The organism is Streptomyces sp. NPDC004031, from assembly GCF_053604375.1.
Map to the genome: position 1 here is coordinate 1 of NZ_JBSGHL010000070.1, position 46,066 is coordinate 46,066.

General features: G+C 72.8%; 41 protein-coding genes. 10 read left to right on the forward strand and 31 right to left on the reverse strand.

The annotated features are described in order from the left end of the window. Positions 1-101: 101 nt before the first annotated feature. The 3 genes from ACWERV_RS31670 to ACWERV_RS31680 are packed head-to-tail and all read right to left on the reverse strand — an operon-like array spanning position 102 to position 2,664. The gene (locus tag ACWERV_RS31670) at positions 102-881 is read right to left on the reverse strand and encodes an ABC transporter permease (protein ID WP_452939643.1); all 780 of its coding nucleotides are present in this window, start codon (positions 879-881) and stop codon (positions 102-104) included. After that, positions 878-1,918, reverse strand: coding sequence for an ATP-binding cassette domain-containing protein (locus ACWERV_RS31675; protein WP_452939646.1), 1,041 nt, complete (start codon positions 1,916-1,918; stop codon positions 878-880). Before ACWERV_RS31675 ends, ACWERV_RS31670 begins: the two co-directional genes overlap by 4 nt. Then, positions 1,915-2,664: a PadR family transcriptional regulator gene (locus ACWERV_RS31680; RefSeq protein WP_452939649.1), complete on the reverse strand. Its 750-nt coding sequence runs from the start codon at positions 2,662-2,664 to the stop codon at positions 1,915-1,917. Before ACWERV_RS31680 ends, ACWERV_RS31675 begins: the two co-directional genes overlap by 4 nt. A 290-nt stretch (positions 2,665-2,954) precedes the next feature. Here ACWERV_RS31680 and ACWERV_RS31685 point away from each other — a divergent pair, with 290 nt between their 5' ends. After that, positions 2,955-4,490: an amino acid permease gene (locus ACWERV_RS31685; protein ID WP_452939652.1), complete on the forward strand. Its 1,536-nt coding sequence runs from the start codon at positions 2,955-2,957 to the stop codon at positions 4,488-4,490. A 402-nt stretch (positions 4,491-4,892) separates the two neighbouring features. Here the strand turns inward: ACWERV_RS31685 and ACWERV_RS31690 are convergent, their stop codons facing one another. Beyond that, positions 4,893-5,555 carry a TetR/AcrR family transcriptional regulator gene (locus tag ACWERV_RS31690; protein WP_452939655.1) on the reverse strand — a complete coding sequence of 221 codons (663 nt, stop codon included), beginning with the start codon at positions 5,553-5,555 and terminating at the stop codon, positions 4,893-4,895. Between the two features lie 145 nt (positions 5,556-5,700). Between ACWERV_RS31690 and ACWERV_RS31695 the strand changes: the two genes are divergently transcribed. From ACWERV_RS31695 to ACWERV_RS31715, 5 genes are all read left to right on the forward strand, one after another. After that, a complete protein-coding gene (locus ACWERV_RS31695) occupies positions 5,701-6,504 on the forward strand; it encodes an urea amidolyase associated protein UAAP1 (protein WP_452939658.1) in 804 nt (267 codons plus the stop codon). Continuing rightward, complete coding sequence (locus ACWERV_RS31700) at positions 6,504-7,130, forward strand: urea amidolyase associated protein UAAP2 (RefSeq protein WP_452939661.1); 627 nt, start codon at positions 6,504-6,506, stop codon at positions 7,128-7,130. The genes ACWERV_RS31695 and ACWERV_RS31700 overlap by 1 nt, the downstream gene beginning before the upstream one ends. Continuing rightward, positions 7,127-10,690: an urea carboxylase gene (uca, locus tag ACWERV_RS31705; RefSeq protein ID WP_452939664.1), complete on the forward strand. Its 3,564-nt coding sequence runs from the start codon at positions 7,127-7,129 to the stop codon at positions 10,688-10,690. Before ACWERV_RS31700 ends, uca begins: the two co-directional genes overlap by 4 nt. Before the next feature lie 728 nt (positions 10,691-11,418). Next, positions 11,419-13,050, forward strand: coding sequence for an allophanate hydrolase (locus tag ACWERV_RS31710; protein ID WP_452939667.1), 1,632 nt, complete (start codon positions 11,419-11,421; stop codon positions 13,048-13,050). Positions 13,051-13,173: 123 nt separating this feature from the next. Next, positions 13,174-13,749, forward strand: a complete 576-nt coding sequence (locus ACWERV_RS31715) for a hypothetical protein (protein WP_452939669.1) — start codon at positions 13,174-13,176, stop codon at positions 13,747-13,749. A gap of 58 nt (positions 13,750-13,807) precedes the next feature. On the opposite strand, the gene ACWERV_RS31720 is transcribed toward ACWERV_RS31715, so the two are convergent. The 12 genes from ACWERV_RS31720 to ACWERV_RS31775 form a co-directional block, all read right to left on the reverse strand. Next, the gene (locus ACWERV_RS31720) at positions 13,808-16,672 is read right to left on the reverse strand and encodes a DEAD/DEAH box helicase (RefSeq protein WP_398180656.1); all 2,865 of its coding nucleotides are present in this window, start codon (positions 16,670-16,672) and stop codon (positions 13,808-13,810) included. A gap of 105 nt (positions 16,673-16,777) precedes the next feature. After that, complete coding sequence (locus ACWERV_RS31725) at positions 16,778-17,665, reverse strand: diacylglycerol kinase (RefSeq protein WP_398180659.1); 888 nt, start codon at positions 17,663-17,665, stop codon at positions 16,778-16,780. A 63-nt stretch (positions 17,666-17,728) separates the two neighbouring features. Next, on the reverse strand, positions 17,729-18,664 hold the full coding sequence (gene tatC, locus ACWERV_RS31730; protein ID WP_452939673.1) for a twin-arginine translocase subunit TatC: 936 nt from the start codon (positions 18,662-18,664) through the stop codon (positions 17,729-17,731). Positions 18,665-18,770: 106 nt separating this feature from the next. After that, complete coding sequence (gene tatA, locus ACWERV_RS31735; protein ID WP_031515138.1) at positions 18,771-19,049, reverse strand: Sec-independent protein translocase subunit TatA; 279 nt, start codon at positions 19,047-19,049, stop codon at positions 18,771-18,773. Between the two features lie 257 nt (positions 19,050-19,306). After that, the gene (locus tag ACWERV_RS31740) at positions 19,307-19,510 is read right to left on the reverse strand and encodes a hypothetical protein (protein ID WP_452939676.1); all 204 of its coding nucleotides are present in this window, start codon (positions 19,508-19,510) and stop codon (positions 19,307-19,309) included. 11 nt (positions 19,511-19,521) lie between these two features. Then, entirely contained in the window at positions 19,522-19,773 is a 252-nt protein-coding gene (locus ACWERV_RS31745) for a CpXC domain-containing protein (protein ID WP_398180671.1), read from the reverse strand. 9 nt (positions 19,774-19,782) lie between these two features. Further along, positions 19,783-20,739 (reverse strand): helix-turn-helix transcriptional regulator, encoded by a 957-nt coding sequence (locus ACWERV_RS31750; protein ID WP_398180674.1) that lies wholly within the window; start codon positions 20,737-20,739, stop codon positions 19,783-19,785. Between the two features lie 25 nt (positions 20,740-20,764). Beyond that, the gene (locus tag ACWERV_RS31755; protein ID WP_398180677.1) at positions 20,765-21,703 is read right to left on the reverse strand and encodes a helix-turn-helix transcriptional regulator; all 939 of its coding nucleotides are present in this window, start codon (positions 21,701-21,703) and stop codon (positions 20,765-20,767) included. A gap of 161 nt (positions 21,704-21,864) precedes the next feature. Further along, positions 21,865-22,236, reverse strand: coding sequence for an FKBP-type peptidyl-prolyl cis-trans isomerase (locus ACWERV_RS31760; protein ID WP_398180680.1), 372 nt, complete (start codon positions 22,234-22,236; stop codon positions 21,865-21,867). 161 nt (positions 22,237-22,397) lie between these two features. Beyond that, positions 22,398-23,396: an FKBP-type peptidyl-prolyl cis-trans isomerase gene (locus tag ACWERV_RS31765; protein WP_398180683.1), complete on the reverse strand. Its 999-nt coding sequence runs from the start codon at positions 23,394-23,396 to the stop codon at positions 22,398-22,400. A gap of 161 nt (positions 23,397-23,557) precedes the next feature. Continuing rightward, a complete protein-coding gene (gene pafA / locus ACWERV_RS31770) occupies positions 23,558-24,919 on the reverse strand; it encodes a Pup--protein ligase (RefSeq protein ID WP_398180686.1) in 1,362 nt (453 codons plus the stop codon). A gap of 9 nt (positions 24,920-24,928) precedes the next feature. Then, positions 24,929-26,182 (reverse strand): MFS transporter, encoded by a 1,254-nt coding sequence (locus ACWERV_RS31775; protein WP_452939680.1) that lies wholly within the window; start codon positions 26,180-26,182, stop codon positions 24,929-24,931. 223 nt (positions 26,183-26,405) lie between these two features. On the opposite strand from ACWERV_RS31775, the gene ACWERV_RS31780 reads away from it, so the two are divergent. Continuing rightward, positions 26,406-27,383, forward strand: a complete 978-nt coding sequence (locus ACWERV_RS31780) for a LacI family DNA-binding transcriptional regulator (protein ID WP_452939711.1) — start codon at positions 26,406-26,408, stop codon at positions 27,381-27,383. A gap of 17 nt (positions 27,384-27,400) precedes the next feature. Here the strand turns inward: ACWERV_RS31780 and prcA are convergent, their stop codons facing one another. From prcA to arc, 6 genes are all read right to left on the reverse strand, one after another. Continuing rightward, positions 27,401-28,162: a proteasome subunit alpha gene (gene prcA, locus ACWERV_RS31785; protein ID WP_452939683.1), complete on the reverse strand. Its 762-nt coding sequence runs from the start codon at positions 28,160-28,162 to the stop codon at positions 27,401-27,403. Between the two features lie 65 nt (positions 28,163-28,227). After that, complete coding sequence (gene prcB, locus ACWERV_RS31790) at positions 28,228-29,073, reverse strand: proteasome subunit beta (protein WP_452939685.1); 846 nt, start codon at positions 29,071-29,073, stop codon at positions 28,228-28,230. Continuing rightward, a complete protein-coding gene (locus ACWERV_RS31795) occupies positions 29,025-29,630 on the reverse strand; it encodes an endonuclease VII domain-containing protein (RefSeq protein WP_452939688.1) in 606 nt (201 codons plus the stop codon). The genes prcB and ACWERV_RS31795 overlap by 49 nt, the downstream gene beginning before the upstream one ends. 8 nt (positions 29,631-29,638) lie before the next feature. Next, entirely contained in the window at positions 29,639-29,857 is a 219-nt protein-coding gene (locus ACWERV_RS31800) for a ubiquitin-like protein Pup (RefSeq protein WP_452939714.1), read from the reverse strand. 186 nt (positions 29,858-30,043) lie between these two features. Next, positions 30,044-31,555: a depupylase/deamidase Dop gene (dop, locus tag ACWERV_RS31805; protein ID WP_398180701.1), complete on the reverse strand. Its 1,512-nt coding sequence runs from the start codon at positions 31,553-31,555 to the stop codon at positions 30,044-30,046. A 95-nt stretch (positions 31,556-31,650) separates the two neighbouring features. Beyond that, positions 31,651-33,417, reverse strand: a complete 1,767-nt coding sequence (arc, locus tag ACWERV_RS31810; RefSeq protein WP_398180705.1) for a proteasome ATPase — start codon at positions 33,415-33,417, stop codon at positions 31,651-31,653. Between the two features lie 241 nt (positions 33,418-33,658). Here arc and ACWERV_RS31815 point away from each other — a divergent pair, with 241 nt between their 5' ends. Continuing rightward, complete coding sequence (locus tag ACWERV_RS31815) at positions 33,659-33,958, forward strand: ferredoxin (protein WP_398180708.1); 300 nt, start codon at positions 33,659-33,661, stop codon at positions 33,956-33,958. 40 nt (positions 33,959-33,998) lie between these two features. On the opposite strand, the gene ACWERV_RS31820 is transcribed toward ACWERV_RS31815, so the two are convergent. The 3 genes from ACWERV_RS31820 to ACWERV_RS31830 all read right to left on the reverse strand — a co-directional run bounded on the left by ACWERV_RS31820 (position 33,999) and on the right by ACWERV_RS31830 (position 37,155). Then, entirely contained in the window at positions 33,999-34,598 is a 600-nt protein-coding gene (locus ACWERV_RS31820; RefSeq protein WP_452939692.1) for a hypothetical protein, read from the reverse strand. 275 nt (positions 34,599-34,873) lie between these two features. Next, positions 34,874-35,776: a tRNA (adenine-N1)-methyltransferase gene (locus ACWERV_RS31825; RefSeq protein ID WP_398180714.1), complete on the reverse strand. Its 903-nt coding sequence runs from the start codon at positions 35,774-35,776 to the stop codon at positions 34,874-34,876. 173 nt (positions 35,777-35,949) lie between these two features. Next, on the reverse strand, positions 35,950-37,155 hold the full coding sequence (locus ACWERV_RS31830; protein ID WP_398180717.1) for a site-2 protease family protein: 1,206 nt from the start codon (positions 37,153-37,155) through the stop codon (positions 35,950-35,952). A gap of 159 nt (positions 37,156-37,314) precedes the next feature. Between ACWERV_RS31830 and ACWERV_RS31835 the strand changes: the two genes are divergently transcribed. Both ACWERV_RS31835 and ACWERV_RS31840 read left to right on the forward strand, forming a co-directional pair. Next, a complete protein-coding gene (locus ACWERV_RS31835) occupies positions 37,315-38,217 on the forward strand; it encodes a RecB family exonuclease (protein WP_398180720.1) in 903 nt (300 codons plus the stop codon). Between the two features lie 19 nt (positions 38,218-38,236). Then, positions 38,237-38,908 (forward strand): response regulator, encoded by a 672-nt coding sequence (locus ACWERV_RS31840; RefSeq protein ID WP_452939697.1) that lies wholly within the window; start codon positions 38,237-38,239, stop codon positions 38,906-38,908. Positions 38,909-39,007: 99 nt separating this feature from the next. Here the strand turns inward: ACWERV_RS31840 and ACWERV_RS31845 are convergent, their stop codons facing one another. From ACWERV_RS31845 to ACWERV_RS31870, 6 genes are all read right to left on the reverse strand, one after another. Continuing rightward, positions 39,008-40,603: an ABC transporter substrate-binding protein gene (locus ACWERV_RS31845; protein ID WP_452939700.1), complete on the reverse strand. Its 1,596-nt coding sequence runs from the start codon at positions 40,601-40,603 to the stop codon at positions 39,008-39,010. A gap of 150 nt (positions 40,604-40,753) precedes the next feature. Beyond that, positions 40,754-42,100 (reverse strand): ABC transporter ATP-binding protein, encoded by a 1,347-nt coding sequence (locus tag ACWERV_RS31850; protein WP_398180729.1) that lies wholly within the window; start codon positions 42,098-42,100, stop codon positions 40,754-40,756. Beyond that, positions 42,084-43,145: an ABC transporter ATP-binding protein gene (locus ACWERV_RS31855; protein WP_452939703.1), complete on the reverse strand. Its 1,062-nt coding sequence runs from the start codon at positions 43,143-43,145 to the stop codon at positions 42,084-42,086. The genes ACWERV_RS31850 and ACWERV_RS31855 overlap by 17 nt, the downstream gene beginning before the upstream one ends. Continuing rightward, a complete protein-coding gene (locus ACWERV_RS31860; protein WP_452939706.1) occupies positions 43,142-44,206 on the reverse strand; it encodes an ABC transporter permease in 1,065 nt (354 codons plus the stop codon). Before ACWERV_RS31860 ends, ACWERV_RS31855 begins: the two co-directional genes overlap by 4 nt. Continuing rightward, the gene (locus ACWERV_RS31865) at positions 44,206-45,225 is read right to left on the reverse strand and encodes an ABC transporter permease (RefSeq protein WP_398180738.1); all 1,020 of its coding nucleotides are present in this window, start codon (positions 45,223-45,225) and stop codon (positions 44,206-44,208) included. Before ACWERV_RS31865 ends, ACWERV_RS31860 begins: the two co-directional genes overlap by 1 nt. A gap of 119 nt (positions 45,226-45,344) precedes the next feature. Then, positions 45,345-46,066: ABC transporter substrate-binding protein (locus tag ACWERV_RS31870; protein ID WP_452939709.1), on the reverse strand; the 722-nt coding region annotated here is incomplete at its 5' end.

The window sequence follows — 46,066 nt, forward strand, 5'->3', positions numbered from 1 at the left end:
GGCGGCTGCTGGCGCCGTCATCGCGTGAGGTGTCCGGTCCTGAGATCGGCCAGGAATATCGCGAAGTTGGCGGCCGTGAAGCAGAGCTTCGGGCCCCGGCCTCAGACCGAGCGCTGGTAGGAGCGGAAGGTGCGGGTGGACAGCCACACCGCCGCTACCGCGAGGGCGAGCAGCGCGCCGCCCCGGCCGAGCACCACGCCCCAGTCGGGGTGCTGCGCCATCGCCGAACGGCCCGCGACCAGGGCCCAGTTGACGGGGTTGGCGGCGGCGACGTGCCGCATCCAGGACGGCATCAGCGCGGGCGCCATGAACGCCGAGGACAGGAAGGTCAGCGGCAGCAGCAGGAAGGAGTTGATGCCGATGATGCTCTCGCGCTGCCGCACCAGCATGCCGACCGCGTTGGACGCGGCGCCGAACACCGTGCCGAGCAGCACCGAGGCGGCCAGCAGCACCAGCAGTCCGGCCGCGCCGCCCGGGTAGTCGGCCCCACCGAGCTTGCCGAGCAGGACGATCAGCACCGACTGCAGGGCCGTGGTCAGGGCCTGCTGCACGACGTTGGCGTTCATCAGCGCCGCCCGGCTGACCGGTGTGGTCAGGTAGCGGTTGAGGGTGCCGCGCTCGATCTCCTCCAACGTGCCCATCCCGGCCCACATGTTGGAGGACACCGCGCTCATCACGACGACGCCGGGCACCAGGTAGTCCAGGTACGACCCGCCGCCGAAGCCGGGCAGCTCGACGACCCTGCGGAAGAGGGAGCCGAACAGGAAGAGCCAGATGACCGGTTGGACGAGCGTGATGACCAGGACGACCGGCTGCCGCATGATCGCCGTGAGGTGGCGCCGCGTCATGTACCAGGTCTGGTAGGCGGTTTCGGTGCTCATGCGGCCTTCTCCCCGGTGTCCGTCGCGCCTGTTGCCCTGGTGACGTCGTCCTTCGGACGGCCGCCCGCGTCGGCGTCGGCGAACCGCCGTCCCGCGTACCGCAGATAGACGTCGTCGAGCGAGGGGCGGGCCACCGTGACGGAGGCGACCGTCGCGCCCTGCTGCTCCAGCGCGGCCAGCACCTGCGGTACGGCGGCGGGTCCGTCGTCGGCGCGGGCGCTCAGCCGCCGGCCCTCGACCGTCACGTCGCGTACCGCGGTGAACTCCCCGAGCGCGGTGGCCAGCAGCCGGGCGTCCACCTCGCCGGGCGCGCCGCGCAGTTCCACATGGACGGCGTCGCCGCGCAGTTCGCCCTTCAGCGCGTCGGGGGTGCCCTCGGCGACGACCCGGCCGCAGTCGACGATCGCGATGCGCTCGGCGAGCCGGTCGGCCTCCTCCAGGTAGTGCGTGGTGAGCAGGATCGTGAGGCCCTCGTCACCGGCCAGCCGGGCTATCTCCTCCCACATCGCGCCGCGCGCCTCCGGGTCCAGCCCGGTCGTCGGCTCGTCGAGGAAGAGCACCCGCGGGCGGTGGACGAGGCCGAGCGCCACGTCCAGCCGGCGCTGCATGCCGCCGGAGTACGTCCGCACCTGGCGCCCGCCGGCCTCCACGAGGTCGAAGCGGTCGAGGAGTTCGTCGGCGCGGCGGGCGAGGGCGGGGCCGCGCATGCCGTACAGCCGCCCCTGGAGCAGCAGGTTCTCCCGCCCGGTGGCGACCGGTTCGGCGCCGGACTTCTGGGCGACGACGCCGATGGCGCGCCGCACCCGGTCCGGGTGGCGCAGCGCGTCGTGCCCGGCGACCAGGGCGGTGCCGGAGTCCGGGCGGGCGAGCGTGGTGAGGATCTTGACGGTGGTGGACTTGCCGGCGCCGTTGGGGCCGAGCAGCCCGAAGACGGTGCCCGCGGCGACGGTGACGCCCATGCCGTCGAGGGCGGTCACCCCGCCGGGGTAGGTCTTGGTGAGCCCGGCCGCCTCGACGGCGGGCGCTGCGGTGGTCATGAGGGGGTGTCCTCCGGGTCGTCGGTCGTGGAGCGGGGCGCGGCGGCGGGGGCGGCGCCGGGTGCTTCGGCCGCGCCCGCGTCGGCCTCGGCCTCCGCGTCGCGGAACTGCTCTTCGAAGCGCTGCCAGTCCTCCGGCGGGGCGCCCGTGTCGTGCCAGGCGCGCCATTCGTCCAGGCCGGACAGCCGGCCCGCGGCCACCTCGGCGAGCAACTCGCGGATCCAGGCGGCCTCGGCCTCGCGCATACGGGCCTGGTACTCGGTCTCGATCAGGAACAGCCGCGGCAGCTCGGCGCCCAGCTTGACCAGCACCCCGCGCAGCGCGGCGGCCTGCACCTCCTGTGCCGCGGCGCGCTCGGCCAGCAGCTCGGCGGCCTCGTCCGGGTGCAGGGCGCCGATGAGGGAGAGCGCGGCCTCGAAGCCGGGGTACTCCTGCGCGGGCACCGCGACGAGGTCGGCGAGCCAGTCGTGGGCCTCGGTGCGGCCCTCCTCGGTGAGGCCGTAGAGCGTCCGCTCGGGCCGGTTGCCCTGCCGCTGGACGCCCGCGACCTCGACGAAGCCGTGCTTCTCCAGGTTCTGGACCACCGTGTAGAGGGAGCCGTAGTTGATCTTGATGCTGGATTCCTTGCCGCGCTGCCGCAGCAGCCTGGCGATCTCGTACGGGTGCATCGGCCGCTCGCCGAGAAACACCATGACCGCCAGGGCCAGCGGGTTGGACAGCTTGCGCCGTTTCGCCACCGCGTTCATCCCCGTCACTGCTCGTTGCCCGTTGCCGTATATCCGGCGCCGAACATATCGCGTCCGACAGTCGCGAGCAAGGCGATGTATCGCGAATTTCCGGAGCAGCGTACAGCGCGATTCGCCGCCCGCCGCCGGGCCGGAGAGGGCCTGCGATGGGCGGCCCGCGGCCGGACGGCGGCGCGTGAGGACTTCGGCCCGCGACGGACACGGACGCGTGATGCGGCGGAAACACCCCGTGCCTAATTTCTGTCGCTCGACAGGAACACCGGACGACACACCCGACAGGGGGCCCGGCCATGACCACCAGCAGACCGCCCGCCGTCCAGGCGCGGCCGCCGCAGGACCCGCGGCCGGCCACACCCGCCGCCACCGGTCCGGGCGGCGACACCGCCGGGCTCGCGGACTTCGGCTACCGCCAGGAACTGCACCGCAGCCTCGGCCGCTACGCGTCCTTCGCCGCCGGCTTCTCCTTCATCTCCGTCCTGACCACCGTCTTCCAGTTCTTCGCCTTCGGTTACTCCTTCGGCGGCCCGCGCTTCTTCTGGACCTGGCCCGCCGTCCTGATCGGCCAGCTGCTCGTCGCCGCGTGCTTCGCCGAACTCGCCGCCCGCTACCCGATCTCCGGCGCCGTCTACCAGTGGTCGAGCCGGCTCAGCAACGCCGTCTTCGGCTGGTACGCGGGCTGGATCATGGTGCTCGGGCAGATCGTGGTCGTCGCCGCGGCCGCGCTCGCCCTCCAGGTGGTGCTGCCGGCCGTCTGGTCCGGCTTCCAGATCATCGGCACGGACACCTCACCGGTGTCGTCGGACGGCGCGGCGAACGCGGCCCTGCTCGGCATCGTCCTGCTCGCCCTCACCACCGCGGTCAACCTGCTGGACAACAAGGTCATGTCGGTGGTCAACCGGGTCGGCGTCACCGCCGAGATCGTCGGCGCGGTGCTCATCGTCGTCCTGCTGCTCACGCACGCCGACCGCTCGCCGTCCGTCACCGTGCACAGCGGGGGCGGCGGATCCGCCCTGCTGGTCGGGTCGTTCGCGGCCGCGTACGTGATGATCGGCTTCGACAGCGCGGGCGAGATGAGCGAGGAGACCCGGCATCCCCGGCGGGTCGCGCCGCGCACCATCCTCACCGCGCTCGCCGCGGCCGGGGTGCTCGCCTCCCTGCTGGTCCTCGCCGCCCTGCTCGCCGCGCCCAGCCTCACCGACGGGCGGCTCGGCACGGACGGGCTGTCCTACGTCCTCACCAGCCGGCTCGGCGGCGGACTCGGGCGTGTCCTGCTGTGCGACGTGGCACTCGCGGTGGCCGTCGCCACGCTGGCCATCCAGACGTCCGCGACCCGCATGCTCTTCTCCATGGCGCGGGACCGGGCACTGCCCCTCTCCCCCGCGCTCGCCCGGGTCTCCCCGCGCACCGGACAGCCCGCCGTGCCCGCGCTCGTCGTCGGCGTCCTCTCCGCCGCGCTGCTGCTCATCGCGTTCGCGTCGCCGGACGCGTGGCTGGCGATCGGGACGACGTGCATCGTCATGCTCTACCTGGCGTACTCGATGGTGACCGGCCCGCAACTGCTGCGGCGGCTGCGGGCGCCGCTCCCGCCGGTGACGGACGAGTCCGGCGCCCCCGCGTTCTCGCTCGGCCGCTGGGGCGTCCCGGTCAACGCCGCGGCCCTCGTGTACGGCCTCGCGATGACCGTGAACCTCGCGTGGCCGCGCCCCGCCGTCTACGACCCGTCGGGCGGCCACTGGTACTTCCGCTGGTTCACCCTGCTCTTCCTCGCCGCCGCGCTCGCGCTGGGCGCGGCCTTCCGCCTCTTCCGCCGCGTCTCCGCTTCTTGAGCCGAGGCCGCTCCGGACTGCCTCTTACGGTGGCCTCGCGCCCTTCCCACCGTCGTGGCTGGTCGCGCAGTTCCCCGCGCCCCTGACAAACGAGTGCCCTCGCACATACCGCGCAGGGCACACCAGGGGCGCGTGGGGGCACCTCCCAGGCGGAGCCTGGGGGAGAACTGCGCGCGCAACCCCCACCGGCAGAAGGTCGCGCACTCAGCGCAAGTGGCACCCCGGAGCGAAAGGGGCGCGGGGAACTGCGCGACAAGCCCCCCACCGGCAGAAGGTCGCGCGGGCCACCGCAAGTGGCACCCCGGAGCGAAAGGGGCGCGGGGAACTGCGCGACCAGCCCACCACCGGCAGAAGGTCGCGCGGGCCACCGCGAGGGGCGGGAACGGGGCGTACCCGGCAAGCTCAGGGGCAGCCGGAGATGCAGCCGGCGAGGCGTAGCGCGGCGTCCGCCGTGGCGGCGGGGAAGTCGGCGGCCGCGCGGGCGCGGGGCGCGAGGATCACGCCCTCGATGAGGGCGAAGAGCAGGTCCGCGCGCAGGGCGAGGTCGTCCGGGGGGAGGGCGGCGCCCACCGCGGTCGCGGCCAGCAGGGCCGCGTAGGCCCCCCGCAGCCGGCCCCGCGCGGAGCGGAACGCGGCGAACCGTTCGTCGCGTACCTCGGGCAGCAGGTAGAGGGCGCCGAGGTTGTGGGGCCCGGCGCACAGCAGCTCGACGTCGGCGCGGCACAGTTCCCACAGCCGCCGCTCGGCGGGGCGTTCCCGGTCGGCCAGCAGGGATTCGGCGAGGGCGAGGGACGGCGTGACCGTGCCCTCCAGCAGTTCCGCGAGCAGCTCTTCCTTGCCGCTGACGTAGTGGTACATGGTCGCCTGCCGCATGCCGGCCCGTTCGGCGACGGCCCGTGTGGTGGTGGCGGTGTAGCCGCGGGTCGTGAAGAGTTCGCCCGCTGCGGCGAGCAGTTCCTGCCGCGGGGTGAGCCCGCTGTCGGGGCGGGCCTGTGCGCGGGGACGCCCGACGCGCCTCCCGCGTCCGCCCGTGCTGCCGCCGGCACCCGGCTCCGTACCGCTCACGCCGCGATCGTCGCACAGGCGCGGGCCTCCCCCCGTACCGGGCGGGTGCGGTGAGGAGCCGGTAACCCGGGTGCAACGCGCGGGCAATCGCGCGGAATCCGCCCCCGCCTAATTTCTGTCGCACGACAGAAACTGGAGGTGCGGCGTGGCGGCAGGGGCGACAGGGACGACGTACGGCGCGCGGGACCACGCGCGGGCGCAGCAGGGCCGGCGGACGGCGGCGATGCCGCTGGTGCCCGCGCCGGACGGGCTGGTGTGGGCGGAGACCGTCGCGGGCGGCAACTACACCCACAGGGCGCTGGCCCGCGGCACCGAGCTGCGGCTCGCCGACCCGACCGGCACCGCGTGCGCGCACGTGCTGCTCTTCGTCACCGGTAGCCCGTGGGAGCGGCTGAACGTCGCCGACACGGTGAAGGTGCAGTGGAACGCCTACCTCGGCGCGGGCCGGCTGCTGCTGTCCGACCAGGGCCGGGTGCTGGCCTCCCTCGTGGCCGACACCAGCGGGCGGCACGACACGCTGTGCGGTACGTCCACGGCGGTGCGCAACACCGCGCGCTACGGGGACGGTTCGCCACAGGGCGGCACCCCGGCGGGGCGGGAGCTGTTCACGCTGGCCGCCGCGAAGCAGGGGCTGGAGCCGCGCGATCTGCCGCCGTCGCTGTCGTTCTTCCAGGGCGTGCGCGTCGACGCCGACGGATCACTGGAGTTCACCGGTTCCGCGGGCCCCGGCACGGCGGTGACGCTGCGCGCGGAGATGCCGCTGACGGTGCTGCTGGCCAACGTGCCGCATCCGCTGGACCCCCATCCGTCGTACGTGTGCGGCCCGTTGGAGGTCACCGCCCGGCCGGGGCGGCCGACCGGGCCGGGCGATCCGCTGTGGGACGACACCCCGGAGGGCCGCCGCGCCTTCCAGAACACCGCCGACCACCTGACCGCGAAGGGGCTGTGATGACCTCGGCAACCTCCACGACGACCGCCACCGTCGCCGCCCGCGCGCCCTGGTCCGCGGTGGTGCCCGCGGGCGGGCTGCTGACGATCACCGACCTGCACGGCAACCAGGCGGTGGACTTCCTGGTCTACGACGCCGCCGACACCGCGGTCCGCTACAGCGCCCCGGACACCCTCCAGGCGCAGGGCGGCATCTTCCTGACCACCGGCAGCGTCCTGATGTCCAACGAGCACACCCCGCTGATGACGGTCACGGCCGACAGCTGCGGCGGGCACGACACGATCGCCGGGGCCTGCTCGAAGGAGTCCAACACCCTGCGCTACGGCCACCACACCTGGTCGCAGCACGCCTGCGCCGACAACTTCCTGGCCGAGGGCGCCCGTTGGGGCCTCGGCAAACGCGACCTGGTCAGCAACGTCAACTGGTACATGAACGTCCCCGTCGAGGACGACGGCACCCTCGGCATCGTCGACGGCCGCTCGGCCGCGGGGCTCGCCGTCACCCTGCGGGCCGAGCGCGACGTGCTGGTGCTGGTCTCCAACTGCCCGCAGATCAACAACCCCTGCAACGGCTTCGACCCGACACCGGTACGGATGACGGTCACCGCACCGGAGGCGGCCCGATGAGCTTCGACACCCTGCTGGTCGCCAACCGCGGCGAGATCGCCGCCCGGGTACTGCGCACCGCGCGCCGCACGGGCCTGCGGACCGTCGCGGTCTTCTCCGACCCGGACCGCGGCGCCCCGCACGTCCACCTCGCCGACACCGCCGTACGGTTGGGGCCCGCGCCCGCCAAGGAGAGCTACCTCGACGCGGACGCGGTGCTCGCCGCCGCACGCGAGAGCGGGGCGGGCGCGGTGCACCCCGGTTACGGATTCCTGTCCGAGGACGCGGACTTCGCGCGCCGCTGCGAGGCCGCCGGACTCGTCTTCGTCGGACCCGAACCGCGGCACCTGGAGGTCTTCGGCGCCAAGCACACCGCACGGGCCGCCGCCGAGGCCGCCGGTGTGCCCCTGCTCCCGGGTACGGGACTGCTGCCGGACCTGGACGCCGCGCTCGCCGCCGCCGGGGACCTCGGCTACCCGGTGATGCTCAAGGCCACCGGCGGCGGGGGCGGCATCGGCATGCGGGCCTGCCGCACCCCCGCCGAACTGGCCGCCGCCTGGGAGCCGGTGGAACGCGCCGCGGCGGCGGGCTTCTCCTCCGCCGGGCTCTTCCTGGAGCGCCTGGTCGAACGCGCCCGGCACGTCGAGGTGCAGGTCTTCGGCGACGGCCGCGGCGGGGTCACCGTGCTCGGCGACCGCGACTGCTCCCTCCAGCGGCGCCACCAGAAGGTGCTCGAAGAGGCCCCGGCGCCCGGCCTGCCCGCCGCGCTGCGCGAGCAACTGGGGATAAGCGCCCGCGCGTTGTGCGCCTCGGTCGGCTACCGCTCGGCCGGGACGGTGGAGTTCGTGTACGACGCGGCACGCGAGGAGGCGTACTTCCTGGAGGTCAACACCCGCCTCCAGGTGGAGCACCCGGTGACCGAGGAGACCTACGGCGTCGACCTCGTGGAGTGGATGCTGCGGCTGGCCCGTGACGGCGAGGCGCCCGGCGAGGCACCCCGGCCGTCCGGCCACGCGGTGGAGGCGCGCGTCTACGCCGAGGACCCGGCACGCGGCCACCGGCCCAGCGCCGGGGTGCTCACCCGGGTGGAATTCCCGCCGGACGTACGGGTCGACACCTGGGTCGCGACCGGCACCGAGGTCACCACCGCCTACGACCCGATGCTCGCCAAGGTGATCGCGTACGGGGCCGACCGGGAGGCGGCGCTCGCGAAGCTCGCGGACGCGCTCGCGGCCACCCGTGTCGACGGCGTCGAGACCAACCTCGGCCTGCTGCGGGCCGCGCTCGCCGAACCCGCGCTGCGGGCCGCCACGCACCACACCGCGACGCTGGAGGACGTCACCGACCCCACCCGGCGGATCGACGTCGTACGCGCCGGGACCCTCACCACCGTCCAGGACTGGCCGGGCCGCACCGGCCTGTGGCACGTCGGGGTGCCGCCCTGCGGGCCGATGGACGACCTGTCCTTCCGGCTCGGCAACACCGCGCTGGGCAACGGCGAAGGCGCCGCCGGGCTCGAATGCACCCTCCAGGGACCGGCGTTGCGCTTCAGCCACGCCACCACCGTGTGCGTCACGGGCGCGCCCGCACCCGTGACGGTGGACGGCGAGCCGGTGCCGCAGTGGGAGCCGGTCACCGTACCGGCCGGCGGCCTGCTGGACGTCGGCGCGCCCCACGAGGCGGGCCTGCGCACCTACGTGCTCCTCGCCGGGGGGCTCGACGTGCCGCCCTACCTCGGCAGCGCCGCGACGTTCACCCTCGGCCGCTTCGGCGGGCACGGCGGGCGGGCGCTGCGCACCGCCGACGTCCTGCACGGCGGCGCCGCCACCGCGGACGGCACGCCCGTGGCGCCCGCGCGGCGCCCCGCGATCGGCACCGCGTGGGAGATCGGCGCGGTCGAAGGGCCGCACGCGGCACCGGAGTTCTTCACCGAGCAGGACATCACCGACTTCTACGCGGCCGACTGGAGCGTGCACTTCAACTCCGCGCGCACCGGGGTACGGCTCGTCGGCCCCAAGCCGCGCTGGGCACGCACCGACGGCGGCGAGGCGGGCCTGCACCCGTCCAACATCCACGACACGCCCTACGCGGTCGGCGCCGTCGACTTCACCGGCGACATGCCGGTGCTGCTCGGACCGGACGGGCCCTCGCTCGGCGGCTTCGTGTGCCCCGCCACCGTGGTCACCGGGCAACGCTGGAAGCTCGGCCAGCTGCGGCCCGGCGACACGGTGCGGTTCGTGCCCGTCACCGAGGACGCGGCCGCGGGGCTGCGGGCCGCACCCGCCGCGGCCCCCGTCGCGTGCCGCCCGGTGCTCGGCGACGGCGGTGTCCTCGGCCGCACCGAGCCCGGCGACGGCGGCCCCGCCGTCACGTACCGGCGCAGCGGCGACGACAACCTGCTCGTCGAGTACGGGCCCATGCAACTGGACCTCGCCCTGCGCATGCGGGTGCACGCGCTCGCCGAACACCTCACCGCGCGGCGGCTGCCCGGTGTCGTCGACCTCACGCCCGGTATCCGCTCGCTCCAGATCCACGTCGATCCCGACGTCCTGCCCACCGGCAAACTCCTCGACCTCGTCCGCGAGGCCGAGGAGCAACTCCCCGCCACCGAACACCTGGTGGTGCCCAGCCGCACCGTCCACCTGCCGCTGTCCTGGGACGACCCCGCGACGCGCGAGGCCATCTCCCGCTACATGGCGGGCGTCCGCGACGACGCGCCCTGGTGCCCGTGGAACATCGAGTTCATCCGGCGGGTCAACGGGCTCGACTCCGTCGACGACGTCTACCGCACCGTCTTCGACGCCGAATACCTGGTGCTGGGCCTCGGCGACGTCTACCTCGGCGCCCCCGTCGCCACACCCCTCGACCCGCGGCACCGCCTCGTCACCACCAAGTACAACCCGGCACGCACCTGGACCGCGGAGAACTCCGTCGGCATCGGCGGGGCCTACCTGTGCGTCTACGGCATGGAAGGGCCCGGCGGCTACCAGTTCGTCGGCCGTACGGTCCAGGTCTGGTCCGGACGCGACGCGGCGGCGGGCACCGCCGAACCGTGGCTGCTGCGCTTCTTCGACCGCATCCGGTGGTATCCCGTCGAGGCCGACGAACTCCTCGACCTGCGGGCCGACATGGCGGCCGGACGGCTGCGACTGCGGGTGGAGGAGGGCGAGTTCGCGCTCGCCGAGCACCAGCGCTTCCTCGCGGAGAACGCGGAGTCCATCGCGGGCTTCCGCGCCCGGCAGGGCGCCGCCTTCGCGGCCGAGCGGGCCGCGTGGGAGACCGCGGGCGAATTCGCGCGGGCCGACTCCGCGGGGGCGGCTCCCGCCGCCGGGCTCGCGGAGGAGATCGAGGTGCCGCCGGGCGGCAGCGTCGTCGAGGCGGAGTTCGCGGCGGGGGTGTGGCGGGTCGCCGTCCGCGAGGGCGACTGCGTCGCGGCGGGGCAGCACCTTGTCACGCTGGAGGCGATGAAGATGGAGTCCCCGATGGCGGCGCCGGTCGCGGGCCGCGTGGCGGCGGTCCACGTCACCCCCGGCGACCAGGTCTCCCCCGGCACACCTTTGCTGACGCTGGCCCCTCTGTGACGCCCCCGGCCATCCGCCTGGGGGCACCGCACCCCTGGATCGTGGCCCCCCGGGGCCGGCCCCAGCCCTCCGGGCTGCCCCGTGCGGTAGTCCCGGGATCATCCCCCGGTGGACGGTTGAGCGCGCAGTTCTCCCCCAGGCTCCGCCTGGGAGGTGCCCCCACGCGCCCCTGGGTTGCCCCACCCGCCCTGCGCAGACCTCTCCCGGGGGCGAGGCCCCACCCGTGGCTGGTCACCCTCCCGCAGAAGGGCGAGCGTTTCAGGGGCGCGTGGGGGTACCTCCCAGGCGAAGCTCTGGGGGAGAACGGAGCGGCCAGCCCCCACCCACGGAAGATCGCGGCACCCGCCGCAAGCGGCACCCCAGGGCGCAAGGGGCGCGAGGAACCGCGCGCGCAACCCACCACCCGCGGAAGATCGCGGCACCCGCCGCAAGCCGCACCCCCGGGCGCAAAGGGGCGCGTGGGGGTACCTCCCAGGCGAAGCTCTGGGGGAGAACGGAGCGGCAACCCACCGCCCGCGGAAGATCGCGGCACCGGCCGCAAGCCGCACCCCGGGGCGCAAGGGGCGCGGGGAACTGCGCGCGCAACCCACCGCCCACGGAAGATCGCGGCACCCGCCGCAAGCGGCACCCCGGGGCGCAAAGAGCGCGGCGAACCGCGCGCAACGCACCACCCACAGACAGCCGCGGCGAGAGCCGCGCGAGGCATGCTCGGAGCGAAAGGCCCACCGATGAGCAGAGCGCAGGCGCGCGTCACCGCGGCGTACCGGCGGATGGAGCAGGCCCGCAGGGCGGACGTGTGGATCGCGTTGCGGCCGGAGGCGGAGGCCGCCGCGGACGCGCGGGAGGTGGACGCCAAGGTCGCGGCGGGGGCCGCGCTGCCGCTGGCCGGGACGGTGCTCGCCGTCAAGGGCAACATCGACGTCGCCGGGCTGCCGACCACCGCGGGCTGCCCCTCCTACGCGTATGTGCCGGAGTGCGACGCGCCCGCGGTGGCAGCGTTGCGCGCGGCCGGCGCGGTGGTGCTGGGCTCCACGAACATGGACCAGTTCGCGACCGGCCTGGTCGGCACCCGCAGCCCCTACGGGCCCGTACCCAGCGTGCTCGCGCCGGAGCGGATCGGCGGCGGGTCGAGTTCGGGCTCGGCCGCGGCGGTCGCGCTCGGCTTCGCCGACATCGCGCTGGGCACCGACACCGCGGGCTCGGGCCGTGTCCCGGCGGCCTTCCAGGGCATCGTGGGCCTCAAGCCGACGCCGGGCCTGGTGCCGACGCGGGGCGTGGTCCCGGCGTGCGCGAGCCTCGACTGCGTGAGCGTCTTCGCCCGGACGCTGCCGGAGGCCCGCCGCGCCCTGGCGCTGCTCGCGAGCCCGGTGCCGCCGCCGCGCCGCCCGGGACCGTGGCGGGTCGCGGTCCCGCGCCCCGGGCAGCTCGGCGAGCTGGACGACGGCTGGGCGGCGGCGTACGACGCGGCAGCCGCGCGGCTCACGGCGGCCGGCGCCGAGCTGCGGACGATCGACCTGACGCCCTTCAGCGAGACGGCCGAGCTGCTGTACGGCGGCGCGTTCGTCGCGGAGCGCTACGCGGCGGTGGGCGCGTTCGTGGAGCGGGGCGGCGCGGACCTGGACCCGACGGTGGCCGGCATCATCCGCGCGGCGCGCGACATCCCGGCGCACCGTCTCGTCGCGGACCGCGAGCGGCTCGCGGACCTGCGGGCCCGCGCGTCCGCCGAGCTGGAGGGCTGCGACGCGCTGCTGCTCCCGACCACGCCGGGCCACCCGACGCTCGCGGAGGTCGCCGCCGACCCGGTGGGCACCAACACCCGGCTCGGCCGCTTCACCAACTCGGCGAACCTGCTGGGCCTATGCGCGGCCGCGGTGCCGGGCGGCACAGTGCGGGGGCGGCCCTTCGGGGTGACGCTGCTCGGCCCGGCGGGCGCGGACGACCGGGTCGCGGAGATCGCCGCGCTGCTGGAGCCGCCGGTGCGGCTCGCGGTGGTGGGCGCGCATCTGTCCGGTCAGCCGCTCAACCCGCAGCTGCTGGCGCTGGGCGCCCGGCTGGCGGAGACGACCGCGACGGCGCCCGTCTACCGGCTGTACGCGCTGGACACCGTGCCGCCCAAGCCGGGTCTGGCACGGGTGGCGGAGGGCGGCGCGCCCGTCGAGGCCGAGGTGTGGGAGCTGTCCCCGGCGGCGCTGGGCGCCCTGGCCGCGGCCCTTCCCCGCCCGATGGCCCTGGGCCGGGTGACCTTGCGCGACGGCACCGAGGCGACCGGTTTCCTCTGCGAGCCCGCCGCTCTGGTCGCCGCCCCGGACATCACCGGGTACGGCGGCTGGCGCGCGTACCTCTCCCGTACCCGGGGCTGAGCCCGCGGTCGCGCGGACCCCGACCGGGTGGCGGTGTCCGCGGGCGACCTGCACCGCCGGGTTCGTCCGCCGTATCCGTACACTGGCGCGACCACAGGCCTCCGGGAGAGGAACATCCGGCTCATGCGTCACCGCACCGCTCTCACCGCTGTCGCGCTCGGCGCGGCGCTCGCCGTCACCGCGCTCAGCGGGTGTTCGTCGGACTCGTCCGGCAAGAAGTCCGACGACGCGAAGGCCACCGCGTCCGGCACCGCCGCCGCGTCCGGCGGGAGCGGTACGCCCTCCGCGAGCGCCTCCGAGAGCAGCAGCCCGCCCGCGAAGCCCGCGCGGACGGTGTCGGGGCACCTGGACTTCACCGGGGCCGCCTCCGGCGGGGCGGACTTCTCCGGCGGGGTGGTGTGCGAGGTCAAGGGCGGCAAGCTCATCGGGGTGACGACGCCGGACGTGCTGGCGAAGAAGCAGATCTTCCCGTCCTTCATCGCCACCACGGCCGACAGCCCCACCCAGGTGGCCCTCTTCAACACCCCGGACGGCACGTCGTACTCGGGCCGGGTGCCGCACTCGCAGGGCGTGACGGCGAAGAAGACGGGCGACACCTGGACGGTGACGGTCGACGGCCTGCAGATCGCCAAGGACTACAGCGGCTCGGGCGCGGTGGTGACCCTCAAGGGCTCCCTGACCTGCACCCGGGTGAGCTGACCCGACGGACCCGGCCCGCCTCACCCGGGTGGGCTGACCGGCGGACCCGGCCCGCCGGTCAGCCCACCGAGGAGTACGCGACGACCCCCCGCAGCAGGCCGTCCACGGCCTTGCGGGCGGTGCGCCGGACGGGGCTGCCCTGCGGGGCGGCCTCGCTGATCTGGCCCAGGACGTCGATGAGCTGCTTGCACCAGCGCACGAAGTCACCGGCGGGCATGTCGGCGTCGCCGAGGACGGCGTCCAGGCCGTGGCCGGAGGCCCAGCGGTAGGCGGGCCACGCGAAGCCGAGGTCGGGCTCGCGCTGGCCGACGCCCTCGGTCTGGTTGATCCGGTGGTCCTCCTCCAGCGCGTCGAGCCGGCCCCAGATGCGGACCATCTCGCCGAGTGCGGCCCGTGCGCCGCCGCTGGGCAGCTTGGGCGTCACCGCGTCGTCGGCCTGCCGGGACTCGTAGACGAGGGCGGAGGCGCACGCGGCCAGTTCCGCCGGATCCAGCGCGTCCCACACGCCGTCCCGCAGGCACTCGCTGGCCAGCAGGTCCAGCTCGCCGTAGAGGCGGGCCAGCCGGCGCCCCTCGGGGGTCACCTGGTCCCCCTCCAGATAGCCCAGCTCGGCGAGCACCGCGCACACCCGGTCGAAGGTGCGGGCGATGGTGTTGGTACGGCCCTCGATACGGCGTTCCAGCTGCTGGGTGTCGCGGCGCAGCCGGTGGTAGCGCTCGGCCCAGCGGGCGTGGTCCTCGCGCTCGTCGCAGCCGTGGCAGGGGTGCGCGCGGATCTCGGCGCGCAGCCGCAGGATCTCGCTGTCGTCCGCGGCGGCCGACCGCTCCTTGCGGCGGTGGTGCGCGGGGGCGGCCCAGCCCGCCGTCCCGGCCTTGCTGCGCATCGCCGAGGCGAGGTCGCGGCGGGACTGCGGGCTGCGCGGGTTGAAGGACTTGGGGATGCGCATCCGGTCCAGCGCCTCGACGGGCACCGGGAAGTCCAGTTGCGCGAGCCGCTTGACCTGCCGTTCGGCGGTAAGCACGAGCGGGCGGGGCCCGTCGTGGTAGACGCCGTCGCGCGGGATGTGCCCGGCGGCCCGGCCGCCGGGGACGCCCGGCTCCAGCACCAGCGCGAGCCCGGCGTACTTGCCCGCGGGGACGTGGATGATGTCGCCGGGCTTGAGCTTCTCCAGCGCCTCCGCCGCGGCGGCGCGGCGCAGCGAGGCGCCCTGCCGCGACAGGTGCGCCTCGCGCTCCTTGAGGTCGCGGCGCAGCGCCATGTACTCGTCGAAGTCGCCGAGGTGGCAGGTCATCGACTCCTTGTAGCCGTCGAGGCCCTCCTCGTTGCGCTGCACCTGCCGGGAGATGCCGACGACGGACCGGTCGGCCTGGAACTGCGCGAAGGACGTCTCCAGCAGCTCGCGCGAGCGGTGCCGCCCGAACTGCCCGACGAGGTTGACGGCCATGTTGTACGACGGCTTGAACGACGAGCGCAGCGGGTACGTCCGCGTCCCGGCCAGGCCCGCGACGGCGCCGGGGTCGAAGCCGCGCTGCCACAGCACCACGGCGTGGCCCTCGACGTCGATGCCGCGCCGCCCGGCGCGGCCGGTGAGCTGGGTGTACTCGCCCGGGGTGATGTCGGCGTGCGTCTCGCCGTTCCACTTCACGAGCTTTTCCAGCACCACTGAGCGGGCCGGCATGTTGATGCCCAGCGCGAGCGTCTCGGTGGCGAAGACCGCCTTGACCAGCCCGGCCGTGAACAGCTCCTCGACGACCTCCTTGAAGGCCGGCAGCATGCCCGCGTGGTGGGCGGCGATACCGCGCTCCAGGCCCTCCAGCCACTCGAAGTAGCCGAGGACGTGCAGATCCTCGTCGGGGATGGCGCGGGTGCGCTCCTCGACGATCGCCCGGACCCGGGCGCGGGCCTCGTCGTTGTTGAGCCGCAGCCCGGCGTACAGGCACTGCTGGACGGCGGCCTCGCAGCCGGCCCGGCTGAAGATGAAGGTGATGGCGGGCAGCAGGCCCTCGGCGTCGAGCCGGTCGATGACCTCGGCGCGGCTGGGCGTCCAGACCCGGCTGCGGGCGCGCCGCTCGCGCTCGCGGTCGGCCTCCCGGCCGCGCTTGGCGCGCGGGTGGTAGGTGCGCTGGTTCTCCATCCGGGCGAGGCGTTCGAGGTCGGCGTTGACCTCGCGGCGCCCGCGGGTGCCCGTGCCGTCGGCCTTCTCCTCGAAGAGGTCGTACATCCGGCGGCCGGCCAGCACGTGCTGCCACAGCGGGACGGGGCGGTGCTCGGAGACGATGACCTGGGTGTCGCCGCGCACGGTGTCGAGCCAGTCGCCGAACTCCTCGGCGTTGGAGACGGTCGCGGACAGCGACACCAGCGTCACGGACTGCGGGAGGTGGATGATCACCTCTTCCCACACCGCGCCGCGGAAGCGGTCGGAGAGGTAGTGCACCTCGTCCATGACCACGTAGCCGAGGCCGTCGAGGGCCGCGGAGCCCGCGTACAGCATGTTGCGCAGCACCTCGGTGGTCATGACGATCACCGGCGCGTCGCCGTTGACGCTGTTGTCGCCGGTGAGCAGGCCCACCTTGTCCGTGCCGTAGCGCTTGGCGAGGTCGTTGTACTTCTGGTTGGACAGCGCCTTGATCGGGGTGGTGTAGAAGCACTTGCGGCCCTCGCGGAGGGCGAGGTGGACGGCGAACTCGCCGACGATGGTCTTGCCGGAGCCGGTGGGGGCGGCGACCAGGACGCCGCTGCCCGCCTCCAGCGCCTCGCAGGCCTCCGTCTGGAACGGGTCGAGGCCGAACTCGTACAGCTCGCGGAACTGCGCGAGCGCGGTGGCGTTCTCCGCGGCACGGCGGCGGCTCGCGGCGTAGCGCTCGGCGGGCGACATCTCGTCGTGGAGATCGCCGGACATCTCGTCGGACTTCTCGTCTGTCATCTCGCTCCTGAGCCTACCCAACGGGACCGACACACCGCGTGATCTTTATCTCCCGCGGAGCACGGTTGCCGGCTCGCGGGGCAGGTGGGGCGTACGGGACGCGGCTCAGACCAGCAGCCGCAGGGCGCCCGGCACCGTCTCGGCGGCCAGCGGCAGCGGGCCCACCCGCTCGCCGTCGGCGTAGGCGGTGACGTCGGCGGCGGCGAGCCGTACCCGGGCGGCGCGGTGCACGGTGACGACCGGGTGCCGCGGGTGCCTGCCGCTGTAGACGAGCGGGAAGACGCGCAGCAGGGTGCGGCGGGTGCAGGGGCCGACGACGCATATGTCGAAGAGCCCGTCGTCCATCTCCGCGTCCGCGCACATGCGCATGCCGCCGCCGTAGGAGGAGCCGTTGCCGACCGCGATGAGGGTGGCGTCCAGCTCGCGCTCGGGGGCGTCGTCGAACTGCACCCGGTAGCGGATGGGACGCAGCGCGGCCAGTTCGGCGAGCATCGCCACGTCGTAGCGGAAGCGGCCGCGGGGCCAGCTCATCCGGTTGCCGCGGTCGTTGACGCGCGAGTCGAAGCCGGTGGCCATGACGGTGCAGAACCAGCGGTCGCCGGTCCGGCCCAGGTCGAGCGGGCGGCTGCGCCCCTCGGTCAGCGCCGCGGCGATGACGGCGCCGGCGGCGGCCGGGTCGCGCACGGGCAGGCCGCAGACCCGGGCGAAGTCGTTGCCGGTGCCCGCGGCGACGACGCCCAGCGGGGTCCCGGTGCCGGCGACGGCCTGGACCGCGAGCGAGACCATGCCGTCGCCGCCGACCGCGACCAGCGCGGCCGTACCGCCGTCTACGGCCTTGCGGGCCTGGTCGAGGGCGTCGGCGGCGTCCGAGCCGACGACGGTGCGGACGGCCAGGCCCGCCGAGCGCAGCGCCTCGGCGGCGGGCGCGGCGGCCCTGGCACCTCGGCCGCGGCCGGAGGTCGGGTTGACGAGAAGGGTGATGTCGCCGGTCACGGGCGGACCCTACCCCGTGTCACCGCTCCGGCGGTACGGGCCGGGTCCGCCGGAGGGCGCCGGTCAGGTGGCGTCGTCGTAGCCGTTGCCGCGCCGGTCGTCGTCCTCGTCGTCGAGCGGCTCGACGGAGCCGACCTGCTCGGGGACGTGGTCCAGGCTGGAGGCCTCGTCCGGGTCGAGCCCGAAGTCGGGGTCGGCGGCGCGGCGGCGGGCCCGGCGCGAGTCGTTGAAGAAGCACACGCCGATCGCGAGGAAGTACAGCAGCACGATGGGCGCGGCCAGCAGGCACATGGTGAGCGGGTCGCCGGTGGGCGTGGCGACCGCGGCGAAGACGGTGATGCCGATGACCATGCCGCGCCACCAGCCGAGCATCCGCTTGCCGGTGACCATGCCGGTGAAGTTCAGCGCGACGAGCGCGAGCGGCAGCTCGAAGGCGAGGCCGAAGACGATGACCAGCCGGACGACCAGGTCGAGGAAGTCGTCCAGCGGCAGCAGGTTGGTGGTGTCGGCCGGCACGAAGCCGATCATGATCCGCGCGGTCTGCGGCAGGATCTCGTACGCCAGCACCGCGCCGCCGAGGAAGAGCGGCACACCCGCGCCGACGAAGCCCAGCGTGTAGCGCTTCTCGTTCTTGTGCAGGCCGGGGGCGAGGAAACCCCACAGCTGGTAGAGCCAGACCGGGGACGCGCCGACCACACCAGCCATCAGCGAGACCTTCAGGGCGATGGAGAAGCCGCCCATCAGACCGCTGACGGTCATCGTGGCGCAGGCGTCGCTGCCCTTGTGGCCCGCCGAGCTGCCGTCGAGGCAGCGGACGTTGTCCGGGATGCGCTGCTGCAGCAGGTGGATGATGTCCTTGTAGAAGAACGCGGCCACGACGGTGACGGCGATGACCGCGAGCACGGACTTGAACAGCCGGTTGCGCAGCTCTCGCAGGTGGTCCGCGAGCGGCATCCGCCCCTCGGGGTCCTTCTGCTGCTTGCGGGCAGTCTTGAGCACCCACGTCCTCGTCTCGTGCGGCAGCCGTCGGCGGTGCTTCTCGGCTTGGTCGTTCGGCTTGGTCGTTCGCTGTCCGGCCCGGCGGCCGGAACCGCCGGGCGGGCGGTCAGCCGGTGGTCGTCGTACGGTCCTCGACCGGGCGGGCGCTGGCGGTGTCGCCGGGCGCGGCCTGGATGGTCTTCGGCGCCGCCTGCTCCTGGGCCGCGGTACCGGGCTGGGCGGCGGGGGTCGGGTCGTCGTTCTTCATGGCCTTGGCCTCGCTCTTGAGGATGCGGGCCGACTTGCCGAGCGACCTGGCCATGTCGGGCAGCTTCTTGGCGCCGAAGAGCAGGACGACGACGAGAAGGATCAGGAGGAGCTCAAGGGGCTTGAGGTTGCCGAGCATGATTCGTCTACCTTCTCACCGGGGGCGGCGGGTCCGTGCGGTACGTCGTTGCGGGGGCCGGTGGCCGTCGGCACACCCCGGTCTCCCGGTCCGCCGGTCATCACCCACGCAAGGATCGTAGCGTGCGGTGGTGAACGCCGGAATGTGTGCCGGAGTCCACCAGGTTGCGACCGCACCGGAACAGCCCCTGATCAGCGGGCCCGAGCCGGGTCCGGTCGCCGGGTCAGCGTACCTTCACGCGGGCCGCCGCGGCAGGCTCAGCGGCGGGTGATCTCGCCCGCGGTCCTGGCCAGCGGGGCGGCGGCGCGCTGCAGCCGGTCGCCCGCGGTGCCCAGCGCCTCGCTGCTGGCGGCCACCTGCGCGGCCAGTTCGCCCACCGCGCGGAAGACCCGGGCGGCGAACACCGCGAGCACCAGCAGGCCCGCGGCCGCCAGGCCGACACTCACAAAGATCCACCACATGGCCCGGCAGCCTACCGCTGGAGCCGCATGGTCCGGACGCCGCCGACGGTCAGCAGCTCCACGATCCGCTCCCCGGCCGGCTTGCGCACGGCCTCCCCGCACTCGGGGCAGGTGAACGAGTAGAAGGTGGTGCGGGCGCTGGCGCCGATGGCCAGCCGCAGGGCGTCGGCGGGGATCTCGAAGCTGGTCCGGCAGTGCGGGCAGCCGGCCCGGAAGACCGCGGGACCGGCCCCGGCCTCCGGCGGCGGGCAGCTCACCGTCATGGGCGGCCTCTACTCCCCGTACCCGGCGAGGGCGCGCACGGCCGCGTCGCGCGCGTCGGCGGCGAGCGCGGCGGGCGCGACGATCCGTCCGTCGCGGCCCAGCCGCAGCGCGAGCCGGCGCAGCGAGCCGGGGTCGGGGGTGCGCAGGGTGATGCGCAGCCCGCCGTCGGGCAGTTCCTCCGCGCTGTCGTGCGGGTAGTACTCGGCGACCCAGCGCCCGCCCGGTCCGACCTCGACGACGACCTCGGGGTCGTCGCCCGCGGGCTGCACGAGCCCCTGCGACAGGTCACGCGGCTCCAGCCGGGGCGGGTCGGACGGCTCGTCCAGCAGCCGGATCTCGGCGACCCGGTCCAGCCGGAAGGTCCGCCGGTCCTCGGAGAGCCGGCACCAGCCCTCGACGTAGGTGTGGCCCACCGCGAACAGCCGGATCGGGTCGACCTCGCGCTCGGTCAGCGCGTCGCGCCCCGGGGAGTAGTAGCGCATCCACAGCCGGCGCCGCTCGGTCAGCGCGCGGTCCACGGTGGCGAAGACGCTGCCCTCGGACTCGAAGGTCACCGACAGCCGGGCGCTGCCGCCGGCCGCCTCGCCCGCGGCCGCCTCCAGCTTGGCGCCGGCCCGCAGCAGGGCCTGCCGGTCGCTGTCGCGCAGGCCCGGCAGGTTGGCCACCGCACGGGCGGCGACCAGCAGCGCCGTCGCCTCGTCGGCGGCCAGCCGCAGCGGCTGGGCCACGTCGTCGGCGGTGCCGGGGTTGTGCCACCAGATCTGCTCGCCGTCGGTGTCGATGTCGAGCAGGTCGCCGCCGCGGAAGCTGGTGCCGCACAGCGGCAGCACGTTCAGGTCGCCGATCAGCTCGGCCTCGGTCACGCCGAAGGCGCGCGCCACCTCGTCCACCCGGGCGCCGGGCCGCTCGCGCAGGTATGTCACCAGGGACAGCATCCTGCGGGTCTGGTCGATCGCGTTGCTCATGCCGCCGTCTCCCGTTCAGCCCTCGTCAGCCCTTGGCCACCGCGCGCAGCCGGTCCAGCACCTCGGAGCGCAGCTCCTCGGGTGCCAGCACGACCACGTCGGGCCCGAATTCGGCGAGCCACGCGTCCAGCCCGTGGCCGTAGGGGACCTCCAGCTCGTCCCACTCGGCGTCGACGGGGGTCAGGACCACCGCGCGGGCCCGCAGCGGATAGCCGCTGTCGCGGCGCAGCCGGATGGTGGCGGTGGCCGTCGCGCCCTCGCCCGCCCAGCGCTCGACGGCCGCGCGGACGTCCACGTGCGCGGGCACCTCGGCGGTGAAGCGGCCGCGGGACTTGACCCGGCCGCTGATCCGGGACAGCCGGAAGACCCGCACCGCGCCGCGGTCGCGGTCGTGGCCCGCCATGTACCAGTGGCCGCGCCAGCACTCCAGCGCCCACGGCTCGACCAGCCGCGGCTCGGGGCGCACCGCGTTGGCCTTGCGGTAGTCGAAGGCGACCGCGCGGCGTTCGCGGGTGGCCAGCATGAGCGCCTCGAACGCCGGTTCCGGGGTGGGGATGCGCGGCTCCAGCGCGCTGTGCGCGTCCTCGTACGGCACCCCGGCCGCGCGCAGCTTCTGCAGCGCGCCGCTGGCGGCCTCGGCGAGCCGGGCCTGCTGCCAGACCTTCGCGGCGAGCGCGAGGGCGGCGGCCTCCTCCGGGTCGAGGGCGATGTCGGGCAGCCGGTTGCGGTCGCTGCGGGCGAGGTAGCCGAACTCGCCTTCCAGGTTCTCGACGGTGTCGATGAGCAGGCCCAGCTCGCGCAGGTCGTCCTTGTCCCGCTCGAACATCCGGTTGAAGGCGTCGTCCGAGGCCACCTCGTGGTAGGCCTCGATGGAGGCACGCAGCTCGCGCTTGCTGACCGGACGGCGGGTGTTCATCAGGCACAGGGCCAGGTTCATCAGCCGCTCGGCTTTGGCGATCGCCACCGCCACCCCCTTCTGTCTCTTCCGCGTCTTCCGGGGTCCGCTGCCGCCCGGATGTCCTCCCGCACCGTACCGCGCGCGGACGGCGCGCAGATCCGGGCCCGTCCCCCGTGCCTACGCAGGGGGGACGGCGCCCGAGTCCGCGGGACCCTTCCGGATCCGGCTCAGACCGAGACGAGGTCGCAGACGAAGATCAGCGTCTCGCCCGGCTTGATCGCGGCGCCGGCGCCCCGGTCGCCGTACGCCAGGTGCGCGGGGATGGTCAGCTGGCGGCGGCCGCCGACCTTCATGCCCTGCACGCCGCGGTCCCAGCCGGGGATGACCTGGCCGACGCCCAGCTGGAACTTCAGCGGCGCGCCGCGGTTCCAGCTCGCGTCGAACTCCTCGCCGGTGGAGAAGGCGACGCCGACGTAGTGGACCGCGACCGTGGCACCGGCCTCGGCGACCGGTCCGTCGCCCTCCCAGATGTCCTTGATCTCCAGGTCGGCCGGCGGCTCGCCGCCCGGGAAGTCGATCTCGGGCTTCTCGATGTTCACAGTCCGTGCTCCTTGTGCGGTTGCGGGCAACCTGGACAGTCTTGCAGAGTCCGGGAGACGGCGTCCGGAAGGGCTGTGGACAACGGCGGCGGCGCGGCGGCGCGCCCGCGGGAGAGCGGGACGGGTCGGAGCACCACTCAGAGCACCGGTCAGAGCACCGGTCAGAGCACCGCGATGATGTCGACGGTGAAGACCAGCGTGGAGTTCGCCGGGATCGAGCTCTGGGCCTGGTCGCCGTAGGCCTGGTCCGGCGGGGTCACCAGCACGACACGGCTGCCGACCTTCTTGCCCGTCAGGCCCTTCGTCCAGCCCGGGATGACACCGGTGAGCGGGAAGTCGGTGAGCTGCTTGCGGGAGTAGCTGGAGTCGAACTCCTTGGCGCCGTCCCACAGCACGCCCTTGTACTGCACCAGCAGCGTGTCGCTGCCCTTGACGGCGGCGCCGTCGCCCTCGATGACGTAGTTGGACACCAGCTTGGTCGGCGCCTTCACCTTGGGCACGGTGACCGACGGGGCCAGGCCGTCGACGTTGGTGCCGACCTTCGGGAGGTTGGCGTCGTTCTGCGGGACGAGCTTGCCCTTGGCCGACGAGCGGCCGTTCCACACGTCGAGGACGTCCACGACGAAGACCAGCGTGTCGGTGCCGGCGATGCCCGCCTGCGCGTTGCCGGAGGTGCCGTAGCCGAGGGCCGGCGGGATGCTCAGCATGACCCGGCTGTTCGCCTTGGCGCCGATCAGCCCCTGGTCCCAGCCGGGGATGACCTTCTGCGCGCCGATCTGGGTGGCGTACGGCTGCTTGCCGAAGGAGGTGTCGAAGACCTTGGCGGACTTCCAGATCTGGCCGAGGTAGTTCACCCGGATGTAGTCACCCGCGGCGACCGCCGGACCGCTGCCCTGGATCACCGTCTTGACGGCCAGGTCCTTCGACGGCGTCTCGGTGCCCTTGGCCACGGTCGGCTTCTTGTTGAACGCCGTGCCCGCGGTGATGGCCGGCAGCGGGCCCGAGGCGATCTTCGGGGTGGAGCTGGCCGTCGCGCTCGGGGTGTCCGAGGCCGAAGGCGACGTGGAGGCCCCGGAGCCGCTCTTACCGGAGTCTTTACCGCAGCCGGCGGCGGTGAGCATGAGCGCGGGTACGGCGAGCAGGACGGAGCGTCGGCGCACGGGGATCCTCGTTCGGGTCGGGGGCGGGGCTTTCGGTCGTGGATTGCCGCCCCACACCCTACGGTGTGCCGCAGGCCCCGTACGACGTCCGTACGGGGCCTGTGGGCTTGCTGTGCAGGGATTTCGGCCGGGTGCGGCCCGGCGCGCCGGGCCGCCCGGTCCTACATTCCGGCGATCAGCTTCTCCACCCGGTCGTCGACCGACCGGAAGGGGTCCTTGCACAGCACGGTGCGCTGCGCCTGGTCGTTGAGCTTCAGATGCACCCAGTCGACGGTGAAGTCGCGGCGCTGCTCCTGGGCGCGGCGGATGAAGTCACCGCGCAGCCGGGCCCTGGTGGTCTGCGGCGGCACGGACTTCGCCTCGAAGATCCGCAGGTCGTTGCAGACCCGCGCGGCCTGGCCCTTGCGCTCCAGCAGGTAGTACAGGCCCCGGCGACGGTGGATGTCGTGGTAGGCGAGGTCTATCTGCGCGACCCGCGGATGCGACATGGAGATGTTGTCGCGGGTCCGGTAGCGCTCGATCAGCTGGTACTTCATGACCCAGTCGATCTCGGTGCCGATCCGGCCCAGGTCACCGCTGCCGATCGACTCCAGCGCCCGGCCCCACAGCTCCAGCACCTGCTCGATGACACCGCTGCGGATGCCGCGGCGCTCGCAGAACTCCACGGCCTTGGAGTAGTACTCCTCCTGGATCTCCAGCGCCGACGCCTCCCGCCCGGAGGCGAGACGGACCTTGCGGCGTCCCGTTATGTCGTGGCTGACCTCGCGGATGGCCCGGATCGGGTTCTCCAGCGTCAGGTCGCGCATCACCGTCCCGGCCTCGATCATCCGCAGCACCAGGTCGGTCGCGCCGACCTTGAGCAGCATCGTGGTCTCGGACATGTTGGAGTCGCCGACGATGACGTGCAGCCTGCGGTAGCGCTCGGCGTCGGCGTGCGGCTCGTCGCGGGTGTTGATGATCGGCCGGGAGCGGGTGGTGGCCGAGCTGACCCCCTCCCAGATGTGCTCGGCGCGCTGGCTCACACAGAAGACGGCGCCGCGCGGGGTCTGGAGGACCTTGCCCGCGCCGCACAGCAGCTGCCGCGTCACGAGGAAGGGAATCAGGATGTCGGCCAGCCGGGAGAATTCTCCGTGCCTGGCCACCAGGTAATTCTCGTGGCATCCGTAGGAGTTGCCGGCCGAGTCGGTGTTGTTCTTGAAGAGGTAGACATCCCCGGCGATGCCCTCTTCGTGCAGCCGGCGTTCGGCGTCGACGAGAAGGCCTTCCAGGATCCGTTCACCGGCCTTGTCGTGCGTGACGAGTTCGGTGACGTTGTCGCACTCGGGAGTGGCGTACTCCGGGTGCGAGCCGACGTCGAGGTAGAGGCGGGCGCCGTTGCGGAGGAAAACATTGCTGCTCCGGCCCCATGACACGACACGGCGGAAGAGGTACCGCGCCACCTCGTCAGGGGACAGGCGCCGCTGTCCCCTGAACGTGCACGTGACGCCGTACTCGTTCTCCAGCCCGAAAATGCGGCGGTCCATGTCTGAACATTACGCCTGATGCGTGGAGCTGAAACGGGGTTCGACGGCACGATTTGGATCTTTTTCCGGCCGGGTTTCGAGGTTTGCCGCCGTCAGGAATCCGCCGGTCGCCAGCAGTACCGCCGTCGCGACGGCGCAGCCCGCCGCCGTCACGGCGAATCCGGCCGCCGCGCCGCCGTGCTGGGCGGCCGCGCCCGCGGCCGCCGTCCCCAGCGCGCCGCCGACGCCGACGGCGGTGACGACCCAGGAGAACGCCTCCGTCACCGTCCCCGCCGGCGCGTGCCGGTCGACCACCACGAAGCCGCAGGCCAGCGCCGGGGCGAGGAAGAAACCGGACAGCGCGGCCAGCGGCAGCATCCCGGGCAGGCCCGGGGCGAGCAGCAGCGGCACGTAGCAGCACGCGAGGGCCACCGCGAGCACCCGCAGCCGCAGCTCCGGGGTGCCCGGCCAGTTCCGCGACCCGTACGTGACGCCGCCAGCCAGCGCGCCCAGCCCGTTGACGGCCAGCACGTACGAGGCCGTGGCGCCGCCGCCGTGCGCGTCGCCGTACGCCACCGCGGCCGGGGCGAGGGCGCCGAGCGCGATGCCCAGGAAGAAGAAGGCGCCCAGCAGCACCGCGAGCCGCGGCGAGCGCAGCGCGCCGAGCCAGTGCGCCTCGCGCCCGGCGGCCCGCCAGCGGCGCGACGGCGGGGACGTGACGACCACCAGGGTGCCCGCCACGCCCAGCAGCCCCGTCGCCACCAGCGCGGCGGCCTGCGAGGCGGCCGCCACCAGCAGCGTCACCAGCAGCGGCCCGACGACGAACATGACCTCCTGGGCGGCCGCGTCCAGCGCGTACGCCTGCTGCACCCGCTCCGGGCTGTCGCCGAGCACACCGGGCCACAGCGCCCGCAGCCCGCCCTCCAGCGGCGGCGTGGCCACCCCCGCGAGCACCACGGCGGCCACCGCGAGCGGCAGCGGGTCGGGGCCCGTCGCCGCGAGCAGCGCGAACCCGGCGGCCGACAGCAGCGCCGCCCCGGCCATCACCCGCGGCTGCCCCCGCTTGTCCACCGCCCGCCCCAGCAGCGGCTGCCCCACGGCCACCGCGCAGCCGTACACCGCCGACAGGCCGCCCGCCAGCCCATAGCCCGCGCCCTCGTCCCGCAGGAAGAGCAGCACCGCCAGCGCGGCCATCGCGTTCGGCAGCCGCCCCAGCAGCGTCCCGCCGAGCAGCCGCGCCGCGTGCGGTGTCCGCAGCAGCTCCCCGTACCCGGCGCCGCCCATGCCCGCCCCTCTCTGGTGTTACGTATAACGTCGGCCCTCATACGTACCATGGCGCCAGCCGCCGGTCCATCCGCCCGACCCGACCACGGAGTCCGCAGTGCACGATCCCGCCACCCCGCCGCCCCCCGCCGCGGGCAGCACGGACGGGTCCGCCGCCGCGCACCGCGCGCCCGGGACCCGGCGCGGCGCGGCGGCCCGGGACGCACGGGTCACCTCACGGGACGTGGCACGCGCCGCCGGGGTGTCCCAGGCGACCGTCTCCCTCGTCCTCGGCGGAAAATGGCGCGGCCGGGTCTCCGAACCCACCGCGCAGGCGGTACGCGAGACCGCCGCCCGGCTCGGCTACCGGCCCAACCTCGCCGCACGCAGCCTGCGGCTCGGCGCGACCAGGACGGCCATGCTCGTCGTCCCCGCCCTCACCCACGAGTACTTCGCCCGGGTCTACGCCGGATCCGCCCGGGTCGCCGCCGAACACGGCTTCGGCGTCGTGCTCTACCCCTCCCCCGCCGGCACCGGCCCCGCCCGCGACCCCTTCGGCTCCGCGCGCACCGCCATCGACGGGGTCATCGCCTCGTCCATGGCAGCCGACGCGCTCACCGGCATCGGCGACGGCGGACTGCCGCTCGTCATGCTCGACAGCGACCCCGACGTGCCCGGCGGACCGCCCACCGTCAACCTCGCTGTCACCGACGGCATCCGCCAGGTCGTCCGGCACCTGCTCGCCCTCGGCCACCGGCGCATCGCCCACATCGCCGCGGACGTCGACACCTGGACCTTCCGCGCCCGCGCGCAGGCCGTCACCGCGGAACTCGCCGCCGCCGGCGCGCCCGCGGCCGTGACCCACCACTCCGCACTGGGCGTCGACGCGGCCCTCGGCGCCGCCGTACGCGCCCTCAGCGCGCCGGGACCGCGGCCCACCGCGCTGCTGTGCGACGACGACATCCTCGCCGCCGGGACGTGCAAGGGCGCCCGCGCGCTGGGGCTCTCCGTACCCGCCGACGTCTCCGTGACCGGCTTCGACGACCTGTCCCTCGCACGGGCGCTGGACCCCGAGCTGACCACCGTACGGCTGCCCGCCGAGGCGATCGGCGAGCACGGCATGCGCGCGCTGCTCGCCGTCCTCGCGGGCCGCCCCGCCCCTGCGGTGGAACTCCCCCTCACCCTCGTCCCGCGCGGTTCCACGGCCCCGCCGCCCGCATAGGGCGGCGGGCCCGTGCCCTACGCGGTGGGCGGCGGCTCCTCCTCGTCCGCTGCGGCCTCCGGCTCGGCCCCGGGCGCGGCGGCCTCGTCGAGCAGCCGGGCCACCTGGGTGCCGAGAACGCGCTTGAACTTCCGCTGCTGCGGCCGCGTGCGGTCCAGGACCGCGACCTCCAGCTGCTCCGCGGTGATCTGCCGGTCGCTGCCGTTGGTGTCGCGCTTGAGCGAGTCGACCGCCAGCGCCAGCGCCTCCGCGAGACTCATGCCGTCGCGGTGCCGCTGGTCGAGGTAGCTGCCGATCTGGTCGGAATTCCCGCCGACCGCGACGGCCCCGTGCTCGTCGACGATGGAGCCGTCGTGCGGCAGCCGGTAGATCTGGTCGTCCTCGGGCGCGGCCCCGACCTCCGCGACGATCAGCTCCACCTCGTAGGGCTTCTCGCCCACGCTGGAGAAGATCGTGCCGAGCGTCTGCGCGTAGACGTTGGCCAGGCCCCGGGCCGTCACATCGGCCCGGTCGTAGGTGTATCCGCGCAGGTCGGCGTAGCGGACACCACCGAGCCGCAGATTCTCGAACTCGTTGTACTTGCCGACCGCCGCGAAGGCGATCCGGTCGTAGATCTCACTGACCTTGTGCAGCGCGCGGGACGGATTCTCCGCGACGAAGACGATGCCGTCGGTGTACTGGAGCACCACCACACTGCGGCCGCGCGCGATGCCCTTGCGGGCGTATTCGGCGCGGTCCGCCATGGCCTGCTGGGGTGAGACGTAAAAGGGCGTGGACACCGGCTAACCGTGCCTTTCTGCGATCGGCGCTGGGAGCGCGCGGAGGGACGTCGGCTGACCCGCGGTCACAGCACCGGGGCCTGGGGGCCGTCGGGGCGGCCCTGGCGCGCCTCGACCACCTCGCGGGCGATCGGGCCGACCTCGGAGTCGGGCAGCAGGCGGAAGCCCTCGTCCGTCATCACGGTGATGGTCGGGAAGATGCGCCGGGTCAGGTCGGGACCGCCGGTCGCCGAGTCCTCGTCCGCCGCGTCGTAGATCGCCTGGACGACGGCGGTGGTCATCTCGCGTTCCGTCAGGTCGCCCCGGTAGAGCTTCTTGAGGGTGCCCCGGGCGTACACCGAGCCGGAGCCGGTGGCCGCGAAGCCCAGCTCCTCGCTGCGGCCGCCCGTGACGTCGTAGGAGAAGATCCGGCCCTTGCCGCGGTCCGGGTCGTAACCGGCGAAGATCGGGACGACCGCGAGGCCCTGCAGCGCCATGCTCAGATTGCCCCGGATCATCGTGGACAGCCGGTTGGCCTTGCCCTCCAGGGAGAGCGTCGCACCCTCGATCTTCTCGTAGTGCTCCAGCTCCAGCTGGAAGAGCTTGACCATCTCCACCGCGAGCCCCGCGGTACCCGCGATGCCCACCGCCGAGTACTCGTCGGCCGGGAAGACCTTCTCCATGTCGCGCTGCGCGATCACATTGCCCATCGTCGCCCGCCGGTCACCCGCAAGGATGACCCCGCGGTCGAAGACCGCGGACACGATCGTCGTCCCGTGCGGCAGCTCGACCGCCCCCTTGAGCGGCGGCAGCGCCCGGTTCCCCGGCAGCAGCCCGGGGGCATGGTCCCCCAGGAAGTCCAGGAAGGACGACGAGCCGGGCGTCAGGAAGGCAGCTGGTAGACGCCCGGTGCTACGAGAGTTGGCTTCCACGCGTTTCCCTCCACATAAGCCGCGGCACGTCTCATGACCGCCGGCTGGTCCTTGAACTGGCCGAGTGCCGCATTACAGCTGAAGCACAGCACGCCTCGGACCCTACCCGTCTTGTGGCAGTGATCCACATGCTCCGCACGAGCAGTGAGGCAGATACAGCAAATGCCGCGCTGCTGGGCGATCATCGCGGTCAGGTCCTGTGCCGACAGGCCGTACTTTCGGCGGAAGTACGCGTCGCGGTTGCGCTCTCCGCGACACCGTCGGCAGTAGCTGCTCCATCCGTCCGAGGACGTCTTGTTGCGTTCCCACTCGCTGTACGGCTTGACCTCACGACACGAGGGGCACCGCTTGTGTCCCTCGGGAACGGACACCTTCTCCCGGACCGTCCTGCCGGCCGCGGCGCGCTTGCGGCGGTAGTAGGCGGCCGAATACTCCGCCACGCACGCCCGACAGCGCGGCTGACGACCGTCCGGCCTGTTCCGGTCGGCGGCGAAGGACGCGAAGGGCTTCGTCGTCCCGCAGCCGCGACAGAACTTCCCCTCCCCCTCCCCATTCACATCCGTGACTACTGTCCGCCTTTTTGAACGAAGCTTCGCACGAAATCCTCGGCGTTCTCCTCGAGTACGTCGTCGATCTCGTCGAGGACGGAGTCGACGTCGTTGGAGAGCTTCTCCTGGCGTTCCTTGAGGTCATCGGCGGCCTTGGTGTCCTCCTGGACCTCCTCGACCTCGTCCGTGGAACGCGTTGCCTTCTGCTGCCCGCCGTCGGTGTCCTTGGTTGCCATGTCCCTCACCCCGCTCGGTTGCGTGCCCTGCAAGATCGACCCTACAAGGCGGCCCTGATCTTGGCTCTCGATTAGTCAACGTCCGAGTGCTACCCCGTTGATTCCCGGTTCTGACCCGTTTCAGCCGTGCTTCGGCCGCCGGAGATCGGTTGCCGGGGATCGGCTGCCGGAGACCGTTGCCGGGGATCAGCCGCCGGACAGGATGCGCACCAGTTCCTCGGCGCTGCGGCAGCGGTCCAGGAGTTCCTTGACGTGCTTGCGGGTGCCGCGCAGGGGCTCCAGGGTGGGGACGCGTTGCAGGGAGTCACGGCCGGGGAGGTCGAAGATGACCGAGTCCCAGGACGCGGCGGCCACGTCGTCGGCGTACTGTTCGAGGCAGCGGCCGCGGAAGTACGCCCGGGTGTCCTCCGGCGGCTTGGTGACGGCGCGGGCGGTCTCCGGCTCGTCCAGCAGGCGCTGGATGCGCCCGCGGGCGACCAGGCGGTTGTAGAGGCCCTTGTCGGGGCGTACGTCGGCGTACTGGAGGTCGACGAGCTGGAGCCGGGCGGCGTCCCAGCCGAGGCCGTCACGGCGCCGGTAGCCCTCCAGGACCTCCAGCTTCGCGACCCAGTCCAGCTCCCGCGCCAGGCTCATCGGGTCGCTCTCCAGCCGGTTGAGCACGTCCTCCCAGCGGGCCAGCACGTCCTTGGTCTGCGGGTCGGCGTCGGTGCCGTAGCGCTCCTCGGTGTACTTGCGGGCGAGCTCGTAGTACTCCATCTGGAGCTGTACGGCGGTGAGTGTCCGGCCGTTGCGCAGTGTGACGAGCTGGCGCAGCCCGGGGTCGTGGGAGACCTCGTGCAGGGTGCGGACGGGCTGGTCGACGGCGAGGTCGACCTTGATGAAGCCGTCCTCGATCATCGACAGCACCAGGGCGGTGGTGCCGAGCTTGAGGTAGGTGGAGATCTCGGAGAGGTTCGCGTCGCCGATGATCACATGGAGCCGACGGTATTTCTCGGCGTCGGAGTGCGGTTCGTCGCGGGTGTTGATGATGGGCCGTTTGAGGGTCGTCTCCAGGCCCACCTCGACCTCGAAGTAGTCCGCGCGCTGGCTGAGCTGGAAGCCGTGCCCCTGGCCGTCCTGGCCGATGCCGACGCGGCCGGCGCCGGTGACGACCTGGCGGGAGACGAAGAAAGGCGTGAGGTGCCGGACGATGTCCGAGAACGGCGTCTCGCGCCGCATGAGGTAGTTCTCGTGGGTGCCGTAGGAGGCGCCCTTGTTGTCGGTGTTGTTCTTGTAGAGGTGGATCGGCTGGGCGCCGGGCAGCTGGGCGGCGCGCTGCGCGGCCTCGGCCATGATGCGCTCGCCGGCCTTGTCCCACAGCACCGCGTCGCGCGGGTTGGTGATCTCGGGGGACGAGTACTCGGGGTGCGCGTGGTCGACGTAGAGCCGGGCGCCGTTGGTCAGGATGACGTTGGCCAGGCCGATGTCCTCGTCGGTCAGCTGACTGGTGTCGGCGGCGTCCCGGGCGAGGTCGAAGCCGCGGGCGTCCCGCAGCGGGTTCTCCTCCTCGAAGTCCCAGCGGGCGCGGCGCGCCCGGTGCATCGCCGCCGCGTACGCGTTGACGATCTGGGACGAGGTGAGCATGGCATTGGCATTGGGGTGGCCGGGGACGGAGATCCCGTACTCCGTCTCGATGCCCATTACTCGCCGTACGGTCATGCGGCCCTCCTTGCCCGGCCCCGGCCCGTGCGGGGCGGGAAACACACACCGGCTGCGGGTGCCCGCTGTGGGGACCCGCAGCCGGAGGGTAGTGCCTACAGATACTGTCCGGTATTCGCCACGGTGTCGATGGATCGTCCGGTGTCCGCGCCCTGCTTTCCGGTCACCAGGGTGCGGATGAACACGATCCGCTCGCCCTTCTTTCCGGAGATGCGGGCCCAGTCGTCGGGGTTGGTGGTGTTGGGCAGGTCCTCGTTCTCCTTGAACTCGTCCACGCAGGCGGCGAGCAGGTGGGAGACCCGCATTCCGCGCTGTTCGTGGTCGAGGAAGGCCTTGATCGCCATCTTCTTGGCCCGGTCCACGATGTTCTGGATCATGGCGCCGGAGTTGAAGTCCTTGAAGAACAGGACTTCCTTGTCACCGTTGGCGTAGGTGACCTCCAGGAAGCGGTTCTCCTCGGTCTCGGAGTACATCCGCTCGACGACCGACTGGATCATCGCGTCGACGGTGGCCGCGGGCGACCCGCCGTGCTCGGCGAGGTCGTCGCCGTGCAGCGGGAGGGTGTCCAGGAGGTACTTCGAGAAGATGTCCTTGGCCGCCTCGGCGTCCGGACGCTCGATCTTGATCTTCACGTCCAGCCGGCCGGGGCGCAGGATGGCCGGGTCGATCATGTCCTCGCGGTTGGAGGCGCCGATCACGATGACGTTCTCCAGGCCCTCGACGCCGTCGATCTCGGCGAGCAGCTGGGGGACGATGGTGTTCTCCACGTCGGAGCTGACGCCGCTGCCGCGGGTGCGGAAGAGCGACTCCATCTCGTCGAAGAAGACGATGACGGGGGTGCCCTCGCTGGCCTTCTCGCGGGCCCGCTGGAAGACCAGGCGGATCTGCCGCTCGGTCTCGCCGACGTACTTGTTCAGCAGCTCGGGGCCCTTGATGTTCAGGAAGTAGCTCTTGCCCTGCGGCTGGCCGGTGACCTCGGCGACCTTCTTGGCCAGCGAGTTGGCCACGGCCTTGGCGATGAGCGTCTTGCCGCAGCCGGGCGGGCCGTAGAGGAGTACGCCCTTGGGCGGGCGCAGTTCGTATTCCTTGAACAGGTCGGCGTGCAGGTAGGGCAGCTCCACCGCGTCGCGGATCTGCTCGATCTGGTTGCCGAGGCCGCCGATCTGGCGGTAGTCGATGTCGGGGACCTCTTCGAGCACCAGCTCCTCGACCTCGCTCTTGGGCACGCGCTCGTACACGTAGCCGGAGCGGGGTTCGAGCAACAGGGCGTCGCCGGTGCGCAGGGTGCCGTCGAGCAGCGGTTCGGCGAGCCGGACCACGCGCTCCTCGTCGGTGTGGCCGATGACCAGGGCCCGCTCGCCGTCCTCCAGGATCTCCTTGAGGGTGACGATGTCGCCGATGCGCTCGAACTCCATGGCCTCGACCACGTTGAGCGCCTCGTTGAGCAGCAGTTCCTGGCCGCGCCGGAGCTCGTCGAGGTCGACGGACGGGCTGACGTTCACCCGGAGCTTGCGCCCGCCGGTGAAGATGTCCGCCGTGCCGTCGTCGTTGGCCTGCAGGAAGACGCCGAAGCCGGCCGGCGGCTGCGCGAGCCGGTCGACCTCCTCCTTGAGGGCCACGATCTGGTCGCGGGCCTCGCGGAGGGTGCCCGCCAGCCGTTCGTTCTGCGCGGACACGCCGGACAGATTGGTCTGCAGCTCGACGATCCGCTCCTCGAGAATCCTCGTGTGCCGCGGAGAGTCGGCGAGCTTGCGTCGCAGGACGGCGATCTCCTGCTCAAGAAAGGCGACCTGGCTCATGGGTTCTTCCGAACCCCGAGCGGGTCGGCCGCCACGGTTGATGTCGTCGTCGTGGGCCGCCACGGTCCTCACCTCCTCCAAGGGGAGCTGGACGTTTCCAGACCCTACCTGGGCTGGTGGGGGTTGAAACCCCTAGATCACAAAGACGATCGCGGTGTGTCCGATCTTCACCCTTGCGCACGTCCCTCCGCCACTGAGATACCCACCGAGCGCGCCCGGAAAGCAGCCGGTTGTATCGTCGATTCGGTCAACAGCCGGATGGGCCGGTTGCTTCCTGAACGACCAACGGCAGGGATGAGTTTCCGTGAGCAACGAGACGGCTGAGGCGGCTGAGGCGCTCGAGGTCTGGATCGACCAGGATCTGTGCACCGGCGACGGGATCTGTGTGCAGTACGCGCCGGACGTGTTCGAGCTGGACATCGACGGTCTGGCCTACGTGAAGGACGCGGACGACGAGCTGGTCCAGACGCCCGGGGCCACCGTACCCGTCCCGCTGCCCCTGCTGCGGGACGTGGTGGACTCCGCCAAGGAGTGTCCCGGCGACTGCATCCATGTGCGCCGGGTGGCCGACCGCGTCGAGGTGTACGGGCCCGACGCCGAGTAGCCGCTCGGCGCGGCCCCGGGCGGGGGCCGCGCGGGCTGCCTCAGACGGTGTTCGGGGCGGGGCCGGGCAGGGCGACGTAGCGGTCGCCGCGCCATTCCCAGGTGTAGGTGCGGCTCATGTCGGGGCAGCACTGCGGGACGCTGTCGGAGGAGAAGCCCAGCACGGTGGCCCTGACGGTGCCGTCCTCCAGCCGGAAGTCCCGGATCTGCCGGTTGTCCTGCGGCCTGACCAGGGTGACGGCGATCCGCGGCGGGCCGCCGGGCTTGGCGGGGAGGCTGAGCACGTAGACGCCGCTGGGCGGGGTGCCGGTGTCGGAGTGGCAGCGCACGACGACGGCGGTCTCGGGCCGCCCGTCACCGTCGAGGTCGCCGGAGACCTGGCTGACGACGTCGGGCGAGGTGCCCGGGGCGCAGGTCAGCGGGTAGGTGGCGGCGTGCGGGTCGGGCGGGGCGACGGGGGCCGCGGGCCCCTCGGGGCCGGCGGGCGCGGCCGCGGTGTGGGTGCGCGGCGAGGCGTCGGCGGGCTGGATGGCGGCTATCGCGGCCACCACGGCGCCGACCGCGGCGGCGGTGGTGATCCAGTGGACGCTCCGGGCGCGGGTGTGCGGGAGGTCCACGTCCTGACCTGCGGAGGGCTGCACTCGCCTGTCTCCCGGGGTCGCTCGGCGGGGGTTGCGGGCATCGTGCCACACGTCACACCGGGCGGGAACGGCGGGGGCGGGTGTGCCCCGCGGGACGGGGTGCGGGGGCTGCCGGATGGCTCCGGAAAACGGGCCGCCGGCTTGTCCGGAACGGACAAACCGGCGGCGTCGTACCGAAGTTGGCCGAAATTCGGCGTACCCCCAGGGGCATGACCCCGGCGGCCGGGACCTGGCTGCCGGGCGTCCCGGCATCCGTGCGCCCCGGCGGCCGGGCTCTAGCTGTCGGCGCCCGAGCCGCTGCCCGGACCGGTGTAGTCCTCGCCGTAGGCGCCCTTGGCGGGGCGGCGGCGGCGCAGTGGCGGCTCGACGCCGTCCGCGAGACGGCGGGCGGTGAGCAGGAAGCCGGTGTGGCCGATCATCCGGTGGTCGGGGCGGACGGCGAGGCCCTCGACGTGCCAGGTGCGCACCATGGTCTCCCAGGCGGCGGGCTCGTTGAAGCTGCCGTGCTCGCGGATCGACTCGACGGTGCGGGCGAGCTGCGTGGTGGTGGCCACGTAGGCGCACAGGATGCCGCCGGGCACCAGGGCCTTGGAGACGGCCTCCAGGCACTCCCAGGGGGCGAGCATGTCCAGGATCACGCGGTCGACCTCGGTGTCGGACAGGTTGTCCTGGAGGTCGCCGACGGTGAGCTGCCAGGCCGGGTGCGGGCCGCCGAAGTAGCGCTCGACGTTCTGGGAGGCGATCTCGGCGAAGTCCGCGCGGCGCTCGTAGCTGTGCAGCATGCCGTGGTCGCCGATGGCACGCAGCAGGAAGGTGCTGAGCGATCCCGATCCGACGCCGGCCTCGACGACGCGGGCGCCGGCGAAGATGTCGGCCATGGCCAGGATCTGCCCCGCGTCCTTGGGGTAGACCACGGCGGCGCCGCGGGGCATGGACAGGACGTAGTCGGGGAGGAGCGGGCGCAGCGCGAGGTACGCGACGTTTCCCGTGGTACGCACCACGCTGCCCTCGGGGGCACCGATCAGCTCGTCGTGCGGGAAGGCGCCCTTGTGGGTGTGGAACTGCTTCCCGGCTTCGAGCGTGAAGGTGTAGTGGCGTCCCTTGGGGTCGGTGAGCTGGACCTGGTCCCCGACTCTGAAGGGCCCGCGACGGCGGGCGGCACCGGTCGGTTCGGACATGGGGATCACCTTATCGGGCTTTTCCCCCGCTCCCGACCGTCCCGGACGCAGCTCCCGGCCGTCCCGCGCACGCCTCCGGCCGCACCGGACGCGCTCCCCGGCCGTACCGGGCCTGCTCCGGCCGCCCCGGAGCGTCCCCGGCGGCAGCGGCCCGTCCGCCCCTGGCGGGGGCGCTACGGGCGGGACATGGCCGCGATGAAGGCCTTCTCGACGTCCGAGGTGGACAGCACGCCGTAGATCTCCCCGGTGGGCTCGACGACCAGGTACTCCGTGGAGGGGGTGGCGCGCAGCCGGTCGAGCAGGTCCTCGCCGGCCAGTTCGGCGGAGACCCGCATGCCCGGGGTGAGGTCCTGGGCGAGGCCGCCGACGGCGATCCAGGGGCGGCGGTGCTCGGGGGTGGTGACGATCGCGGACTCGCGCACCAGGGCGGTCGGGTCGCCGTGGCCGTCTACGACGACGAGCGCGCGGGCGCCGGCGTCGTTGGCGCGGCGCAGCGCCTCGGACAGCGGGGTGTCGGAGGCGACCGGGACGGCCCGCCGGGTGAGGGTGCGGGCGCGCAGCGCGGGCAGCCGCTCGCGCAGCCGGGCCATGCGCAGGCTGTTGCCGGCTCCGGTCCAGATGATGGCGGCGAGGATCGCGGCGAGCAGGGCGTCGGTGAGCGAGTCGACGCCGCTGCCGCCGGCGTCGCGCCCGTAGGAGAGCATCGGCAGCCCGACGAGGACGGCGAGCGCGAGGGCCCGGCCGACCCAGGCGGCGGCGACGGTGCCGGTCATGGCGCGGCCGCTGATCTTCCAGACGACGGCGCGCAGCATGCGGCCGCCGTCGAGCGGCAGTCCGGGCAGGAAGTTGAAGATCGCCACGATGAGGTTGCTGATCATCAGTCCGGCGAGCAGCACGCCGGGGACCGTGCCGGACTCCACGAGCTGCATGCCGCCGAAGAAGACGCCCGCGAGCACCAGCGACAGCAGCGGTCCGACGAAGGCGAGGACGAATTCCCGGCCGGGGGTGTCGGACTCCTTCTCGATCTCCGAGATGCCGCCGAAGAACTGCAGCTGGATCCGCCGCACGGGGAGCTTGAAGCGCAGCGCGGCCACGGTGTGGGCCAGCTCGTGGACGAGCACCGAGCCGTAGAAGGCGACGGCGAAGAACAGCGAGACCAGGTAGCGCGCCCGGCCCAGTTCGGGCAGCACGGTGTCCAGCTGGTCGCCGAAGACCCAGGTGATCAGGGCGGCGATGAGGAACCAGCTGGGCGCCACGTAGATGGGGACGCCGAAGAAGCGGCCCATCAGGAGCCCTCCGCCGGGGCCGCGCGCGGCCGTGGCGGGGTCGCCCCCAGGGGCGTCGTTCTTGCCGGACGGCGGCCCACCGCTCTCGCTCACTGCTTCCCCTCGCTCGGCTGGAAGATCCCGGTCCCGCCCCGTCCCGACCGGTGCGATCAGTACCGATCATGCGTGACCGAGGCCTCGGCAGCCATGCTATTGCTCCGTTACGTCCGGCGGGCACCGGCTTGTCGGTGGCAGGCCGTAAGGTCGTCTGCCATGGGGACGACCACCGAAAGCGAAGCAGGCGCGGGCACGGCCGGGCGGGGCAGGCACCCGCGCCCGCCGTCGTCGCTCTCGCCCTCCCGCGCGGCGGACTTCATGCGCTGCCCGCTGCTCTACCGGCTGCGGGTGATCGACAAGCTGCCGGAGAAGCCCAGCCCGGCCGCGACCCGCGGCACGGTGGTGCACGCGGTGCTGGAGCGGCTCTTCGACGCCCCGGCCGCCGAGCGCACCCCGCAGCGGGCCCGCGCCCTGGTGCCCGGCGAGTGGGAGCGGCTGCTGGCCGCCCGCCCGGAGCTGGCGGCGCTGTTCGACGCGGCGGAGCCTGCCGCGCTCGCGGAGTGGCTGGAGGGCGCGGGCGCGCTGGTGGAGCGCTGGTTCACCCTGGAGGATCCGACACGGCTGGAGCCCGCCGAGCGCGAGCTGTACGTGGAGACGGTGCTGGAGTCCGGTCTGACGCTGCGCGGCTATGTCGACCGGCTGGACGTGGCACCGGCGACCGGTGAGCTGCGGGTGGTGGACTACAAGACCGGCAAGGCCCCGCGCCCGGAGTACCGGGACGAGCCGCTCTTCCAGATGACGTTCTACGCGCTGGTGCTGTGGCGGCTGCGCGGGGTGGTGCCGCGGCGGCTCCAGCTGGTGTATCTGGGCAGTGGCGAGGTGCTGACGTACGACCCGTCGGAGGCCGACCTGCTGCGGACGGAGCGGCGGCTGCTGGCGCTGTGGGAGGCGATCCGGGCGGCGACGGCGAGCGGGGAGTGGCTGCCGCGGCGCACCGCGCTGTGCGGGTGGTGCGACCACCAGGCGTTCTGTCCGGAATTCGGGGGGACTCCCCCGCCGTATCCGCTGGCGGAAATCGCGGGAGCGCTGCCCGTCGTCGGTGAGAATGGTCCGGTCTAGCGAAAGACGGAGGAAGACCGTGGCGATCCGCGTCCTGCTGGTGGACGATCAGCCCCTGCTGCGTACCGGTTTCCGGATGATCCTGGAGGCCGAGCCCGACATCGCGGTGGTGGGCGAGGCCGGGGACGGCCAGCAGGCGCTGGACCAGGTGCGGGCGCTGCAGCCCGACGTGGTCCTGATGGACATCCGGATGCCCCGGATGGACGGGGTGGAGGCGACCCGGCAGATCACCGGTCCCGACCGCTCGGGCCCGGCGAAGGTGCTGGTGCTGACGACGTTCGACCTGGACGAGTACGTGGTGGAGGCGCTGCGGGCGGGGGCCAGCGGTTTCCTGCTCAAGGACGCGCCGGCGGCCGAGCTGGTGCAGGCGATCCGGGTGGTGGCCGCGGGTGAGGCGATGCTCGCGCCGAGCATCACCCGGCGGCTGCTGGACAAGTACGCCGGGCGGCTGCCGTCCGGGGAGGATTCGGTGCCGCAGCCGCTGCACGCCCTGACCGAGCGCGAGGTCGAGGTGCTCAAGCTGGTGGCCCGCGGCCTGTCGAACGCGGAGATCGCCGCCGAGCTGTTCGTGTCGGAGACCACCGTCAAGACGCATGTGGGGCACGTGCTGACCAAGCTGGGCCTGCGCGACCGGGTGCAGGCCGCGGTGTACGCCTACGAGAGCGGGCTGGTGCGCCCCGGGGCGGGCTGAGGCCCCCGGGCCGGAGGGGGGCGCCCGGAACGCCGGGCGCCCGGCCCCCGTGCGGGGACCGGGCGCGCCTGCGGACGTGTGCTGCGGCCGGGACGGGCGTCAGCCGGTCTTGCCGCGGCCCAGCTCCCAGAACTGGGTGGTGGTGGAGGAGTTGAGGGCCCACTCCACGCCGGTGATGCCGTCGCGCGCCGCGATGTACTGCTTGCCCTGCCACAGCGGGAGCATCGGCACGTCGTCGGCGATCAGGTCCTGGGCCTGGCCGAACGCCGTGGCGGTGGTGCCGCGGTCGGCGAGCTTGCGGGTGGCCGGCAGCAGCGTGTTCTGGATCGTGGTGTTGTTGTAGGCGAGGTTGAGGAAGTTCTCCTTGTCGAAGAACGGCGCCAGGTAGTTGTCCGGGTCCGGGAAGTCGGGCAGCCAGCTCAGCGCGAACAGCTCGTAGTCGTGCTGGGTCGCCTTCTTCAGGAAGGTGTTCCACTGCTCGCTCTTGGTGGTGACGGTGAACAGGCCGCTGGCGTTGAGCTGCCGGGCGATCTCCTGGGCCTCGGCCCCGTTCATCGTGCCGCCGGTGTCACGGCGGTAGTTGATGGTCAGCGGGACCTTCGCCGTCACCCCGGCGTTGCGCAGCAGCGTCTTGGCCTTGGACACCGACGGGTCGCCGTAGCGGTTGTGGAAGGAGTTGGTGTGGCTGGTGATGCCGGCCGGGATGACCGAGTACAGCGGGTCGGCGGTGCCCTGGTAGACGTTGCGGGTGATCGCGTCCCGGTCGATGACCTGGGCCAGCGCCTGCCGCACCGCGAGCGTCTTGAGGTCGGCCGAGGAGGTGTCGAGGAAGAGGTAGCGGGCCTCGCCGCCGGCCGACTCGGTGGTCTTGATCGTGGAGTCGGTGCTCCCGAGCAGGCCGCTGATCTGGTCCGGGCTGATGGTGCGGGCCATGACGTCGATGCCGCCCGACTTCAGCGCCTTCTCCATGGCGTGGGAGTCGGCGAAGAGCTTGAGCTGGATCTTGTCGTTGTTCATCTTCAGCGTGCCCTTGTAATGGCCGTTCTTGCTGAAGTCGCCGCCCTTGGCCTCCTTGAAGGAGTCGAGGGTGTAGGGGCCGGAGCCGACCAGCCGGAAGCCGGTGTAGGGCTTGTCCGCCGGGTAGACCGCGGGGTCCAGGATCGCCGCGGCCGGGGTGGCGAGCTTGGCCGGGAAGGTCGTGTCGGGGGCCTTGAGGTGGAAGACCACGGTCGACTCGTCGGGAGCGTCGACGGACTTCACACCGGACAGCAGGGTGGCGGGACCGGCCGCGAAGTTGATCTTCAGCATGCGGTCGACGGAGAACTTCACGTCCTGCGCGGTGACCGGGTGCCCGTTGGAGAACTGCTGGCCGTCGCGTATCCGGCACTGGTACGTCAGCACGGTGTTGTCGGTGTAGTGGCACTCCGACGCCGCGTCCGGGCTGGGGGTGGTGCTGCCGCGCTGGTAGGTCAGCAGCATCTGGAAGGTGTTGTAGAAGATGTTCCAGGTGGCGCTGTCGTAGGAGGTGGCCGGGTCGAGCGGCGCCGGGTTGTCCTTGGTCAGCTCGATGCTGTCGGTGGTGCCCACGACGATGGGCTTGCCGCCGCTGCTTCCCACACTGGTGCTGCCGCACCCGGTGACCAGTGGCGACATCGCGCCCAGCAGCACGGGCAGGACCAGAAGCTTGCGGTTCATCCTCGTCGTTCTCCTCTTGCCTGGCGTGGTCGTGAGATCCGCCTTGTTGGCCTGGCTCACGAGATGTGCGAGCCCCGCGTGGTGTGCGGGGCTCGCGTGGTTCACCTTATGCGTAGTGCCGGACGGCTCCGGCAGCGGTCCCTTCGCAGGTCAGCCGACGGACTCCCGCAGATGGCAGGCCACTTGGACGTCCCCGCCGGCGACGAGTGCCAGCCGCGGGTCGCGGGCGGCGGCGAACTCCACGACGGCGCGGCCGTGCTCGCTGCGCAGGTCCGCGACACCGCGCCACAGCGGCTCGTGCGGGCGGTCCTCGGCGCCGTCCTCGTCACGCAGCGCCCGCAGGAAGTCCAGGACCTCCTCGGGGGTGTGCCCGCGGCCGGGCTGGATCTCGGCGGTGCCGAGGCCCGGTACGGCGAGCGCCTCCACGTCGGCGAACAGCCCGCGTTCGCGCTCGGCGGCCTCCGGGGCGAGCTCCAGCCAGCGGTTCTCCAGCAGCGTGCGCAGGTCGCGGGCCTCCCAGCCGCAGCCGGCGACGGCCACCGGGCAGCGCGGGTGGAAGGAGCAGCCCAGCGGCGGCCGGGCGGCGTCCGGGATCTCGCCGCGGGGCAGTTCGCGCGGTACGGCCCGCTCGGGGTCGGGCTCGGGGATCGCGGCGAGCAGCGCCTCGGTGTAGGGGTGCTGCGGGTTGGCGAAGACCTCGGCGGTCGGCCCGTACTCGACGATCCGGCCGAGGTACATGATCGCGATGGTGTCGCAGAAGAACTTCGCGCTGGCCAGGTCGTGCGTGACGTAGACGTAGGTGAGGTCCAGGTCGCGTTTGAGGTCGAGCATCAGCTGGAGGATCTTGGCGCGGACGCTCATGTCCAGCATGGAGATCGGCTCGTCGGCGACGAGCAGTTCGGGCTCGGCGATGATCGCGCGGGCGAGCACCGCGCGCTGCTTCTGGCCGCCGGACAGGTCGCCGGGGAACTTGCCGAGGTAGCGCTCCGGCGGGGTCAGGCCGACGCGCTCCAGCGCGTCCACGACGCGGGCCTCGTACTCGGCCTCGGTGGAGACGAGGTTGTGGATGCGCAGCGGGTGGCCGACCGCGGTGCGGATGTCCATCGACGGGTTGAGCGAGGCGTGCGGGTCCTGGAAGACCATCTGCAGGCGGCGGCGCATCGGCCGCAGCTGCCGTTCGCCGAGCCCGGTGATGTCCTGGCCGCGGTAGCGGACGGATCCGCCGGTGGCCTTGGTCAGGCCGATCAGGGTGCGGCCCAGCGTGGTCTTGCCGGAGCCGGACTCGCCGACCAGGCCGAGCACCTCGCCCTTGCGCAGCCGCAGGTCGATGCCGTCGACGGCGCGCACGGCGCCGCCCGCGGCCTGCCCGGTGAAGCGGCCCAGCAGCCGGCCGCGCAGGCCGAAGTGCACTTCGAGGCCGGACGCCTCGACCAGCGGCTCGCCGGCGTCGCCGGGGGCGCCGTCGCCGGCCGGCTCGATGTCAGGCTTCGTCAGCAACGCTGATCTCCTCTACGGCGTGGAGCGCTTCGCGCCCGTCCGGTCCCAGCTCGTCGGCGAGTTCGGGCGCGACGTCCAGCGCCTGCTGCCAGCACGCGCTGGTGACCCCGGTGGGCAGCCGCACCTCGGGCGGCTCGATCTCGGCGCAGCCGCGCATCGCGACCGGGCAGCGCGGGTGGAAGCGGCAGCCGGTCGGCGGCTCCACCAGGTCCGGCGGGCTGCCCGGGATGAAGTGCAGCCCGGTGGTGGCCAGCGAGATGGTGGAGCGCAGCAGCTCCTTGGTGTACGGGTGCTGCGGGCGGGCGAAGACCTCGCGGGCGTCGCCCTGTTCGACGATGTGCCCGGCGTACATCACGGCGACGCGGTCGCAGGCCTCGGCGACGATGCCGAGGTTGTGGGTGATGAGGACGAGCGAGGTGTCGAAGTTCTTCCGCAGGTCGGCGAGGATCTTGATGATCTGCGCCTCGACCAGCACGTCGAGCGCGGTGGTCGGTTCGTCGGCGACGATGAACGCGGGCCGCAGCACGAGCGCCAGCGCGATCATGATGCGCTGCCGCATGCCGCCGGAGAACTCGTGCGGGTAGCTGGCGTAGCGGCTCTCCGGGATGCCCATGCCGCGCAGCGCCTCCAGGGCGCGGGCCCGGATCTCCTTCTTGGGCAGGTCCTTGTGGTGGGCGCGCAGCGCTTCCTCGAAGTGCTGGGAGATCCGCATGAGCGGGTTGAGCCGGGTCATCGGCTCCTGGAAGATCAGCCCGAGTTCGGGGCCGCGCAGCTTCTGCAGCTCCTTGGCGGGCAGGCCGACGAGGTCGCGGCCGGCGGCGCCGGGGCTGCGCAGCACGACCTCGCCGTCGACGGCGGCGGCGGACGGGGTCAGGCCCAGCACGCCGCGGCCGAGGGTGGACTTGCCGCAGCCGGACTCGCCGACCAGGCCGAGGGTCTCGCCGGGCCGGACGTCGAAGCTGACGCCGTCCACGGCACGGACCGCGCCGCGGTCGGTGCCGTACCAGACGCGCAGGTCCCGGACGGACAGGACGGGTTCGGTCACTTGACGGCCTCGCCTTCGGACGCGTCGGGCAGTTCGGGAGCCGTGACGGTACGGCGCCTGGTGTGGGCGGGGAGCAGTACCTTGCGGATCCTGCGGCGGCGCATGGTCGGGTTGAGCACGTCGTTGAGGCCTTCGCCGAGGAGGGTGAAGCCGAGGATCGCGATGACCATGGCCAGACCCGGGTAGAGACAGGTCCACCACATGCCGGCGTTGACGTCGTCGATCGCGCGCTCCAGGTCGTAGCCCCATTCGGCGGCGTCGGTGGGCTGGATGCCCAGGCCCAGGAAGCCCAGGCCCGCGAGGGTGCCGATGCCGTCGGCGGCGTTCATGGTGGTGATGACCGGCACGGACTGGATGACGTTGCCGAACAGGTACTTGCGGATCACCACCGAGGGCTTGGCGCCCATGGCGCGGGCGGCCTCGACGAAGGTGGCCTCGCGGGCGGACAGCGCGGAGGCGCGCACCACCCGGTAGTACTGCGGGATGTAGACCACCGTGATGGACAGCGCCGCGGTGACGACCGCGCCGCCGGAGATGCCCGAGAAGACGAAGCTCGCCACGATCGCGAGCAGCAGGTACGGGAAGGCGAACAGCGCGTCCATCACCAGCACCAGGATGCGGTCCAGCCAGCCGCCGAAGTAGCCGGACAGCAGGCCCAGCAGCACGCCGATGACGAGCGAGAAGACGACGGCGAGGACCATCACCTCCAGGGCGGTGCGGGCGCCGTAGATGGTGCGGGAGAGCACGTCGAGGCTCTGCACGGTGGTGCCGAACCAGTGGTCGCCGTCGGGTGCGCCCTGCTTGGGGAAGTTCTTCCCGCCGTCGCGGTAGGTGTCGAAGTCGTACGGGGCGATGAGTGGCGCGAAGACCGCGGTGATCACGAACAGCAGCGAGATGATCCCGCCGGACCACAGCATGAACTTGGGCACGCCGTGGGCCTCGCGGACCGCGGCGGTGATCCGGCGCAGTCCGCCGAAGCGGGTGCCGCCGGGGCCGGGGGTGCCGGACGGGGCCGGTTCGGTGGGCTCGATCGGGCCGTTGGGGAGAGTCGTCGTGGCCATCAGTAGCGCACCCTCGGGTCGATCAGCGCGTTCACGAAGTCGATCAGCAGGCTGATCACGACGACGGCCAGGGCGAAGACGGTGACGATGCCCTGCACGGCGACGTAGTCGCGCTGGTTGATGTAGTCGATCAGCTGGCGGCCGATGCCGGGCCAGTTGAAGATCCGCTCGGTGAGCACCGCGCCGCCGAGCAGCATGGCGACCTGGAGGCCGAGCACGGTGATGACCGGCACCAGGGCGTTGCGGAAGCCGTGCCGGGCGACGACGTGCCGTTCCCGGACCCCGCGGGCGCGGGCCGCCTCGATGTAGTCGCCCTGGAGCGACTGGATGAGGTTGATGCGGATCATCCGGATGAAGACGCCGACGATCAGCAGGCCGAGCGCGACGGACGGCAGCAGCAGGTGCTGGAGGATGTCGCCGACCGCGTCCCAGTCGCCGTCCAGGGCCGCGTCGATGATCAGGATGTGCGTCTGGGTGGGCACGTTGAGCTGGATCAGCGGGGACGCCTGCCCGGAGGTGGTGCCGAACGCGAGCATGAGCAGCGGTGCGGTGACGATGACCGGGGAGGCGTAGCTGAGGATGCTGGCCAGCCGGCCGATGACGTCGACGGCGCTGTCCCGGTAGCGGCCGCAGAGCAGCCCGACGGGGATGCCGATGACGGCGGCGAAGACCAGGGCGCCCGCGGTCAGGGTGAGGGTGGCGCCGCCGTTCTCGACGAGGATGTCCCGCACGCTGCGGCGGTCGGAGAAGGTGGTGCCGAAGTTCAGGGTGACGACCGACTTCAGGTAGTCCCAGAACTGCTGGTAGAGCGGGGCGTCGAAGCCGGCCGCGTGCCGCCGGGCGGCGAGTTCGGTGGCGTTCAGCTTGCCGCCCTGCGACGACGAGATGGGGTCGCCGGGGGCCACCCGCATCATCACGAAGACCAGGATCAGCAGGATCAGCACCATGGGCACGGCGAGTGCGATCCGGGTGAGGACGTAGCGGCGCAGCGAGCCCGACTGCTTGCTCGTGTTGCTCATGCGGTGACTTTCCGGTGGCTGTCCGGAGTGGCCCGGACCGGGGACGACGGGATGCGCGGCGCTGGCGCCGCGGGCCGGGCCGGCCCGCGGGGGTCACTCCCCCGCGGGCCGGCCACCGCTCACTTCGTGCCGAGTTCGTAGAACCGGAACATCGTCGGGTCGAGCGCCTTGTCGGCGCCGGTGACCCCGTCGCGGATCACGACGGTCTGCTTGCCCTGCCACAGCGGGATGATCGGGACGTCCTCCGCCACGATCTTCTGGATGTCGGCGAAGGCCTGGTCGCGGACGGTCTTGTCGTCCGTGCCCTGCTCCTTGCTGAGCAGGGTCAGGATCTGCGGGTTGAGGTAGCCGGTGCCGAGGAAGGGCTCCTTGGTCAGGAACGGCGCGACGTCGTTGTCGGGGTCCGGCAGGTCCGGGTACCAGCCGATCATGTACGAGGCGTACGTGTCCGACTTCTCGTCCTTCTGGTACTGCTGCCACTCGGTGGAGCTGAGGGTGACCTTGAACAGGCCGGTGGCCTCCAGCTGCCGCTTGATGGCGGTGGCCTCGTCGGCGGACGCGGCGCCGTAGTGGGTGGGCGTCCAGGAGTAGGCGAGGTTCACCGGGGTCTTGATGCCGGCGGCGTCGAGCAGCGCCTTGGCCTTGGCGGTGTCGGGCGCGCCGTACTTGTCCTTGAAGGCCTCGGTGTGGCCCTCGATGCCGTTGCCGACCATCGAGTAGAGCGGCGCCACGGTGTCGTCGTAGGCGTCCTTGGCGATGCCGGCGCGGTCGATGACCTGCGCGACGGCCTGCCGCACGGCCTTCTGGTCGGCGGGCTTCACCTTGGCGTCGAAAACCATGT

Coding starts and splice junctions, on each gene's coding strand:
- ACWERV_RS31670 (WP_452939643.1), bottom strand. CDS start 881: ATGAGCACCGAAACCGCCTACCAGACCTGGTACATGACGCGGCGCCAC.
- ACWERV_RS31675 (WP_452939646.1), bottom strand. CDS start 1,918: ATGACCACCGCAGCGCCCGCCGTCGAGGCGGCCGGGCTCACCAAGACC.
- ACWERV_RS31680 (WP_452939649.1), bottom strand. CDS start 2,664: ATGAACGCGGTGGCGAAACGGCGCAAGCTGTCCAACCCGCTGGCCCTG.
- ACWERV_RS31685 (WP_452939652.1), top strand. CDS start 2,955: ATGACCACCAGCAGACCGCCCGCCGTCCAGGCGCGGCCGCCGCAGGAC.
- ACWERV_RS31700 (WP_452939661.1), top strand. CDS start 6,504: ATGACCTCGGCAACCTCCACGACGACCGCCACCGTCGCCGCCCGCGCG.
- uca (WP_452939664.1), top strand. CDS start 7,127: ATGAGCTTCGACACCCTGCTGGTCGCCAACCGCGGCGAGATCGCCGCC.
- ACWERV_RS31710 (WP_452939667.1), top strand. CDS start 11,419: ATGAGCAGAGCGCAGGCGCGCGTCACCGCGGCGTACCGGCGGATGGAG.
- ACWERV_RS31715 (WP_452939669.1), top strand. CDS start 13,174: ATGCGTCACCGCACCGCTCTCACCGCTGTCGCGCTCGGCGCGGCGCTC.
- ACWERV_RS31720 (WP_398180656.1), bottom strand. CDS start 16,672: ATGACAGACGAGAAGTCCGACGAGATGTCCGGCGATCTCCACGACGAG.
- tatA (WP_031515138.1), bottom strand. CDS start 19,049: ATGCTCGGCAACCTCAAGCCCCTTGAGCTCCTCCTGATCCTTCTCGTC.
- ACWERV_RS31740 (WP_452939676.1), bottom strand. CDS start 19,510: ATGTGGTGGATCTTTGTGAGTGTCGGCCTGGCGGCCGCGGGCCTGCTG.
- ACWERV_RS31745 (WP_398180671.1), bottom strand. CDS start 19,773: ATGACGGTGAGCTGCCCGCCGCCGGAGGCCGGGGCCGGTCCCGCGGTC.
- ACWERV_RS31750 (WP_398180674.1), bottom strand. CDS start 20,739: ATGAGCAACGCGATCGACCAGACCCGCAGGATGCTGTCCCTGGTGACA.
- pafA (WP_398180686.1), bottom strand. CDS start 24,919: ATGGACCGCCGCATTTTCGGGCTGGAGAACGAGTACGGCGTCACGTGC.
- ACWERV_RS31775 (WP_452939680.1), bottom strand. CDS start 26,182: ATGGGCGGCGCCGGGTACGGGGAGCTGCTGCGGACACCGCACGCGGCG.
- ACWERV_RS31800 (WP_452939714.1), bottom strand. CDS start 29,857: ATGGCAACCAAGGACACCGACGGCGGGCAGCAGAAGGCAACGCGTTCC.
- dop (WP_398180701.1), bottom strand. CDS start 31,555: ATGACCGTACGGCGAGTAATGGGCATCGAGACGGAGTACGGGATCTCC.
- ACWERV_RS31825 (WP_398180714.1), bottom strand. CDS start 35,776: ATGTCCGAACCGACCGGTGCCGCCCGCCGTCGCGGGCCCTTCAGAGTC.
- ACWERV_RS31835 (WP_398180720.1), top strand. CDS start 37,315: ATGGGGACGACCACCGAAAGCGAAGCAGGCGCGGGCACGGCCGGGCGG.
- ACWERV_RS31845 (WP_452939700.1), bottom strand. CDS start 40,603: ATGAACCGCAAGCTTCTGGTCCTGCCCGTGCTGCTGGGCGCGATGTCG.
- ACWERV_RS31860 (WP_452939706.1), bottom strand. CDS start 44,206: ATGGCCACGACGACTCTCCCCAACGGCCCGATCGAGCCCACCGAACCG.
- ACWERV_RS31865 (WP_398180738.1), bottom strand. CDS start 45,225: ATGAGCAACACGAGCAAGCAGTCGGGCTCGCTGCGCCGCTACGTCCTC.